The 56,455-nt window shown below is 60.0% G+C and carries 54 protein-coding genes (1 of these 54 only partly in view); 22 read left to right on the top strand and 32 right to left on the bottom strand.

The annotated features are described in order from the left end of the window. Positions 1–661: 661 nt before the first annotated feature. Positions 662–1,270 carry a nucleotidyltransferase domain-containing protein gene (locus tag AAGS40_RS27160; protein WP_345816660.1) on the top strand — a complete coding sequence of 203 codons (609 nt, stop codon included), beginning with the start codon at positions 662–664 and terminating at the stop codon, positions 1,268–1,270. Positions 1,271–1,462: 192 nt separating this feature from the next. Here the strand turns inward: AAGS40_RS27160 and AAGS40_RS27155 are convergent, their stop codons facing one another. Next, on the bottom strand, positions 1,463–1,825 hold the full coding sequence (locus tag AAGS40_RS27155; protein WP_345816659.1) for a hypothetical protein: 363 nt from the start codon (positions 1,823–1,825) through the stop codon (positions 1,463–1,465). 236 nt (positions 1,826–2,061) lie between these two features. Here AAGS40_RS27155 and AAGS40_RS27150 point away from each other — a divergent pair, with 236 nt between their 5' ends. The 3 genes from AAGS40_RS27150 (at position 2,062) to AAGS40_RS27140 (ending at position 7,182) form a co-directional block, all read left to right on the top strand. Beyond that, positions 2,062–4,236, top strand: coding sequence for a hypothetical protein (locus tag AAGS40_RS27150; protein ID WP_345816658.1), 2,175 nt, complete (start codon positions 2,062–2,064; stop codon positions 4,234–4,236). A 59-nt stretch (positions 4,237–4,295) separates the two neighbouring features. Next, positions 4,296–5,267 carry an ATP-binding protein gene (locus AAGS40_RS27145; protein ID WP_345816657.1) on the top strand — a complete coding sequence of 324 codons (972 nt, stop codon included), beginning with the start codon at positions 4,296–4,298 and terminating at the stop codon, positions 5,265–5,267. 550 nt (positions 5,268–5,817) lie between these two features. Next, positions 5,818–7,182, top strand: a complete 1,365-nt coding sequence (locus AAGS40_RS27140; protein WP_345816656.1) for a hypothetical protein — start codon at positions 5,818–5,820, stop codon at positions 7,180–7,182. Here AAGS40_RS27140 and AAGS40_RS27135 read toward each other — a convergent pair. Genes AAGS40_RS27135 through AAGS40_RS27105 form a run of 7 tightly spaced genes read right to left on the bottom strand, consistent with a single transcriptional unit; the run spans position 7,175 to position 12,842 of the window. Next, positions 7,175–7,354 carry a hypothetical protein gene (locus tag AAGS40_RS27135; protein WP_345816655.1) on the bottom strand — a complete coding sequence of 60 codons (180 nt, stop codon included), beginning with the start codon at positions 7,352–7,354 and terminating at the stop codon, positions 7,175–7,177. The genes AAGS40_RS27140 and AAGS40_RS27135 overlap by 8 nt on opposite strands. A gap of 13 nt (positions 7,355–7,367) precedes the next feature. Beyond that, positions 7,368–8,759: an NAD(P)/FAD-dependent oxidoreductase gene (locus AAGS40_RS27130; RefSeq protein WP_345816654.1), complete on the bottom strand. Its 1,392-nt coding sequence runs from the start codon at positions 8,757–8,759 to the stop codon at positions 7,368–7,370. After that, entirely contained in the window at positions 8,756–9,061 is a 306-nt protein-coding gene (locus tag AAGS40_RS27125) for a (2Fe-2S)-binding protein (RefSeq protein WP_345816653.1), read from the bottom strand. Before AAGS40_RS27125 ends, AAGS40_RS27130 begins: the two co-directional genes overlap by 4 nt. Next, positions 9,039–10,163, bottom strand: coding sequence for an FAD-dependent oxidoreductase (locus AAGS40_RS27120; protein WP_345816652.1), 1,125 nt, complete (start codon positions 10,161–10,163; stop codon positions 9,039–9,041). The genes AAGS40_RS27125 and AAGS40_RS27120 overlap by 23 nt, the downstream gene beginning before the upstream one ends. Continuing rightward, entirely contained in the window at positions 10,160–10,954 is a 795-nt protein-coding gene (locus AAGS40_RS27115; RefSeq protein WP_345816651.1) for an ABC transporter permease, read from the bottom strand. The genes AAGS40_RS27120 and AAGS40_RS27115 overlap by 4 nt, the downstream gene beginning before the upstream one ends. Beyond that, entirely contained in the window at positions 10,954–11,808 is an 855-nt protein-coding gene (locus tag AAGS40_RS27110) for an ABC transporter permease (RefSeq protein ID WP_345816650.1), read from the bottom strand. Before AAGS40_RS27110 ends, AAGS40_RS27115 begins: the two co-directional genes overlap by 1 nt. Beyond that, positions 11,805–12,842: an ABC transporter ATP-binding protein gene (locus tag AAGS40_RS27105; protein WP_345816649.1), complete on the bottom strand. Its 1,038-nt coding sequence runs from the start codon at positions 12,840–12,842 to the stop codon at positions 11,805–11,807. Before AAGS40_RS27105 ends, AAGS40_RS27110 begins: the two co-directional genes overlap by 4 nt. 186 nt (positions 12,843–13,028) lie before the next feature. On the opposite strand from AAGS40_RS27105, the gene AAGS40_RS27100 reads away from it, so the two are divergent. From AAGS40_RS27100 to AAGS40_RS27080, 5 genes are all read left to right on the top strand, one after another. Then, positions 13,029–13,925 (top strand): LysR substrate-binding domain-containing protein, encoded by an 897-nt coding sequence (locus AAGS40_RS27100; protein WP_345816648.1) that lies wholly within the window; start codon positions 13,029–13,031, stop codon positions 13,923–13,925. A gap of 158 nt (positions 13,926–14,083) precedes the next feature. Continuing rightward, positions 14,084–15,115: an ABC transporter substrate-binding protein gene (locus AAGS40_RS27095; RefSeq protein WP_345816647.1), complete on the top strand. Its 1,032-nt coding sequence runs from the start codon at positions 14,084–14,086 to the stop codon at positions 15,113–15,115. Then, a complete protein-coding gene (locus AAGS40_RS27090) occupies positions 15,112–16,500 on the top strand; it encodes an MmgE/PrpD family protein (protein ID WP_345816646.1) in 1,389 nt (462 codons plus the stop codon). The genes AAGS40_RS27095 and AAGS40_RS27090 overlap by 4 nt, the downstream gene beginning before the upstream one ends. Then, positions 16,497–16,706, top strand: coding sequence for a hypothetical protein (locus AAGS40_RS27085; protein WP_345816645.1), 210 nt, complete (start codon positions 16,497–16,499; stop codon positions 16,704–16,706). Before AAGS40_RS27090 ends, AAGS40_RS27085 begins: the two co-directional genes overlap by 4 nt. A 1-nt stretch (position 16,707) precedes the next feature. After that, positions 16,708–18,114 (top strand): amidase, encoded by a 1,407-nt coding sequence (locus tag AAGS40_RS27080; protein WP_345816644.1) that lies wholly within the window; start codon positions 16,708–16,710, stop codon positions 18,112–18,114. A 708-nt stretch (positions 18,115–18,822) separates the two neighbouring features. Here the strand turns inward: AAGS40_RS27080 and AAGS40_RS27075 are convergent. The 6 genes from AAGS40_RS27075 to AAGS40_RS27050 form a co-directional block, all read right to left on the bottom strand. After that, entirely contained in the window at positions 18,823–20,022 is a 1,200-nt protein-coding gene (locus tag AAGS40_RS27075; RefSeq protein ID WP_345816643.1) for a porin, read from the bottom strand. Between the two features lie 52 nt (positions 20,023–20,074). Next, positions 20,075–20,530 (bottom strand): DNA-processing protein DprA, encoded by a 456-nt coding sequence (locus AAGS40_RS27070; protein WP_345817606.1) that lies wholly within the window; start codon positions 20,528–20,530, stop codon positions 20,075–20,077. A 70-nt stretch (positions 20,531–20,600) separates the two neighbouring features. Continuing rightward, complete coding sequence (locus AAGS40_RS27065) at positions 20,601–21,443, bottom strand: ABC transporter permease subunit (protein ID WP_345816642.1); 843 nt, start codon at positions 21,441–21,443, stop codon at positions 20,601–20,603. A gap of 37 nt (positions 21,444–21,480) precedes the next feature. Beyond that, positions 21,481–22,569, bottom strand: a complete 1,089-nt coding sequence (locus AAGS40_RS27060) for an extracellular solute-binding protein (RefSeq protein WP_345816641.1) — start codon at positions 22,567–22,569, stop codon at positions 21,481–21,483. Between the two features lie 113 nt (positions 22,570–22,682). Next, a complete protein-coding gene (locus tag AAGS40_RS27055; RefSeq protein ID WP_345816640.1) occupies positions 22,683–23,723 on the bottom strand; it encodes an ABC transporter ATP-binding protein in 1,041 nt (346 codons plus the stop codon). A 4-nt stretch (positions 23,724–23,727) separates the two neighbouring features. Next, complete coding sequence (locus tag AAGS40_RS27050) at positions 23,728–24,573, bottom strand: ABC transporter permease (protein WP_345816639.1); 846 nt, start codon at positions 24,571–24,573, stop codon at positions 23,728–23,730. 160 nt (positions 24,574–24,733) lie between these two features. Here AAGS40_RS27050 and AAGS40_RS27045 point away from each other — a divergent pair, with 160 nt between their 5' ends. Next, entirely contained in the window at positions 24,734–25,639 is a 906-nt protein-coding gene (locus AAGS40_RS27045) for a LysR substrate-binding domain-containing protein (protein WP_345817605.1), read from the top strand. A gap of 615 nt (positions 25,640–26,254) precedes the next feature. Here AAGS40_RS27045 and AAGS40_RS27040 read toward each other — a convergent pair. Next, the gene (locus AAGS40_RS27040) at positions 26,255–26,518 is read right to left on the bottom strand and encodes a hypothetical protein (RefSeq protein WP_345816638.1); all 264 of its coding nucleotides are present in this window, start codon (positions 26,516–26,518) and stop codon (positions 26,255–26,257) included. Positions 26,519–26,768: 250 nt separating this feature from the next. Between AAGS40_RS27040 and AAGS40_RS27035 the strand changes: the two genes are divergently transcribed. The 5 genes from AAGS40_RS27035 to AAGS40_RS27015 all read left to right on the top strand — a co-directional run bounded on the left by AAGS40_RS27035 (position 26,769) and on the right by AAGS40_RS27015 (position 31,867). Continuing rightward, a complete protein-coding gene (locus AAGS40_RS27035) occupies positions 26,769–28,487 on the top strand; it encodes a site-specific integrase (protein ID WP_345817583.1) in 1,719 nt (572 codons plus the stop codon). Between the two features lie 747 nt (positions 28,488–29,234). Then, on the top strand, positions 29,235–29,642 hold the full coding sequence (locus AAGS40_RS27030; RefSeq protein ID WP_345817582.1) for a hypothetical protein: 408 nt from the start codon (positions 29,235–29,237) through the stop codon (positions 29,640–29,642). 272 nt (positions 29,643–29,914) lie between these two features. Further along, positions 29,915–30,394, top strand: coding sequence for a hypothetical protein (locus tag AAGS40_RS27025; RefSeq protein ID WP_345817581.1), 480 nt, complete (start codon positions 29,915–29,917; stop codon positions 30,392–30,394). A gap of 363 nt (positions 30,395–30,757) precedes the next feature. Next, positions 30,758–31,312, top strand: a complete 555-nt coding sequence (locus AAGS40_RS27020; RefSeq protein WP_345817580.1) for a GNAT family protein — start codon at positions 30,758–30,760, stop codon at positions 31,310–31,312. Between the two features lie 228 nt (positions 31,313–31,540). Then, complete coding sequence (locus AAGS40_RS27015) at positions 31,541–31,867, top strand: low molecular weight protein tyrosine phosphatase family protein (protein WP_345817579.1); 327 nt, start codon at positions 31,541–31,543, stop codon at positions 31,865–31,867. A gap of 567 nt (positions 31,868–32,434) precedes the next feature. Here AAGS40_RS27015 and AAGS40_RS27010 read toward each other — a convergent pair. The 9 genes from AAGS40_RS27010 to AAGS40_RS26970 form a co-directional block, all read right to left on the bottom strand. Further along, the gene (locus AAGS40_RS27010; RefSeq protein WP_345817578.1) at positions 32,435–32,965 is read right to left on the bottom strand and encodes an effector-associated domain EAD1-containing protein; all 531 of its coding nucleotides are present in this window, start codon (positions 32,963–32,965) and stop codon (positions 32,435–32,437) included. A gap of 4 nt (positions 32,966–32,969) precedes the next feature. After that, entirely contained in the window at positions 32,970–34,076 is a 1,107-nt protein-coding gene (locus AAGS40_RS27005) for an MFS transporter (protein WP_345817577.1), read from the bottom strand. 62 nt (positions 34,077–34,138) lie between these two features. After that, entirely contained in the window at positions 34,139–35,101 is a 963-nt protein-coding gene (locus AAGS40_RS27000; RefSeq protein WP_345817576.1) for a hydroxymethylglutaryl-CoA lyase, read from the bottom strand. Further along, positions 35,098–36,291, bottom strand: coding sequence for a CaiB/BaiF CoA-transferase family protein (locus tag AAGS40_RS26995; protein WP_345817604.1), 1,194 nt, complete (start codon positions 36,289–36,291; stop codon positions 35,098–35,100). The genes AAGS40_RS27000 and AAGS40_RS26995 overlap by 4 nt, the downstream gene beginning before the upstream one ends. A 117-nt stretch (positions 36,292–36,408) precedes the next feature. Continuing rightward, positions 36,409–37,410, bottom strand: a complete 1,002-nt coding sequence (locus AAGS40_RS26990) for a LysR family transcriptional regulator (protein WP_345817575.1) — start codon at positions 37,408–37,410, stop codon at positions 36,409–36,411. 372 nt (positions 37,411–37,782) lie between these two features. Beyond that, the gene (locus AAGS40_RS26985) at positions 37,783–39,123 is read right to left on the bottom strand and encodes an MFS transporter (RefSeq protein ID WP_345817574.1); all 1,341 of its coding nucleotides are present in this window, start codon (positions 39,121–39,123) and stop codon (positions 37,783–37,785) included. 64 nt (positions 39,124–39,187) lie between these two features. Continuing rightward, complete coding sequence (locus AAGS40_RS26980; protein WP_345817603.1) at positions 39,188–40,045, bottom strand: amidohydrolase family protein; 858 nt, start codon at positions 40,043–40,045, stop codon at positions 39,188–39,190. Next, entirely contained in the window at positions 40,035–41,456 is a 1,422-nt protein-coding gene (locus AAGS40_RS26975) for an acyclic terpene utilization AtuA family protein (protein WP_345817573.1), read from the bottom strand. Before AAGS40_RS26975 ends, AAGS40_RS26980 begins: the two co-directional genes overlap by 11 nt. Beyond that, positions 41,453–41,839, bottom strand: coding sequence for a hypothetical protein (locus AAGS40_RS26970; RefSeq protein WP_345817572.1), 387 nt, complete (start codon positions 41,837–41,839; stop codon positions 41,453–41,455). Before AAGS40_RS26970 ends, AAGS40_RS26975 begins: the two co-directional genes overlap by 4 nt. Positions 41,840–41,962: 123 nt before the next feature. On the opposite strand from AAGS40_RS26970, the gene AAGS40_RS26965 reads away from it, so the two are divergent. Continuing rightward, the gene (locus AAGS40_RS26965) at positions 41,963–42,886 is read left to right on the top strand and encodes a LysR family transcriptional regulator (protein ID WP_345817571.1); all 924 of its coding nucleotides are present in this window, start codon (positions 41,963–41,965) and stop codon (positions 42,884–42,886) included. Positions 42,887–43,008: 122 nt separating this feature from the next. Here the strand turns inward: AAGS40_RS26965 and AAGS40_RS26960 are convergent, their stop codons facing one another. Beyond that, the gene (locus AAGS40_RS26960; RefSeq protein ID WP_345817570.1) at positions 43,009–43,215 is read right to left on the bottom strand and encodes a porin; all 207 of its coding nucleotides are present in this window, start codon (positions 43,213–43,215) and stop codon (positions 43,009–43,011) included. Between the two features lie 422 nt (positions 43,216–43,637). On the opposite strand from AAGS40_RS26960, the gene AAGS40_RS26955 reads away from it, so the two are divergent. Continuing rightward, complete coding sequence (locus AAGS40_RS26955; RefSeq protein ID WP_345817569.1) at positions 43,638–44,858, top strand: hypothetical protein; 1,221 nt, start codon at positions 43,638–43,640, stop codon at positions 44,856–44,858. Positions 44,859–45,252: 394 nt separating this feature from the next. Here the strand turns inward: AAGS40_RS26955 and AAGS40_RS26950 are convergent, their stop codons facing one another. The 3 genes from AAGS40_RS26950 to AAGS40_RS26940 are packed head-to-tail and all read right to left on the bottom strand — an operon-like array spanning position 45,253 to position 48,033. Further along, on the bottom strand, positions 45,253–46,239 hold the full coding sequence (locus tag AAGS40_RS26950) for an NAD(P)H-quinone oxidoreductase (protein WP_345817568.1): 987 nt from the start codon (positions 46,237–46,239) through the stop codon (positions 45,253–45,255). A gap of 14 nt (positions 46,240–46,253) precedes the next feature. After that, the gene (locus AAGS40_RS26945) at positions 46,254–46,583 is read right to left on the bottom strand and encodes a carboxymuconolactone decarboxylase family protein (RefSeq protein ID WP_345817567.1); all 330 of its coding nucleotides are present in this window, start codon (positions 46,581–46,583) and stop codon (positions 46,254–46,256) included. Between the two features lie 13 nt (positions 46,584–46,596). Continuing rightward, a complete protein-coding gene (locus tag AAGS40_RS26940; RefSeq protein WP_345817566.1) occupies positions 46,597–48,033 on the bottom strand; it encodes an NAD-dependent succinate-semialdehyde dehydrogenase in 1,437 nt (478 codons plus the stop codon). A gap of 353 nt (positions 48,034–48,386) precedes the next feature. Here AAGS40_RS26940 and AAGS40_RS26935 point away from each other — a divergent pair, with 353 nt between their 5' ends. Together AAGS40_RS26935 and AAGS40_RS26930 are read left to right on the top strand one after the other, a co-directional pair. Then, positions 48,387–49,343, top strand: a complete 957-nt coding sequence (locus tag AAGS40_RS26935) for a LysR family transcriptional regulator (protein ID WP_345817565.1) — start codon at positions 48,387–48,389, stop codon at positions 49,341–49,343. Positions 49,344–49,630: 287 nt separating this feature from the next. After that, the gene (locus AAGS40_RS26930) at positions 49,631–50,413 is read left to right on the top strand and encodes an ABC transporter substrate-binding protein (protein ID WP_345817564.1); all 783 of its coding nucleotides are present in this window, start codon (positions 49,631–49,633) and stop codon (positions 50,411–50,413) included. Positions 50,414–50,761: 348 nt separating this feature from the next. On the opposite strand, the gene AAGS40_RS26925 is transcribed toward AAGS40_RS26930, so the two are convergent. Next, entirely contained in the window at positions 50,762–51,334 is a 573-nt protein-coding gene (locus tag AAGS40_RS26925; RefSeq protein ID WP_345817563.1) for a hypothetical protein, read from the bottom strand. Positions 51,335–51,367: 33 nt separating this feature from the next. Continuing rightward, positions 51,368–51,430, bottom strand: a complete 63-nt coding sequence (locus tag AAGS40_RS26920; protein WP_345817602.1) for a hypothetical protein — start codon at positions 51,428–51,430, stop codon at positions 51,368–51,370. Positions 51,431–51,543: 113 nt separating this feature from the next. Between AAGS40_RS26920 and AAGS40_RS26915 the strand changes: the two genes are divergently transcribed. Continuing rightward, positions 51,544–51,921 (top strand): hypothetical protein, encoded by a 378-nt coding sequence (locus tag AAGS40_RS26915; protein WP_345817562.1) that lies wholly within the window; start codon positions 51,544–51,546, stop codon positions 51,919–51,921. A 166-nt stretch (positions 51,922–52,087) separates the two neighbouring features. Here the strand turns inward: AAGS40_RS26915 and AAGS40_RS26910 are convergent, their stop codons facing one another. Further along, complete coding sequence (locus AAGS40_RS26910) at positions 52,088–53,905, bottom strand: methyl-accepting chemotaxis protein (RefSeq protein ID WP_345817561.1); 1,818 nt, start codon at positions 53,903–53,905, stop codon at positions 52,088–52,090. 404 nt (positions 53,906–54,309) lie between these two features. Here AAGS40_RS26910 and AAGS40_RS26905 point away from each other — a divergent pair, with 404 nt between their 5' ends. Continuing rightward, a complete protein-coding gene (locus AAGS40_RS26905) occupies positions 54,310–54,444 on the top strand; it encodes a hypothetical protein (RefSeq protein WP_345817560.1) in 135 nt (44 codons plus the stop codon). Between the two features lie 764 nt (positions 54,445–55,208). Here the strand turns inward: AAGS40_RS26905 and AAGS40_RS26900 are convergent. Then, positions 55,209–56,153 (bottom strand): LysR family transcriptional regulator, encoded by a 945-nt coding sequence (locus tag AAGS40_RS26900; RefSeq protein WP_345817559.1) that lies wholly within the window; start codon positions 56,151–56,153, stop codon positions 55,209–55,211. Between the two features lie 229 nt (positions 56,154–56,382). Between AAGS40_RS26900 and AAGS40_RS26895 the strand changes: the two genes are divergently transcribed. Then, on the top strand, positions 56,383–56,455 hold the beginning of the coding sequence (locus AAGS40_RS26895; protein ID WP_345817558.1) for an MFS transporter. The gene runs 1,238 nt beyond the window's last position; only the first 73 of its 1,311 coding nucleotides appear in the window; the start codon lies at positions 56,383–56,385; the stop codon falls past the right edge of the window.

Here is a 56,455-nt window from a genome sequence, read left to right as displayed (position 1 = left end):
ACAAGAGACGGCTGGAGCGCACACGTAAAGTGGTGTTGCCGAATCGATGGCACCGGGATTCGGCGGCAATCTGAGGGGGGACCCGGCCGATGAAATGTGATTGTCTTGAACAGCCGACGATACGCCGGGTAGACGGAACTGTCACGAGACTGTTTCCCGGCTTCCAGCATGTAGATGCCATGGACTGGAGATGCCTTCTGCGATGCCCTGCGTGTGGTCAGCTATGGGCCGTTGACGAGTGGGACAAATATCAGATTCAGTTTGCGGCGAAGGTCGAACATGCCGAGGACTGGGACACATCCGACGAAGCTCTGCGCAAAGCGTACCTTGCACAGTCACGTGGAGAGAATTCGGTCGAGAAATGCATGTGGCATGACTGCAAGAAAAATCAGCTGAACGGAAGCGCCTACTGCGTTGACCACCTGTATGCAACTGGCGTGCGAATCTAGCAGGCTGAGGGGCCAGCGATGCCCGCTTTCGAGTTACCTTAGCCGCTCGAATGACCGATCGAGGCTTCCGGCGACCGTCGCTTGATGGCCGACTGTTGCCGCGCACAGCAGGCCCTCTTCGAGCCGCAGCGGTTCCACCGCTCTCCCGAAATCTGCACTTCCGGCTTATAGTGTCTCACGCGCCCATCGCCAAACCCACATAGGACTGCTCGATGCGCTTCGCAGATATTCTCACGGATTGGAGGGGCAACCCTTCCACAACACGCCAGATCGCACTTCTTGAGCGAATCTCGGCGGCGCTCGACGCTTCTTCTGATTGCACGGCGGCAGCGGTCGTTGGTTCATTTGCAAAAGGGACCGCAGATCGTGTTTCGGACATCGACTTGGTTGTCTTTTGCGCGGACGGCGCTGGCAATGTGCTACTTCACCTGATAGAGCAGCAGATCACACCGTCGGAAATTTTCCTTGAGTTTGGTGGCGTGCATGATCCGAAAAGTCCTTACAAAAAGCTAATATTTGAAGACTTAACTTCAGTTGAGTTTCACGTCATCGCACCCGACACTGAACTCATCATTGAGCAACCATTCGTCGAAATTGTTAATCACGATCATTACCTTGAATCGAGGATGTCATCCAATATCGCTCCGACTGAGCACGATATGACGGCCTATCGGTATGGTGACCGACTCCTGGCGTGGGAACTCTTCACATGCTTGAAGTGGCTGTGGCGCGGTGACTTCAAAGCGGTAAAGCGCTACTTGGTAGACTTGGGAAGAGCTATTAAAGCGTCGGAGGAGACCGATGGGTCTGCCGTCGGTTAGCCTGTGCCTATGCAGCTTTCAACAGGTGGTCAAGCACACCGTTTGTCAACGATCTTTGCATCAAGGTCGACAGTCCGCTCTTGGCCGAACTGAGTCTAATGGCGACCGGCCCAGATCGACCTGAGGCTGCCGGCCCTAACATCCCGGTGAAATGGCCGCGATAGAGCGTATGTCAAACATCCGTTCAGAGCGTTACTTTGACTCGTTCACATAGATTTTGTAATCCTTGCCGCGATCATCGACGGCAGCCATGAATTTTCGACCCTGTGCGGGCCAATGAAACTCCGGCTTAACCAGCGATCTAAGCTCGACATTTTCAGACAATAAGTGACGCTCGAGGTCGGAGCGGTAACTCCTAATTGAGATCAAAATCCGTTCGGTTGCGTTTTCCATTGGTCTAAAGATGTTGCCCAGCCAATCGATCTCGATGTCGATCTGCTGTCGATGGATCAGATCAAGATCGTCGATCACGTATCCGTCGGCAAAATAATTCACCAGGCTTGTAAAGCTGGCGCCGAAATTGTGGATCGCTGAGGGAATGTTTTTATAGCGCATTTGCGGTGTCCGTCACGCCTTGCATAAGACCTGCTCCTTCGATTGTCATCGATTCGAGGACATTCGTCGAACGGCCGATTGTGGCCGATAGGGTGAGGCCGCCAACCGCCGCTTATTGGCACTCCACTTCGCAAAACCAAGGATTTGGCTGACTGACCGCTTAGGAGAAAGTAATCTGACCGGAGGGTCCACAAGCGTCTTACGCCACCACTCCCGTAAACTTCCCACACCGCACGGTGCAACGATCGGGTGGGAGATCACCGGGCACCGATCGCGGGGCCGCGCCCGTCCCACAACCGACTCTATCCGCCAATCTCGGATACCCCGTGGCCATCGTTATCAACGGCAACAACATGCCTCACGAGTTCGCCTACCCTTATTTGGTGTGGCTAGGCGACGGCGGAGCGCAAATGATACGACGATCACGGTTCCGAGCATGCGAACCTTCGCAAAGTGCCGCCCTCAACGCGGGCGACATTGATCTCGCAACCTGGCCCGGAATCGATAGAGCTGCCCTATCCCCTGAGCGTGAAGCGTTGTACGGGCGACGTGAAAGCGCTATCCGCCTGTATCTCGACGGCGCTACCGACGCGCAGCTTAAGGCAGAATGCGCGATGGGCCGGGTCCAGACCTACCGGTTGCTCACTGAGCGCTGCCTCGCAGCCCATCCGGACGGAGACGTTCACGGCTGGCGCGGACTGCTGCCTTATGTGCGCGTCAAGTCTTACGATAGAAAGGCACCCATCAAACCTGATGCATGGGGCGGCGGAGCAGCGGGTGCACTGCAATGGGTTTTTGAGTCTCCAACGGGACGAGGATTCGAAAGCTCTCTGCGCGAGCACATCCTGCGCAAACGCAGCGACCTCGAATCTTCGCTTCGCCCACGCATGGCAGTGTTCCGATGGTTTCTCGCGCAATTGCGCGATCGCGGCTTTGAGCGCCGGGGCGAATGGCCATTCAATGTCGAGAAACGCGGTTACGTGACCCTGTCTCGCTTTATCGATCGGGTACTGGCGGAAAATCCCGCACGGGCACGTCAACTCGCCTGCAACGACTCGGCGCGCAAGGCCACCAGCGGCGACGGAACGCGTCGGCCCCTTCTTGCTCCGTTCGAGCGCGTCGAGTGCGACGCGCACAAGCTCGACAGTCGGATGATGGTACTGGTGCCCTCTCCGCACGGCGGCACCGAGTCGCGGATGATTCACCGTCTGTGGGTCGTCGTGCTGATTGATGTAGCGTCGCGCGCAGTGCTCGGTTACCACCTGAGTTTGCGCCGGGAATGCGCAGCCGAGGATGTGCTGCGGGCCATTCGCTGCGCCCTTCAGCCGTGGGCGCCGCGGGAACTGCAGTTCAGCAATTCGGCCTATCTGCCAGACGCTGGCCTACCCGCTCACCGCTTTCCTCAACTGGTCGGCGCATGCTGGAACGAGTTCAGCGTCGACGGCGCGCTTGCCAACATCTGCATGCGCGTCGAAGACGTCCTGCGTGACGTGGTGGGCGCAAGGCTCGTCAAGCCACAGGACCCTGCCTGCTTTAGCCGCCGACGCAGCAAAGACGATCGGCCTTTTATCGAATCGTTCTTCGCACGTCTGGCCGCCGACGGTTTTCATCGACTCTCAACCACAACCGGAAGTTCGCCTCCTGCTCGACGCGGCACCGATCCCGACGCAGCGGCGCTCGCCACCCAGTTTCAACTTGAATACGCGCACGAGTTGCTCGACACACTCGTTGCAAACTACAACGCGACGCCTCATTCCGGACTTGGATATCGGAGTCCGCTCGAACAGCTCGATCGACTGCTCGCACAAGGAAACTGGAAACCACGGCAAGCCGATCCCGACGCTGTGCGTCGCATCGTCGGCGTGCGCAAGCTTTGTACACTGCTTGGCGGTTTGCAAAATGGTCGCCGCCCGCACTTCAATTTCGCCAACGGCCGCTATTCAGCCGAGTGGCTTTGCCTGCGCACCGACCTGCTGGGCGAAAACCTGTGGGTCAGTCTCGACGACGAGGACGACGCGCGCTATGCCACCGTCTCGACACAGCGGGGGATTTTTCTTGGCGTCGTGCGCGCCGCGCCCCCATGGCACCGAACGCCGCACTCGCTTTATGTTCGCCAAGCGATCCGCGCACTTGAGAAGCGCCGGCTGCTCCATCTGGCGACACACGGCGACGCTGTCGAGGCGTTGATCCGGTATGCCGAAGCGGCGCCATTGGGAAAGCTCCCCGCCCACCCTGCGTATCTGGAAGCAAGGCGCATCCTGCAAAAGCATGCAGAGCTGGTCGCCGGCCAGTCAATGGTGAGCCTTTCCAGGATCGGCAGCACGCCTGCAGTGCATGATGCGACGCCCGCACAACCAGACCGTGAAACCGGGACGGCGCTACCACCGATTCGGCGAGCCCAGCAATGGTAACGGCGCCCGCAACGGCAGAGCCACTAGTCGCCGCCCACGTATCACGGGATCATCCTATTGTGACGCGCGACTATTCGTTGTTCACGGTCGCAATCAATGACATGGTCGAGCGCATCAGCAGCTGGCTGGACGACCAGATAGACGGCGCGACGATCTTCGGGCCATCCCGCTTCGGCAAATCGAGCGCAGTTGACCATTGGTTGCAGCGCCTGCTGTCTGAGCGCCACGGCGGCCATGTGCCCCTGGTCATCTGGAGCCATACGGACTCCGGCAGCGCCGCAGCGGTGGGCCGCTTTTATGCCTACCTTCTTGATGCGAGCGGACATCGGCTGGCTCAGTTGCGGCGCAGCCCGCTGGAGCGTCAGACCATGCTGGTCGAGCGGTGGATTGAACTTGCCGCCCAGGGCGGCGGCCGGTTTCTCGTACTGGTCATCGACGAGGCTCAAGGTATGAGTCAGCGCGAGTGGATCTGGCTGGTAGAACTGCATAGCCTGCTGGAGAAGCAGCGCATCCGCCTGTCCGTGTTCTCGATCGCGTCGCTGCAGTTTTTCGACGAGCCGATGGGGATGGCGCTGGCAGGCGGCGCCCACGTCGCCGCCCGCTTCATGCTTGCCTCGGCACCCTTTCATGGTGTGCGTAGCGTCAGCGAACTTGCCTACGTGATGCGCGGCTACGATGAAGGGAGCGAATGGCCGGTTGGTTCGGGCTGCTCGTTCACGGCGGGTCTCACGCCTCTACAGTGGGCGGACGGCTTCCGGATGGCGGATCACGCCCACACCTTGATGAGGGCAATGGAAGACTCACTGCCGGCGCATTACGCGGGACCATCAGACTTCCCGATGAAGACTGTCGCGCAGGCCTGCCGTCATGTTCTGCTGCGAGTCGCGGGCGGCGTCGGGATTGATGTGGCAACTTCGGCCGACGCGTGGAAGACCGCCGTCGACGCGAGCGGGCACGGCACCCTGATGGCGCTGGTTTCTGCGAGCGCCACGCTTCGGCAAATCACTCGCGGCAGAGCCGGACATGCCTGAGTCCCGCCTGACCTGGCACACTGGAAGTGTGCTGCCCTATGCATCGAGATGGCATACCGTAATGCGTGCCTGCGCGTTGAACGTGCTTCATCCCGACGATCTTCCGTGGCATCTACCGTCGTGCACGTGCACCATCGACCCTCCGTCAACCTTTGAGCGTGGCGAGACCGCCGCATTGGCGCGATGCCTCGGAGAATCGCCGGATGTCTTCCGATGGTCAACTTTCGCAGCGCTCCCCGAAGCGCTGCAACGGACGCTTGTTGTACCGCGGCCCCGCCTGTGTTTTGCATGTCTTGCGGCGGGATATCACAGCGCGCTTTTTTCCGTCGAACTGCTTCACGCCTGCCCGATTCATGGCATGCCGCTCGTTGATCGTTGCTACTGTGGCGCGCCCTTTTCCGGAGGATTGCATTCATGGAGCGCGGACGGTCCGGCCGGTGGTTGTCGATGCGACCGACTGCACTTCTTCACCCGTGAGACCTGCCGCCGACCGACGCTGCCGGCAGAGCAGACTTGCGCACTCGATCCCGTCGCGCAGTGGCTTGATGCAATGTCTCTACTGATCCGACCGGCGCAGCTTGACAAAGCATGCTGCCGTCGTGCAAAGGGTAGCGTCGAATGGCTGATCGGTGCGTCCCGCGCGTTGGGCATTGCCTATCCCGCGTGCTTCCGGCCGGTCAGCGATCTGCGGAGGCCAGTCAGCCTCGTGTCGTATGTGTCGCGCTGCCAGAAACGGCGAATGCGCGCAAAGGAAGAGCCCGTCGCCGGTCCTGACGGTGCCAGCCCGATATCACCGACCATAGTGGTGTATCGGGCGCTCGCTCGCCGCGTCCGGCGACATCTCGCCCCCGGCAGTGCGCGAACAGTAGCAAGCTTCATCAAGGCGTGCGATCCACTCCTGATTGCCGAGTGGGTCGCAGGCAGTGTCAAAGCCCGGCAAGCGTTCGCGGATCTTCTCTGGAGCCGGGCAATCGAGCCCGGTGTCGAGGCTCGCCGCTGGCCCGATCAGCAGATACCAAGAACGGCGAGGATGCGGCTCACCCTGTCAGTCGATCAGGACTGTCAAATCTGCGGCGAGGCGCCAGATGACGAAGCAAGGAAATGGCTTGAATACCATGCGGCACGCGTGACGCTCGGAGCCGTGTGGCGCGACGCCCATGCGCGGACCAGCGCTACCGCGCATTCTGGTGTCGCCGCCTGGTCGGACGTGACGCCTCGTACCGCATGGTCGGACAGTGCGTGGCTGGCGCGCGCGACGCCTCAGGGCGTGCAATTCATTGCGCCCTTGACGTCCAGCTGGCTTAGTCGACCGCACGCCATCAAAAGCCTACGTCAGGCCAGATACATAACGCGGCAGCAGACCCGGTTTGAACTAATGTGGGATGCGGCTCGAGGCGCCTGCCTGACGTGGTCGGAGATGGGCGGCTGGCACGTCGTTGATGCGCTCACCCCTGCAAATCGGGATGTTCGCCACCGGCGCCTGTTGGGACTGAGCGGTGGGCGGCCGTGGTGCTGGCTCTATCAAGGCGTCGATGGTCAGTTTGTTGCCCGCTGGGAAAACGCCCGCCTGCAGGTTCTCGCCGCGACGCCCGCGGCCGCCATCGCGGGACTGCGGCGCTGCGCGACGCTATGCCCGCACATCGGTGGTAACGCGCTGCCCTACCCTGCCTTGGCGCCGGTCGTCAAACCCAGCCCGATGTCCACAACCGTCGCTGCCGACTATCGTCTCTTCATCGACTGCGTGAAGGCCCGTCGCGGTTTCTGGACCGACGCTGAGGAACTGGCGAGAACGGCAGGCCGGTATCGTCACGCGCTCGAGGTTGCGGACCAGACACGGCACAGCCAAGGTACAGACGAATCGGGCGATCACGTTGACCGGGGGGCCGCACGGGGCGGTAGTAACAAATTTACTTGAAAACTAGTAACAAAATTGCTTGTGTGAGCGACAGCGCTTCACGAGTTTGCGATGTTATATCCGCTGCCACCGACCCAGCAGCCGTCTGACCGCAAAGATAGACAATGCCGCCGTGCCGGACAATTTTGCTCATCCTTGGGGTCACTTCAAACCTCTCGATTGCGTCGATCATTCTCGTTCCTGTTTTATTCGGTTGGCGAATGCTTTTCCCGCAGGGTAGCAAGCGCATGTAATGTTATTGGCTTGATAGGGGCGCGGACGTGATACGCGCCGATGTCGCCGGGTGACACTCCACGCTCTTCCGCCAGAAGCTGCGTTACTGTGATTGCGCACATCCTGCCCTGGCACGGACCCATACCACATCGGCTGAAAAACTTTGTCTGGTTGGGCCCTGCACAGCCGAGTCGTGCCATTTCGCGCACTCGTCGCGCAGTAACCTCTTCACAGCGACAGACGAGCGTCTCGTCGGCCGGTGAGCCGATCCATTGCGGCGGCCGATAAAGCGCTTCGAGAAAAGGCCGCACTGCGCGCTCTTTCGCAAGCGTACGCCGCCAATTCGAAGCACGAGCCTCGAATGTCGGGTTATCGACAAGTCCCGAACGGTGCACAATGTTTAGCGCAACAAGTGCTCCACTAGCCTCTGCCGCGCGAGCACCGTCGATTCCACCGCCGTCGCCAGCAATCCAGATGCCGTCGCGCGACGTCAGCCCGGAAGCATCGCGCTTCGGAATCCACGCCAACTGAGAGTCGTTCCATAGATGGTCCAGCTTTAGCAGACGCGTAAGCTGTGTGTTCGGCACAACGCCGTGGTGCAATAGGACGACGTCGGCTTCCACAGACACGGGCGTTCGGTGATGAACGAAACTCAGTCCGCGGGCACGATCGACGCCTTCTATGGACAGCTCCCGGGCACTTGCGTAGCGAGCCAGCTTTTCCGCCCGCAGCGTCGCTAACATGCGGATGCCCTTTAAGAGCGGTGCTGGCGCGCGTAAAGCGCCCGGCAACGCCGCCAGCGCAGGCGTCAAGTTGCTGCGAGGCGCCGTTTCAACGAGCGCCACCACGTTGGCGCCCGCCTCGATCAACTGACAGGCTACTAGCAACAGCAGGGGCCCTGTGCCGCCCAGCACAATACGACCTTCCGGAACGGACGGCCCGGACTTGAGGGCAATCTGGGCCGCGCCCGCAGTCATGACTCCTGGCAAGGTCCAGCCCGGGATAGCGGATGGCCGTTCTATAGCACCAGTGGCAATGATCAGATGGTGAGCAGTAAGCTGATCGACACGCCCTGCCGCAAGGATGCTGACGGTGCGCTTTTGATCGATGTCCCAAACTAGCGCGCCGGAGTAAACGTCAACGCTCGACCGGACAAACCGATCAACGATCTGTGCTCCCGCGCTATAGTCTGGCCCGAGGTGGTGCCGGATAGATGCGTCTGCAATGCCAACATTGCGGTAGATCTGTCCGCCAGGCCGCGGCTGCTCGTCGATCAGCGCTACTTTGAGCCCAAACTCGCTTGCAGTCAGTGCAGCAGTCATGCCCGCCGGCCCCGCGCCGATTACGATAACGTCATGAGTCATACTTTTCCTCCAGGCTCGCGTGCGCCGCGTTGTATGCTCACGCGCATTCCATCGCGGACCTCGACCATACAGGCCTGAACGTTTGGCTGCCCGTCCACTTCGACGAGGCATTCGAAGCAGGCACCCATCAGGCAGTACGGTGCTCGCGGTGCGCCTGACACCGGCGTCGTACGCGTGTGATTGACGCCAGCCTCCAGCAGCGCAAGCGCGACGGTGCCGCCTTCCCGGGTGTGGACGAGACGGCCTTCTATCGAAATGGCCACCATGCGGCGGGTCACATCAGTGGTCAGAGGTCGGAACATGGAATCGGTCTGCAGTAAAGGTGTTGATGCCAAGCGGCTTCGGTGCGCCACGTATCCAGTCTGCGATCTGCCCGCCGTGCTGTGCCGCCAGCGTGATACCGCTGTGGCATGTGACGAGGTATGCGCCCGGACACGAACGCGACTCTTCGTAAATCGGATTTCCATCGGGTGTCATCACGCGCAGCGCACCCCAAGCCCGAACGACATTAACGTTTGCGAGCAAGGGAAAATAGCGCGTCGCATTGCTGGCGATTGTCGCGAGCTCCTGTACCGTCGTTCCTTCATCGAACCCGACGTCCTCTTTGGAGTCGCCTATCTGGATAACTCCCTCGCCAGTCTGCCGCACATGTAGCGTTGGATATCGAAGGAAGGGCTGCATGCGCTCGGTGACGAGCACTTGTCCCCGCACGGGTTCGACCGGTGCAGAAAGACCAAGCTGAGGCGCGAGCGCGCGGTTGCCAAGGCCGGCCGCAAGCACAACACGGCCTGCGAGGTAGGATGCAGATGTCGCGTCGGTCCGGAACTCGCCACCACGATAGTCGATGCGCTCCACGCTTTCACCGGTACGTAGGGTGCCACCCAGTTTTATGAAAGCCTCGACGAGCGCTCTTAGCAGCCGCAACGGGCTTACGTGTCCATCGAGTGGCGAAAAGATGGCGCCAGCGACTTCGGGGCCAACCTCCGGAAGCAGTTCGCGAACCTCCGCAGCGGACAGGCGCTCATACGAATAAGTGTCGCCGATAGTAAGTCGGATGCGTTCCATATCGAGAGTGCGACGGCTGAGCTCTTCGTTACTGAAGCTCATGCGCAACCCACCGATCTGCGAGAGTTCGACGTCGACTCCGCTGTGCGCGGTTAGCCCCGATGCAAACGACTGCCATCCCGCTGCGGATTCAACCGTCCAACGCGCGTATGCAGGATCTTGAAGTCCTTTTCCTTGCACCCACACCAGACCAAAGTTACCTCGCGCAGCACGGAACACGTCGTCGCCCTGATCGAGCACAGTAACATTCTGTCCGTGTCGGACGAGGCCGTACGCCAGTGACATTCCGATCACGCCGCCTCCGACGACGAGGACGTCGGTTGAGAATTGAGGTTTCATGCGTTCCCCGAGAGAATCCGGTCCAGGCCAAACAGGCGGTCCAGCAGAAGCATTAGCAGAAGCGTAAGCACGATGAGCACGGTCGACACTGACGCGAGCATCGGGTCGATAGTGTTGGCGATGTAGTTGTACATCTTCACAGGCAACGTTTCCGACGCCGGGGATGCTACGAAGATTGTCATGGTCAATTCATCAAAGCTGCTGATAAACGCTATCAGCCAGCCGCCTGTTACGCCAGATGCGATAAGGGGCAGCTCCACCCGTCGGAAGGCGGTCCATGCGGATGCGCCAAGAGTCTGCGCTGCCTGTCCAACCGAACGATCGAAACCCGTAGCAGATGCCACTACCAGGCGCAGCGCATAAGGCACCACTACGAGCGTATGTGCGAGTACGAGTGTCGACATGGAGCCAGAGACGCCGAGTTGCGTAAAAAAGCGCAGTAGCGCGATGCCGAGGACTACGTTTGGCACCATCAGCGGCGACATCAGCAAACTCATGATCACGTCGCGTCCTGTGAACCTGAACCACGCGATCGCAAGACCAGCTGGCAACGCGAGAAGTGTGGCGAACGTTGCGGCTCCGGTAGCGAGGCTAACGCTACGCCAGAATGCATCGATAAAGTCTGGTGCATTGAGGATCGCGCTGTACCACCGCAACGACGCTCCGTCGAACGGCATTGAAACGTAGCCCTTGTCGGTGAAGGACACTAGCACCACGGTTACAAGAGGTGCAAGCATGAAGACAGCAAAAAATAAGTGGAACACGAGCAAGGGGATTGAAGTGCGACGCATCAGAACACCTGTTTGTAACGACGTTCGACATAACGCCCTGCTGCAATAGAGATTCCAAATACCGCCGCCATCAGTACTACGGCGATCGCCGTGCCGAGCGGCCAGTTAAGGTTGCTCAGGATCTCGTCGTAGATCGTGGTGGGAACGACTTTAAGACGCCGTCCGCCAATAATCGCGGGCGTGGCGAATGCGCTGGCAGTCAAGGCGAAAACGATAAGACTGCCGGATAACACGCCCGGAATCACCTGCGGGAGCACAATGCGGCGCAGTATTGTCACAGACGGAGCACCGAGCGTTTCGGCCGCGCTTTCGGCCGCAGGATCAGCTTTCTGCAGCGACGTCCATACCGCAAGTACCATGAAAGGCACCTGCACGTGCACGAGCGCGATCACGACACCTGTGAAGGAGAACATCAAGGTTATCGGTGCGTCGACTATGTGCAGCGCAAGCAGAGCGCGATTAAGAATCCCCTCATTGCCGAGTAGTACCGCCCACCCCAGCGTGCGCACAACCACGGACATCAGCAGCGGACCGAGAACGATGAACATCGATACCGCACGCCAGCGCTTGGAGAGGCTTGCCAGCACGTAAGCCTCCGGCACTCCAAGTCCGATGCAGATCAACGTCACGATTGCCGCGAGGGCGGCCGTTCGTGAGTAAATGTGTCGGTAATAGTCTTCGCCGAACACCTGAGCATACTGGGTTAGTGAGGAATGTAATGTCCCGTCGGGCGCCGTTCTGTAAAGACTGAGGGACAATGTCATTACGAGCGGCAATACAACGAAGGCCAGCATGACGAACGTCGCGGGGCCTGCAAGCGTATATGGCAGCGGATTGCGGTTGGAGCTCCTCATTGCACGCCCCTCGCGACAACTCGCACATGCTCGCAATCCCAACGCAGTCCGACGTCCATCCCTTCCTTGGAAGGAGCTTTGCCGTTGTTGATCTGGGCGTACTGGATGGTCCCGAGCCTGGTGCTCACATGCAAAAGCCAGTGATTGCCAAGAAACAGGCGACCAGTGACTTTTCCAACCACCAAAGCGTCGTCGCCGGCCTCGTGAATCTTCTCCGGCCGCACGATGTAATCAACCTCGCCTTCAGGTGCTCCGACTGGGCACGGAAGCGTATGGCCGTCGAACCTGAGTATGCCGCCGTCGCTAAATCCTGTGAACACATTTGCCTTGCCGAGAAACGTCGACACGAACCGCCCGTTTGGCGACTCGTACATCTCCAGCGGACTTGCGACCTGCTGTACGGAGCCTTTATTCATTAGCACCACGCGGTCGGCAAGAGTCAGAGCCTCCGCCTGATCGTGAGTCACCATCAATGTCGTAATGCCAAGACGGTGTTGGAGCGCGCGCAGCTCCACCTGCATGTCCTCGCGCAACTTCGCGTCGAGGGCACCCATCGGTTCATCCAGCAACAATACCTGTGGCTCGATCACCAGAGCCCGAGCCATCGCCACGCGCTGCCGCTGCCCCCCTGACAGCTCGCGTGGATACCGGTGACCGGAGCCAGCGAGATGGACCAGATCGAGCGCTTCCCGGACGCGGCCTCTGCGCTCAGAAGCAGCAACTTTCCGCATTTCAAGGCCAAAGCTCACGTTCTGCTCAACGGTCATATGAGGAAAGAGCGCGTAGCTCTGAAATACCACGCCGAGTCCGCGGGAGCTAGGTTTCGCCCTGGTAATGTCCTTACCATTGAGCACGATGCTTCCCGCAGTCGGCAAAACTAAACCTGCCAACATCTGTAGCGTCGTAGTTTTTCCGCATCCCGACGGGCCAAGCAGGCAGACGAATTCGCCGCGTTCGATCGAGAGCGTGCAATCACTTACCGCTACAAAGTCGTCATAGCGTTTCGCCAGGCCGTTCAATTGGAGATAGCTCATGCTTCAGCCCAGATGACAGGCGACGCTAAAAATAGGTGTTGGCTCATATATGCTGCTGATGTACCGTTCCATCATCTTGTCTCACATTGATATTTCTATGTTTTCCAGCTATCTGATGAATCCTAAAGCGATCAAGATGACATGTACATGCCTGATTGGGAGGCTGTATATGCGCGGAGGTTATGGATGAGAAGTACGCCAAGTCTGCGTCACATTGAGGCTTTTCGCGCAGTGATGTTGACCGGCACCGTGGTCGGCGCCGCCAACCTGATGAGCGTTACCCAGCCCGCTGTAAGTCGCACGATTGCATTGCTCGAGTTACAGCTGGGTTTCAAGCTCTTTGCCAGACGAGGGCGACGTCTGCTCCCGACGGTCGAGGCGCAAACCTTGTTTCGAGAGGTCGAAAAGGTGTATGTCGGGGCGGAGCGGATCGGACAAGTGGCCCAGGACATTCGCTTCCAGCGAGCTGGCGCGTTGCGCGTGGCCACCCTGCCTGCTTTCGCGCTTTCTGTTATGCCGCGTGCATTGCAGGCGTTCCTGGCGTTGAGGCCGTCGGTAACTACCACAGTACATAGCCTGCCATCGCGACAGATCGCCGAGTTGGTCTCAACGGGCCAGTTTGATGTCGGCCTTGTCGAACTGCCAATCTCGCGAGCGGCAATCACGATTGAAGCGCTGCCGCCGGTAGAAGCCGCGGTAATCATGCCGCCTGAGCACCGGCTTGCCGCTCAGGAGCGCGTGCATATCTCCGATCTCGACGGCGAGCGCATGGTGATGCTTTCACAGCACAGCTATGTGCGCTATCAGATTGACGATGCTTTTTCAGAGGCTAGCGCGTCGGCCAATGTTATTGCCGAAACGCACAGCTCGCTGGTGGCAGCTGGTCTCGTCGCGGCCGGCATTGGCATATCGATTCTTTCGGCTCTGACGATCGAGTCGTTCGATGTGAGCAAGGTCATCGCGAGGCCCCTGAAAGGCGGCCCTGTTTCACGCTACGCAATCATTTTCCCGGATGTCGCGCCGCCCTCATCCCTCGCAAGGGCGTTTGCGATGGAGGTGAGTAACCAAATGATGAAAGATTGAAAATGAACGCGGACCTGATCCATAACGTCTGGGCATAAGCAGCGTGCCTAAATCGTCTTTTCTGAGGGGGACAGAGTCCCTAAACTTTCCCCATCCAGGCCGTCGAGCCAGTCCGCTCACGCCTTTTTTTGGCCGAACCTCGGGAAAGTGAGAATCGCATGCGCACACATATGAGTATCTTGAGCTTTATGGCGCTGATGGGGGCCACCAGTGCTCATGCCGCAGACACGACAATGTACGTGGCTGGCTTTGGCGGCGACGTTGAGAAGGCGTTCCGCGAAAAAATCGTACCTCCGTTCGAGGCAAAGACGGGCGTGAAAGTGGTCTACGTTCCCGCGAACTCTACTGACACGCTTGCTAAACTTCAGGCTCAAAAGGGACGGCAGTCCATCTCTGTTGCAATCATCGACGACGCGCCGATGAGCCTGGCAATTCAGGCCGGGCTGTGCGCCAAGGTGGAGGACGGGCCAAACTCCAAAAATGTTTATCCGAGTGCAAAGCGCGCCAACGGCGAGGCCATAGGTCTCGGATATGGCGCGACGGGGCTCGTCTACAACACGCAGATCTTCGCGAAAAATGGCTGGGCTGCGCCGACATCCTGGAAAGATCTGGAGGACAAGCGTTATGCCGGAAAGATTGTCATTCCACCAATCACGAATGGCTTCGGCCTGCTCGCGTTAGTGATGGAAGCACGTCTGAACGGTGGCGGCGAGAACAAGATTGATCCCGGCTTCGCGACCATGAAGCGAATTTCGCCAGACGTACTGGATTGGGAACCGTCTCCCGGCAAGATGGCTGAGCTACTGCAAACAGGCGACGCGGCTTTGGGTGTGTGGGGGAACGGTCGCGTGCGGGCTATGTTGATGCAGGGGGCCCCGGTCAAGTTCGTGTACCCGAAAGAGGGCGCGCTGATGATTCTCAGCGAAGTTTGCCCTGTTCAGGGTGCGCCTCTTCCACAACAGGCACAGGCATTCATTCAGTATCTTTTAAGCCCGGACGTGCAGGCAATCTTCACCGCGGCGACGGGCCTCGGGCCCGTCAACAAGGAAACAAAGTTGGCTCCCGCGATTGCGGCCGACGTGGTCTATGGCCCAGAAAGCGTGCAGAAGCTCATCCGCACGGACATAAACACGATCAATGCGAATCGCACCGCATGGACAGAGCGCTGGAACAGGGAAGTTGAAAAGTGAGCCAGCGGACAGATCTGATCGTCGGGCAAGGCCGTCCGCCTGCGATTATTGAGCAAATATGCAGTTATGTAGACGCAGCTCGACAGCGTCGAGCTTCTACGGCAGCGACCCACGCTGCATTGCGCTGCCTGCTCGATCTAGTAGGCGCAGCAATCGCAGGCCTGCACGAGACAGGGGTCGCCGCAGTCCGGAACACGGGCCGCGCGATGATGGGCGAAGGGCGGGCGCCCATCTGGTTCACCGGGCAACGTTCTTCTGTGTTGGCTGCGGCGTGGGCTAACAGTGCAGCTGCCGCCGCGCTAGATATAGATGACGGTCATCGCCTGGCTCGAGGTCATCCGGGCGCGGCAGTGATCCCGACCGCCTTGGCCGTCGCAAATGAAATCTGTGCGCCAGTTGACGCCCTTCTCAATTCGATCGTGATCGGCTACGAGGTGGGCGTGTCAGTTGGCGCCGCTCGTCTGACCTATGGCAATACCGGTACATGGTCCGCGTATGCAGTAGTTGCGACAGCAGCGGCCCTGCGTGGGACAAGTCGTGATCTACTAGCTCATGCGCTGGCTATCGCAGGGGAGAGTGCGCCGAACCAGCTGTTTTCCAGCGCGCCTTCCCGGACGCCGAGTCCGGAAGGAAGTGACGTCAAGGAAGGCATCCCCTGGTCTGTGGTCACAGGCCTCGTTGCCTTGGGGCTTGCGGAGGCCGGCCATACTGGCCCGCGGAACGTGCTTGACAGCATGCAGCATTATCGATTTCCAAAAGACTTCCAGCTTGGGCTGGCATCCCATATTGAGCACGTCTATTTCAAACTTTATTCATGCTGCCGCCACGTGCACGCACCGCTTGATGCGATGCTCAAGCTGTTGGGACAACATCGTATTTGTCCGCACGAGATCCAAGCCATCGAGGTCCAGACCTATAGCGGCGCATTGCGCATATCCAACAGCCGCGAGCCGCTGAACCTGACAGAAATTCAGTACAGCATCCCCTATTGTCTTGGACTTGTGGCAACGCGCGGGGCGCAATCATTGCTCCCTCTTACCGTCGACGCGCTCGGTGACGAACAGGCGACGGCGATTGCATCGAAAGTCAGACTGACTTTAGATACGGAACTCGACCAGCGCTTCCCTGCCGAGACTCTCGCCCGGGTTGTTATTTTAAGCGGCGGCATCCGTTATGTATCGGAGGTGACCGCGCCTTGCGGTGAAGCAAGCGCCCCCCTTTCTGACGACGAGGTGGAAAGGAAATTTATTGCGGTTACAGACGGTACTGTGACGTCTTTTCAGCAACAGCAACTCCTGAGCGCGTTCACCAGGTTTCGTGGCGGCGATGTCGACCCCCTGTACAGGTCTCTTGAAGAACTAACGCTCACAGGGAGACAACCATGACGCCTGTCGATATCGAAGTGCTCATGCGGCGCGCGCAATTGCGACTTTCGCCGGAACAAATCCAACAGGTCACCAGAGGCTGGCGATTCATTGAGCCGATGCTTGTGCGTGTCCGAGGCCACAACCGCGATCGCATGAGCGAACCTGCGCACGTCTTTCGTGCTGATGCCTACCTAGCAGAAAGCGCAAATAGGGAAGGCTCTTGAGATGGATACACCCACGATTGCCGAGGCTGCCGCCCGAATAGCCGTTCGCGAGCTCTCTCCCGTCGAGCTGGTCGAGCACTGCCTTGCGCGAATCGACGCCCACGACAGCGCGCTTCACAGTTTCATAACGGTGACAGCGGATCGCGCGAGAGCGGATGCGCGAGCCTCGGAGAAGCGCATGATGGAAGGTACGTTACTCGGCAAGCTCGATGGAATCCCGATCGCTCACAAAGATATCTTTTCCACGCGCGGCATACTCACGACGGCGCAGTCGCGGCTGCTCAGGAATTCTACGCCGACGGAGGATGCAAGTGTCGTAGCACGGCTTGCTGACGCCGGCACATCGCTGCTCGGAAAGCTCACGACCCATGAATTTGCACTGGGCGGCCCACCGTTCGATCTTCCGTGGCCACCAGCACGCAACCCGTGGGACATCCAGCGATTCACCTCGGGCTCATCGAGCGGCACCGCTGCAGCTATCGCTGGCGGTTTAATCCTTGGCGGCACGGGGTCCGACACTGCAGGGTCTATCCGCAGTCCCGCATCCCTATGTGGCATAGTCGGCATCAAACCCACTTATGGCCTGTGTAGCCGGCGAGGCGTCCTGCCGCTGGCATACTCGCTCGACCACGTTGGTCCGATGGCTGCGACGGTTGAGGACTGCGCAATCCTGCTGCAATCTATGGCGGGACATGACCCATACGACCCCGCCAGTGCGGACCGCGATGTGCCCGATTTCAGTATTGGCCTCGGACGTGGCGTCCGGGGCCTGCGAATCGGAGTCGTTGCGCACTGGCACGAAACGGATCACCCGGTAAGCGCCGCGGTTCGTGACGGCATTACGGACGCGCTCGCCGTCTGGCGCAGTGAAGGTGCCGAAATAGTCGAAGTCGCCATGCCTTCGCTGTTCGATTATCAGGCGGCACTTCTGGTCGTCATGCTGAGCGAGGCGTACTCGGTGCACGAGTCGACTGTGCGAGAGCACTTCAGCGAATTTGGCGAGCGGTTGCGTAACCGCCTGGTGTTGGGAGCGCTATTGTCAAGCTCGGACTATGTCGCAGCGCTTCGTAACCGCGACGAACTATGTTCGGAAACGCTGCGGCGCGCTGCTGGCGTAGACGTCCTGGTCACTGCAGGTGCGCCGGGAGAGGCACCCCGCATCGACAGCGTTCCCGAATGGGGCGACCTTTCTTCGCCAGGATTTAACGCGCCTTTTAGCCTTACTGGCTGGCCTGCAATCTGTCTTTGCTCCGGTTACGGGGAGAACGGTATGCCGGTGGCCGTGCAGATGGCTGCGCGACCATTTCAGGAAGTAATGCTTCTGCAGGTCGCAGATGCCCTCGAACGTATCTCCGGTTTGAGCGCCCGGCTTGTCTCGCGGAGGGCTCACTCTGAATTCCCGCGGTGATAAATCCGCGATACAGACGACATCAGTGCTGCCAAAAGGGTAGGCGTTCGCAATCAACACCATCGGCGTCCAAAGGGGTACTAACAGTAATAATCGATCTTAGATACCGTGCTTTGAGCGGTATGCAATGCTTTCTGTCAATGCTCTGGACGAGGATCACATGCGGCTCCAAAGTCTCGTTGACTAACTCATCAGGGCGATAAAGCGGACGGGGTTGGATACGAAGACGAAATTATTTCGCTCCCTCGATTCCGTTGGCGGCAAGGCTTTTCAGGCGTTGACGCGCTGCACGCCCGAAGATTGACATATTTATTGTCGCAATGGTGACGGAACTGCTACGGCCTACTTCAGACGCACGATGGTATCCGGGAAGTGGCGACGAACCTTGCCACGCAGAGCTCTCCCGAGTAGGCAATTGGTGCGGCCCCATACCCCGCATGGCTTTCTATGTATGCTGTTCGCCCCTGGTTTCACGATAAAGTCGACCTGTGACCACCTCCGCCTTCATCGGTCCACCTCTGAAGAGAATTCGCCAAGCCTGCGCAACCTTAAAAGTACGTCGCGCATGCACTTACTAGCCGCCCAGCTAAAACCGCTTCGAGGTTGAAATATTCCTGCTCAGTACGAGTGCGGATATTGCTAAAAGGTGGTTTAGCGAAAACGCGGCATGCGTCGCGGCTCAATTAAAGCAAATACAGAATGCTTGAATCAGAAGCGATGCACGACACCGACACCCACGGCTACATGACTGCGAGACGACGAGGGAGAGCCACTGAAGCCATCTCCGAGTGATGCCGTAGCCCCAATGATCTTGCCGTTGCTCGATAACGTGTCGCCGTTCGCACGCTGATACGACTGCACCGCGTAAAGACCCGTACGCTTGGACAGCGCGTAGTACTGCGAGAGCGTGAACTGGTTGTACTGCGCTGCGGTTATGATACCGTTCGCCTTCGTAGCTCGCGTATAGCTGTATCCGGCGGCAAGATCCCACGCGCTCGCCGGCTTGAAATGCAGCACCGTGCCTGCTGTGTTGAAGATGGCCGTATCGCGGAACGCCGATCCGACGCCCGCGATGTACTGCACGTTGGAATACGACGCGCTCACGTCCCACGCCGACGAGAAACGGTATCCGCCCGTCACTGCGACGCGCTGCTGCGCCTGGGCGGTCTGGTAGCCGTTGTTAATGGCTGACACAGCCGTTTGCGCACCACCGTTCGAAGTCGTCGACGACGCCCCCCAGGCACCACCGCCCGGCGTCGAGTTGTTCACGCGCTGAACTGCCGCACCGATGCCGATCGGCCCCTTCTGATACTGCAGACCCGCGCTCCACGTCGAGCCAGCGTCAAAACTGCCCGGCACGCCACCGAACGCATACGAAGCGCTGAACGTGAAGCCGGCCAGTGTCGGTGACTGGTAGACAAGCGAGTTGTTCGCACGATAGATGTTATCGAGTGAATCGATGTCGCCCGGATGGGCGCCGAAGTATCCGGTCAACCAGGTGGTCGGGCTCCACGGCGCGAGCATGTTGTAGTAAGCGGTGTACTGACGTCCAGCGGTCAACGTACCGAAACGATCGTTCGTCACACCGACCCACGCCTGCCGTGTAAAGATCCCGCTCGCGTACTGTGCGGTGCCGTTCGTACTGTTGAAACCGTTTTCCAGTGTAAAAATGGTCTTCGTACCGCCCCCGACGTCCTCGCTACCCTTGAGGCCAAAACGGCTTCCCGCCCAGACCCCCGCGGTCATCTTGACGACGGAATGGCCACCCGAGGTTGAGCCCACCGAAGTCGCGCTGTTTTGCCACGCAAGACCGTTGTCGACGATCCCATACAACGTCACGCTGCCTTGCGCATGCGCACCCATGCAAACACCACCCAAAATGCATGAACCGATTATGGTCTTTCTCATAATTAGTATTCCTATTTATATAAAAAAATGTTATCGCTTTACGTTCCCTGTATCAGGCGTGCATGCTCAGCCAGCGCGCTGCACGGATGAGCAGTTCGTCCGCCGAATCGAAAGTTTCCACGCCTACAACCTGCGGGGCGTCGCACACCGTGAACACCGGTTTGCCCCACTGCAGCCCGAGCGCCATCTCTGACAGCGTTCCGAGTCCACCCCCGACCGCTACGAGGCACAGCGCTGACCGAGCGATGAGCGCATTACGGGTTATGCCAAGTCCGGTCGGCAACGCGACACGCAGGTAAGGGTTCGCGCCTTCCGCATCGTCCTCGGGCAACAGGCCGATCGCGATGCCGTCGGCGCGGAACGCGCCGCGCGCAGCCGCTTCCATCACCCCACCCTTACCACCGCCCACAATCGCAATGCCTGCTTTTGCGAGCGCATAGGCGATCGCTTCGGCCATCAGCAGTTGCTCCTCCGTGGCCGCTCTCGGGCCGATCACACCGACCGGCATCAGGTGCCGGTTCGCGCCGCGTTGACGCGCCGCGAGATCAGCAAGCGCGACATCGACGAGCCGCTTATGTTCAGTGTTGCCTTGGTCTGACAATCCATTCCCCCATTGCAAGTACACAGGTACAAAGCGCAGTCAACACGACCGACAGCACGGCAACCTGCGAAAAATCCGTCTGCCCGTCGGACAGCTTCAGGTACATCAAGAGCGGCAGAATATTGATCTGCGTACCGGCCAGCGCGACGGCCGTGCCGTAGGTGCCGAGCGCGATTGCCGCGACCAGGCACCAGGCCGCCGCCACCGACGGCCACAACTCGCGCCAGGCCACGTCGAGCCAGGCGCGCCATGGCCGTGCACCGAGCGTCAGCGCCGCGTCGAGCGGACGACGATCAAAGTTGGCGAAGGCCGGATAGAGCATCAGCCCGACGCGCGGAATCAGGTAGTACGCGTACGCGATTGCGAGACCGGCGCCGGTGTAGATCACGCCGCCCACCCGCGCCGGATCGGCGCCAAGCTTCGCGAGCAGCATCGTCACGAAACCTGCGCGACCGAAGCTCAGAATGAAGCCGTAGGCAATTACGAGACCCGAGAACGCGAGCGGCACACCGAGCACAGCGAGTGAAACGCGCCGCCGTTTCGGCGACTGGCCGGCCAGCGCGATAGCCAGCATCACGCCGATCACCGTCGACATCGTGCCGGTGGCGGCCGCAAGGCCCAGCGATCGACCTATCGCGTCGGCCACCAGCGGGTCGCCGAGCACGGTGGCAAACGCGCGGCCACCGCCGTCAAATGCGGCACCGACGAGCGCGGCGAGCGGCAACGCGAACGCGATCGCGAATAACAGCCCAGCCGGCAAGCCACCGAAGCGGCGCAGCAAGCCCGCATCGCGGGTAGCGAAAGTCGGACGCGGGCTCATCGCGGCCGGCCCTGGTCATGAAGGGAGGCCACGTCGTTCACTGCCCGAGCGTCGCGTGCGACCACAACTGGTCGACCTGCGCCTTCTGCGCAGCCGCCTTGACGACATCGAGCGGATGGACCTGCGGGGCGTTCGGCATCTTTGCCGCGATCTCCGGGGCCAGCGTAACGCCCGGCACGGAGGGCCGGACATAACCCTGCGCGAACAAGGTCTGCCCCGGATCGCTCATCACGAAATTGAGCCAAAGTTCGGCGGCCGACGGATTCGGCGCGTTCTTGACGAGGCTCATCGCATACGGCGCGGAAACGCTTCCGTCCTGTGGAATCACCACCTCGGCCGCATCGCCCATGCCGTCGCTGTACTTTGCTTTCAGGCCGTCATTCTCGTAGCCGATCAGAACCGGAATTTCACCTTTCACGAACTTCGCGTAAGGCGTGGTGCCCTCCACGCGCAGGACGTTGCCGGCCGTCTTCAGCTTGCCGAAAAAATCGGCGCCCGGCTTCGGGTCGTCGACGCTGCCGCCCATCGCGTAGGCTGCCGCGAATACGTCCACCTGCCCTTGTCCTGTCGAGCGGGGGTCGAGATAGACGACGGCGTTCCTGTACTCGGGCTTCAGAAGATCCGACCAGCGCCTCGGCACGTCCTTGACAAGCTTCTTGTTGACGAGAAACGCGATATTCAGCGAATGGACGGCAAACCACCGGGCGTCAGCATCGCGAAACACAGCCGGAAGCTTTTCGAAGTTCAGCGGCTTGAACGGTGCGACCACGCCTTTCGCCTTTGCGTCGAGCGCGGAGGCGGCGAAATAATAGGCCGTGTCAGCCTGCGGGCGCCGCCGAGACTTGTCGAGCGTAACCACGGTCGCGGCGGAACCGATGTCGTTGTACGTGATCTCGACTTTCGGATAGCGGCTGCGGAATTCGGCGAACAGCGCCTTCCAGTTGGCCCATTCGGGCCCCGTGTCGAATGAGACCACCAGGCCTTCGTCGGCGGCCTTCGTATAAAGCGCGTCCTCGCCGGGATAGAGAGGCCCAGACAGCGCAGCCTGAGCGGCAGATGCGACGAACGTACCGAGCACAAACGCAGTGGTTCGCAAGTGTTGAAGCAGATTGGGACATTCAAACATCGTGGTTCTCCGTGATGCGTGTGGGTGTCGGTCGAGGCGGCCGATCGTATTCAGATAAGCGGTGCATACCGGCCCTTTGGGAAGCCGGGCCGTCCCGATAACGCGGTGCATGTTCATTCGTGGGTTGCAGGGGGCAGCACCCGCAGGTGCCGAGGTTCGATCGCGACGCTGTACGACGCGACCACCCTCCCCTCGCCAAGCAACGGGGCAATGGCGCCATGAGGAAAGAAGTCGTAGCGATACGTCGAGCCAAAATAGCGAACCTCTCCGCGTGCGCCATGGATGCAGTTGACGCAGCCCTGCGCCGGATCGGCCTGCAGATGTTCGGGGCGCAGCAGCAGCTCGACGGCTTCTCCCTCGCGAAAGGTGCCGGTCGACGCGCATAGCGTAGTGAAGCCGACATCGACGCGATCGGTTGCGATCACGCGCCCGGGCAAGATCGTCGAATGTCCAATAAAGCGTGCGACGCGCGTCGAGGCCGGCTGTTCGTAGAGCTCATGCGGCGTGCCGATCTGCAGCACGCGGCCGCCGTCGACGATTGCGACGCGGTCGGCCATGCTGAGCGCCTCGTCTTGATCGTGCGTGACGAGCAGCGTGGTGGCGCCGTAGGCGCGTTGCAGCGTGCGGATCTCGTCGCGCAGCTGATGGCGGATGCCGGCATCGAGCGCGGCGAGCGGTTCGTCGAGCAGCAGCACGCGCGGCTCAATCACTAGAGCACGGGCCAGAGCAACGCGCTGCTGTTGGCCCCCGGACAGTTGTGCCGGGCGCCGCCCGATGTGACTCGCAAGGCCGACACGTTCAAGCATCGCGACGGCCTGCCGCCGCCGTTCAACTGCCCCGAGTCCTCGCATCCGCAATCCGTAGGCTACATTGTCGGTCACGCTCAAGTGCGGAAACAGCGCATACTGCTGGAACACCATGCCGACACCGCGCTTCCAGACCGGCTGATCCGCTACGTCTTGTCCGCCGATTGCAATGCGACCGCTATGGCCCGTCAACAGGCCCGCCGTCAGCCGCAGGAGCGTGGATTTGCCCGAGCCGCTCTGCCCGATCACGGCGAGCAGTTCGCCCGGCGCGGCCTTCAGCGAGATGTCCGAAATGCCGTGCGAAGCGCCCGGATAGGTATAACTAACGGTATGAAATTCGAGGCTCATAGCATTACTTCAGTCCTTGTACAGCGATGATCGAGATGAGCGTGGCCGCTACGGCGAGCACCAGCAGCACGACGGTAGCCGCGCAGGCAAAGCCCGAGGCGCCATAGAACGCCTGCAGCAGGACCACCGGATAGTTGCGGTAGCGAAAGCCTGCAATCAGGTTCGAGATCTGGAATTCGCCGATCGATAGCGCCGCCACCATCACCAGCCCCGCGAACAGGCTATGCCTCAGGTTCGGCAGTGCCACAGTCAAAAATTGGCGCGCCGGCGTGGCGCCGAGCGTCGCCGCACAGGCTTCGAGCGCGAGAAGATCGAGATGGCGCAGGTCGGCGAGCAGTGTCTGCAACAGATACGGCAGTGTCAGGACCGCATGCGCGAGGATCATCAGCCACAGGGTGCCGAGCCACGGCAGCGTATCGCCGCCGAACACGGTGATATAACCAAAGCCGAGCGTGAGCGGCGGCACGGCGATCGGCATCAGCATCACGAGCCGTGCGACAAGCCCGCGTCCGGCTCGCGCCCCGTGATGCAGCGCATAGGCAAGCGGCACGCCAAGCACCGCGTTTAACGTACAGCAGGCGAGCGCCACCGTCAGACTGACCCCGAATGCACGGCGAAAGCTTCGATCGGCCGCCAGATCGACGTACCAGTGGCCGGTCAGGCCGGTCGGCAGCAGCGTGTTAGTCCAGCTCTGGCCGCTCGAGCCAATTATCAGCAACATGATCGGCAGCAACAGATAGAGCGCGAACAGCACCACTACCGCACGAACCAGTATGCGGCCCAGCGACGGCAAGCGACTACGACGAACGGGAACATCGGTGGCTCGGGCCCTGGCGACAAAAGAAGACATCACGAATCCATGAACGTGTGGAAAGGTCAGCAAAAAAATCACGCTTAATCAGTGACTTGGCATCTCGGCAACGGACGTTAGTGTGGGTCGACGACATGGCATCGTCATTAAAAAAACGTATAAAGTCCGCATCGTCCTTTGCGAATCTGGAACATCAGTGATGAAGCACCTGTATCCGAACATTGCGGAGCTGCATGCGTTCGTTAGCTCGGCCAGACACCTGAATTTCTCCTACGCAGCGCGCGAACTGGGGCTCACGCCGAGCGCAGTGAGCCGACAGATCGCGAGCCTGGAAGCGTTGTTCGGGGTGAAGCTGTTCATGCGCGAGGGACGTAACCTGTCCCTGACGCACGCTGGACAGGTCTATCACGCGCGCGTCAAGGGCCCGCTGCGCGAGATCGGCAACGCGTCTATCGAGCTATTGAGCGTGCGCGAAGACAGCGACCTGCTGACCATCTCAAGCGTGCCGACCTTCACCACCAAGTGGCTGATACCAAGGCTACCGACTTTCCTCGCGGTCGCGCCAAACGTAACGCTGAGCTTCCGGCGTCACCTAGCATACGGCGATCCTTTTCCGTTCTGTCTCGACGCAGCCATCCGTTATGGCGACGGCCACTGGGATGGGGTACGCTGCGACTATCTGGCCGGCAAAACCTTCGTGCCCGTCTGCTCGCCTGAATTTGCGGCCCGACATGCGCTCCGCGCACCGGCAGATCTGGCGGCCGCCCCACGGCTCGTTCATGAACAGGCAGAAAGCGTGTGGTCAAAATGGTCGGAAACCTATCGCGTCACGCAAATGAACGCGCTCTCGGGGCCTCGCTTCGAGCAATACTCTGTGTTAATCCAGGCCGCGCATGCAGGGCTTGGCCTCGCGCTGGTACCGGAGTTCCTGATAGGGACACCAATCGATGTGGGGATGCTTGTACAGCCCGTGGACGCGCCAGTCGATGTCGAAAATCATGGCCACTATCTTTGCTATACGCCCGACCGTCTCGAAACGAGCGCGGCGCTGCGCAGACTGCGTGACTGGATGCTGGAGGAATTTGAAGTGCACGGTGCTTCGTGAGCGACTATTAAAGAACTACGAGATCGATACATATGCTCGCCGCAAGGATCAACGCGACATTAAGGTAATAGCGACGTGGTGATCGGGGCTGACGCATGCCAACCACGTCTTGGGTTCAGGCAACTCCTTAAAGCCCGTTGATGTCAGTAGTCAGTTTTGGAAGAGTAAGCCTGCGGCACATTCAGCCACCGTAGAACAAAGTAATTTCGTCACCAAAAACGAAGTAAATGCGTCAACACCCGTTTTTGCGTACTTTCACGGGCCAGCTCCATTGCAACAATCGCTCGAAGCTTTTGCCTCATGGAGCTTCCGCTCCTGCCGCTCGAGGTTTCGAGTTATACCTCGTGATCTTCACCGCCAAGGCAAAAAAGCTTCCTGCCTTGCGGTTATGAAAATGTCGGGCGGTCGCAGTACGATGCTCCTTGCGCATCGCCCTCGCCTTGTGGCTGCGGGAGAATATCGAGTCGCGTCACGCTTGCCGCACTGCGCGCCGCGATACGGAGCGCCCACGAGACTTGCATCGAGCGTGTAGCCCATCTTCCTACCGCACCTAAGGCCCTCAGTCTCAAGCTTTCGCCGGACCGGAGAAACGGTTTTTGCTTGACATTGGGCGCGTCACGCCGTGTTGACCGAGCAATATGCACTGCCTTCAATCCGGAAGACCGAACGATGCCTACCTACCTGGTCCGCCTCGAGTAGCAAAGCGCGCAGCACCTCGCCAAACATCAGCAGCATGCGCCGCAGATGTCCCGCATCGACGGCATCGCGCTTCGGCTCCACGCCTTGGTATGGGTCAATATCAGCGGGCACCAGCCGCACAAGCGCATGCCCGGAAAGCCCGTTCGCACGCGCGAACTTCAAGAGGATCGATGCGATCAACTCGCGAGGTAACACCACCTAAAATTGAATATGAAGCCGAGTACTGGGGTCAGCCGTTGCTCACCAGGACCGAGCATCGTGAAGCGCGAGGCAATGAGCGCGGACGCCTTCATACGCGTGGACAGGCACACGACCGGTCGCATGGCGGACGCCGACTCGCGGAGTTTAAAGGGAAACCGGATGTTTATCGGCGCTATAAAGATAATCCTTCTTATCATAACGCCCCTATTCATGGAGTAAACTTGCCCCTATGAAAACGCGTGACACCACCCTCTCGAAACCGGCCTTAGCCTCCGACGCCGATAACACCACCGGCTTTCCCGATGCCGACGAACTCGCGATCCTGCGCGCGTGGTATGCAGGTCTGGCCGTGCGGCCCGCCGTGGAGCGATATCTGCCTTCCGCACTCGGCGGCAACCGCTCCGCGCGTGGCGTGCTCGGTCAGATCCGGCGCAGGCTGGTCGCGATCGCGCGCACCGTGCATCGTGACGATCTCGCGGCGCTGCTCAGCCATCCGGCAGAGGAACGCGAGCGGCACGCAAAGGCCGTTGCAGCGGCAATCGACACGCTGCGCGTCGCGCCCCGGCCCGATCCGCAGATCGCCGATGACATCGCGCAATGGCTTGCGCCCCGGGCGGTTCGCGCACTGCACGCGCAAGGCATCACCACCCTGGCCGACCTGACGGTGCGCATCCCGCGCCGGCGCCAGTGGTGGACCGCTGTCCCTGGGCTCGGGCCCGCAGGCGCCCGGGCGATCGAGGCGTTCTTTGCGGCGTGGCCCACGCTGACCCAAAAGGCGCGCGCGCTGATTGTGGTGAGCGAGCGCGGCGCGATCGCACCGTGGGAGTCCATCCGGCTGCCACATGAGCTCAATGGCTCGCAGGGAACGTTCCGTGCGCCCGCCGCGACCTGCACGCTCGATGCTAACAACGACCATGAAGCCGTCCACACCTGGCTCCGTCTGCACGAGTCGCCTGCCACGCAGCGGACCTACCGCCGGGAAGCTGAGCGGCTGATCCTGTGGGCCATCGTCGAGCGCGGCCGCGCGCTGTCCTCACTCACGACCGAGGACGCAATCGCCTACCGGGCGTTCCTGCGCCATCCGTCGCCGCGCGCGCGCTGGGTGGGACCGGTGCGGCCGCGCACCGCGCCCGACTGGCGGCCGTTCACCGGCAGTCTGTCGGCGCGCTCCGTCGCGCACGCACTCTCGATCGCGGGCGCCCTCTTCCGCTGGCTCATCGAGCAGCGCTACGTGCTGGCCAACCCGTTCTCCGGGATCAGGGTGCGCGATGCAACTGGGGCCCGCACGCTGGATGTCTCGCATGCGTTCACCGAGGGCGAGTGGGATCTGCTGCGCACGATTGCGGATGGTCTCGAATGGTCCTATGCCTGGTCGCCGGCGGCAGCCCAACGGCTGCGTTTCCTGCTCGACTTCGGCTATGCAACCGGGCTGCGGGCCAGCGAGCTCGTCGGCGCGACGCTGGCGCAGATCGGCACGGATCCGCGGGGTGTTCACTGGCTTCGCGTGACCGGCAAGGGGAACAGACTGGCGCATGTGGCCCTGCCGCCGCTTGCCTGGGAGGCGCTGTCACGCTATCTGGCCGAACGCGGCCTGCCCGTCGTGCCGGTGCGCTGGAATCCGGCGACGCCGGTTATCGGCAGCCTGGAGGCCGGCAGCGACGCCGCGATCAGCAGCGTGCGGCTGTGGGGCGTGCTGCGGCGGTTTTTTGTGCTGGCCGCCGACGCGATCGAAGCGGATCACCCACCGCTCGCCGCAAAACTTCGTCGCGCGAGCCCCCACTGGATGCGCCACACGCATGCGACCCATGCGCTGGGGCGCGGCGCCGAGCTCACCACCGTGCGCGACAATCTCCGCCATGCGTCGGTGTCCACGACATCAATCTATCTGCACAGCGACGAGGCAAAACGGGCACGACAGATCGCCGAAGCATTTGGCAAGCGTGGGTAAGAAAGGCGCCATCCCCGCAACGCAACTCGCGTCGGCCGCGTAGCGATCAACGGTTAGTGTGTACAGAAGCGGGCGCATCCGAATCAGCTCGCCTAACTGGATATCTTCACCAAGGAACCGCTCACACTTGTCGATCGACGAGGCGTTTCATTCAGCCTCTTGCTCAGGCATGCCCCCGTCGAATGCTTCATCGCTATCGCGGACCTTGAAGCACATTTTCCGCTTGAGCCCGGTGCGCGACGCCCGGATACTCAGGCCATTTCCCGACGGCGATACCCGCATTTGGGCAAAGTCCGGGCGCAAGGCGCTGGCCAACCCGAAGCTGCGTCAAGCCGGTGCACAGACTTTGTAGGGTACCTAGGCTGACCGGCTACGCTCCGCCCCCAGTCTCCGCCGCTCGTCCAGTGCGCTCCTGCTGCAGTCCTGCGGCGACGAAGTCGTGTATTGGGCCTGATTGCGTTGACAGTTAGTTGCGCGCATTCGAAGGTGGGAAATGGTCTGAAGCCAAACGCAGCAATGGAAACGCCGCGGGAAAATACGGATCCCCTCAAAAAAAACCGAACCTCTCCGGTCAAACGATCTTCCCAGACCGGTCAGTCAACTTAGTTCAGTCCTGGTCAACCGTAGTGCCGCTGTGCGGCCGTCGCACACTTCACCCAAATCGGCCAGCTTCGGACGTTCGACAGTACTGCCTGAATCGTTGACAATCGACGGATTGACGCCGGGAGGCAGGCTGCAAGGACTAAAATGCCGAACGATTTGAACCAAGCAGCCTATTGGGTTGCGTTTATTCTTGAACACTGCCCGTTTCCAAACCGAGACGCGCTGGCAGCGCAGTTCTCGAATGCCGAAATAGTTAATCTTTGTGGGTGTGGATGCAACACTTTTGGACTGTCGCTAACCACGCGCGATAATGTTCCGCGCATCGCCATTGCTTCCAGCGGGCAGCCTCATCGCATGGTGTTTGAAGCGGACTTCCGGGATCGATGGGAACCGGAGGGTTGGGGGTCGCTTGAAATCCTGCTCTTTGTCGACGAGCTCGGCCATCTAGCCGATGTCGAAATCGACTACTGCGGAAATGGCATACCCATCCCGGAGAATTTGAATCTGGAACTCACGCCTTATAGCGTCTTTGTCAGCGAATCGCTACTTTAGATTTGAGCGGAAACAGCATATACCGGCTTGGACGAAGGATGACCGCCAATGCGCGGATCGAAGGGCCGCAACGGGTCGGTCTCGGGCGGTTGCGTTTTAGCGTTCGGCCACAGTGGGTCACACAAGTTCTATGCCAGAATCGTCGATAATCGGGGTGCGCGCACCGTCGGTTGGAAGGCCTGGTGGAAGGCAACCACGGTTAAATCTTATGCGCGTAGGCTTTGCGCCCGAGCAAATGTAGAAATGCTCAAACGCACCAATATACTTTCGAAATGAATGAGAAGACTTCCGCTTGGAGCCTTGCCACCGGCAGCGAGTTGTTGTTGAAACTGTTCGGCGAATATCCCTCTTTCCATGATGCAATGGTGAGTTCGGTTTGTATCGAGCGGGCGAAGAGACTGAGATCGCCGGCGCCGGGAACGCTATTTGACCCTCGGAAGCTTGAGTTAATTGACGTCGTCGTGGAATTGAAGCACCAACAATTTCGCAGCCGTGAGGAAAAGGTTGGTCAGACCGACTACGGTGTCACGGTAGCCTTGCTTGACGTGACTGCGTGCGACATTGACGTGAATTCCATGGCGTACGACAGTTTTGTTTCGGAGATAACGCTGAGGAAGGGGGATAACGAGCTCTTTATCTTCGATCTTGAGCCCAATGCTGGGCTGAGCATGCAGGTCGAATGCCTTGATGTAGCCGTACGAGCAGCTTGGCCGTATCCCGCGTCATCGCCGTTCGACGCGCTTTTGCCGTAGCCCCTTTTTTTTCTTCTAGCGATCCGTGACTTTGATAATTGACCGTTTAAGGCATCAGCAGAGCTCGCCGTCGGACCGGTGCGGGACTACGACGGTTCTCGCCATTAGCCGGCACGATTGGCAGGCCAATCGTGCCCAGCGCAAACAGGGGCTAGGGAGGGCATTGTCTTCATCTGACGGCTTCGAGGAGTTGTGAGTGTCGCTTCGGGGTCGCGTGCGGCCGATCAACAGTTGGACATGTATCCCGCCGTGCATGCAATTCGCATGAGACAGGATCTGGCCAGTTTGGGATAGTCGACACGACACAGGGCATCGGAGACGATCCGCGACTGGTTACCGAACTGACAAAATGATCGCGATCATATGATTTCAGTACCTGCGAACGGAATTCTTCTCCGAGAATTCCGTCGGGATGACTTATCGCAGTATCAGAGCCTCCGGAGCGAGCCGAAATTTCAGCGATTTTATAGCGAGGAGGATTCCGCACCCGACAAGGCCAAAGAACTCCTCGGCATGTTCGTCTCGCAAAGTGGCGAAGTTCCGAGGACGAAGCATCAACTGGTGGTTGTATCGGTTTCCGGCGACCTGATGGGCTCCTGCGGTATTCAAATCCAATCACCTGGGCATGCATCGATCGGTTGCGAGTTAGGCCGCCGCTCGCATGGGACGGGGGCCGCACGCTATGCCGCCAACGCCCTGTTGGAATTTGGCTTCCTTGAACTATGCTTTCAGCGAATCTTCGCGGAAACGATTTCGGAGAACAAGGCGGCAATCCGGCTTTGCAAAACGGTCGGAATGCACGTCGAATCAGAACGCGCCAATGATCGAGACTTTAAGGGGAGGGAGTGGACTACGACAGTCCTCGCCATCCACCGGGACGATTGGCAGGCCAAACGTGCGCAGCGCGAACTGCGCTAGGAAGCGCCTTGTCGTCGATCTGAATGGCGGTCTTTGGGATTGTGAGTGTCGCCTTGGGGTCGACTAGGGAAGTTCGCGTCGATATCGGGCCGGCGGCTGACGGGTACCGCCCGAGCTTCCGAATTGGCCATCTTCAGTCTTTAAGCGGTGTCAGTCGAACGACCGGTTGTCGGCCGATAACGGTCGTGTCCGCTAACATACGACGAACGTCACATCTCCGGGGCCATATTGATTCGAGCGCTTTTCGTTTGCAGTCGTAATCGGCTCCGAAGTCCAACTGCAGAAGCGGTGTTCGCTGCTTGGCCAGGAGTTGAGACCGATTCTGCAGGACTCGCACCGGACGCAGAGACCGTCCTGTCAGCAGAGCAAATAGAGTGGGCGCAGGTGATCTTTGTCATGGAACGCGCACACAAGACCAAGATTTCGAAGGGGTTTTCGTCCCAGTTTAGGGATAAAAAGATCGTGTGCCTCGATATACCAGACCGGTACAAATATATGCAACCCGAACTCGTTATGGTGCTGAAAAAGAAAGTCGAACGGTTCCTTCGGTCGTAAGGCACGTCTATTGACGATCGTACTCGTCTCAAGAAAGTCAGATCGAGCGACCCACCAAATTTCAAGGTGCATTCCTCGCCATTGGCGACGGATAGATGTCTTTCGTGCCGATCGAAGCGCACGTTGCAAGGTTTCAATGGCCGATCACGTCGCCATAGCGACCGTTGGCGCCCGCTTGTCGAATGACCGCAATGGGTCGGCCCATGCCTTTCGCATATTTGCCGCGGTCAGCGGTCCTGCTAGGTTTGCGTGGGCCCGCTTTCGGCCGAGGCCGTGTAAAAACCCAAAAGTACTCGGTTTTCAGGGGTCGCTTTACCCCTCCCGGCGCACCGCCAAGCCAACACAGCGCGATCTGGAGGGTCGTCTTTCTCGAACTCCGCGCTCAGCCTGCGTTTTGACACGGCCTCGGCCAAGAGGCGACATTCGATGCGCCCGGATGGCTGACCGCCCCAAGGCGTATCTGTGACATACGACGTTTCTTTAACGAATTTCGCCGGCCGCCAAGAGCTGACGGCAAACTTGGGGAAACATCCGATGTCAGTTGCTTGGAATCACCAACGATCCAATTCAAGGCGCCTGCAGTATCGCCAACTGCGGATGGTGCGAAAAGTCTTCCTTCGCTGTCTTGAGCAAGCTGCCGAAGTTGATACGCCTGCCTCCCCCGCCCTGTTTCAGGGTGCGAAGCGCTGCGTGCCAAGCAGCCTGACTTGTGGAATGAATTTGGAGGCGAGACAAGTCACCACCGGCACGGCTCCACACCTCCTGATCCCGTGGTCCGAAGGGATAGAGCTCAACCAAGATCGCCTCTAACACGGTCCAAGGGTCGTCCTGGTGCTTCGTGGGCATAGTGTCCGGGCTATCTGGCAACTTTTTCCCGCCTTGGCTTAATGCGACAGGGAAGTTCACTTCAAGATTGTCCGCCTTAAAAATTGGGTGCTGGTCGTCTGGGATCAGCTTAGGCACCTCTTCGGAGACGTAGTTAAATAGGTCAAAGACCCTGATGAAGCCGCTGGCACTCTTGTCTGCAGCTCCGCGCAAGCCTGCCAGCAAAACAGTCGTGAAAACGCTATTCCTCGCGCCGATAAATACGGCTGACACATCGTCAGCACGACACGATGCCATCAGAGCACGTCCGCTCCCGACTGCTAGCTTCGCGAAGGTGTTTTGGGCATATCCCGACTTGAACCCGTGGCCTTTCCGCCGCAAAGAAGCCGATTGCCGACGCGATCAGCAAGCCGAATACGTATTTGCGACGCTCACCGCTCGCGTCCGAAAGGCGCCCCACCACCACCATCGCAATCGCGCCGCACACGTATGGCACCGCGGTCAGCAACCCGATCACGGTCGGATTATGCGTACCGGCCACACGAATCAGGTGCGGCGCCCAGAAGTTAAGGCCATACGACGCCACCTGGATCAGGAAGTACACGAGGCCCAGCATCATGAAGCCAGGCGTGCGGATCGCGCCGAGCAGCGAATGCCCCGTATCCGGATGACGGCTCTGCTGCGTGATCTGCGTCGAGAGAAACGTCTTTTCCGCCGACGTGAGCCAACCCGCGTCTTCGATACGGTCCTTCAGCAGCCTCAGCACCAGCAATCCAAGCACGATGCAAGGCAGGCCGCCGAGCAGGAAGAGCCAGTGCCAGCCCGGCATGCCGAGCACGCCGTTCATATGACCGATCACCAGCCCCGCGAGCGGCGCGCCGACCAGTCCTGAAAACGCAGACGCGAGAAACAGCATCGACGTAACGCGGCCGCGATAGCTCGGTGGGAACCAGAGCGTCAGGTAGTACAGCACGCCGGGCGCGAAGCCCGCTTCCATCGCGCCGATCAGAAAGCGAAGTCCGTAAAACTGCCATTCGTTGTTGACGAACACCATTGCCGCCGTGGCGAGTCCCCATGAAATCATGATCCGCGCAATCCAGCGGCGCGCGCCGACCTTGTAGAGGAACAAATTGCCTGGCACTTCGAACAGCACGTAGCCGATCACGAACAGACTCGCGCCAAGTCCGTACGCCGTGTCGGTCAAGCCGAGATCCGCCTGCAGCTGGAACTTTGCGAAGCTGATGTTGATGCGATCGAAGAAAGCGAACAGATAGCAGATCATGATGAGCGGCATCAAACGCCATGCGACCTTGCGGATGATCGCTGCGGCATCGTCCCCGCTCTGTTCACGACTGCCGCTCGCTACGGCGCCCATGTCACTCATGGTTGTCTCCTGTGCCGGAATCGGCGGGGCCGTCCGGTCGCTTGATTAGTGGATTGAAGGTGTCAGATTTGCAGAACGTAATCGGGCACAGCGTGCAGGTCGCGATTGCGGCCGGCTTTGGCAAGCTGGCCCGGCACGTCGTGGCCGAGCAGCGCGGGCAATCCGCGCGATAGAACGATCAGCTGGTCGAGATCGATGCCGGTCGGAATACCCATTTCGGCGCACAGGTTGACGAGGTCTTCTGTGCAGATGTTGCCGGACGCGCCCGGCGCGAACGGGCAACCGCCCAAGCCGCCGAGCGCGGCGTCGAAGCGGCGCGCGCCCGCTTCGTACGCAGCGAGCACATTGGCAAGGCCAAGCCCGCGCGTGTTATGAAAATGCAGCGTGAGCGCGGCAGCAGGCAGGCGTTCGAGCACGCGTGACACGATGCGCGCGACCTGACGCGGATTGGCCATGCCGGTCGTGTCGGCGAGCGTGATGCCGTCCAGGCCCAGCTTGCGATAAATATCGACGATGCCGAGCACGCGGTCCTCCGCGATCGCGCCTTCGAACGGACAGCCGAAAGCCGTCGCCACCGTCCCATTCAGGCTCACCTTCTGCGAACCGCCCGACGCGTCCTTCACGCGCCGCACGACGTCGCCGAATGCGGCCAGCGACGACTCGCAGCTCATCCGCATATTGGCGCGGTTGTGCGATTGACTCGCCGACATCACGAGGTTCAGTTCGTCGGCTCGCGACGCAAGCGCGCGTTCCGCGCCTTTCAGATTCGGCACGAGCGCCACGTAGACCACGCCGGGATGCCGCTCGATCTGCTGGAACACGGCCTCGCCGTCTCGAAGTGCCGGAATGGCTTTCGGCGAAACGAACGAACCCGCCTCGATGCGCGCAAACCCGAGCGTCGACAGCGAATCGATCAGCGCGATCTTGTCAGCCGTTTCGACCCATGTCGGTTCGATCTGCAAACCGTCGCGCGGCGCGACTTCCTGCACGACCAGCTTCTCTGCATTCTCGTAGCGGTCGTTCATTGCACGGCTCCTTCGCGGCGCAGCCGCTCGATTGCCTCGCTGTCGAAGCCGAGGTCGCCGAGCACGCTGCCGGTGTGTTCACCGAGCGCCGGGCCTTGCCAGCGCACTTCGCCCGGCGTGTCCGACAGCTTCGGCACGATGCCCGGCATCTTCACCTTGCTGCCGCCGGGCAGGTCGGCCTCCAACAACATGCCGCGCGCCCGGTAGTGCGGATCGGCAACGATGTCGGCCACCGAATAGATGCGCCCGGCCGGCACTTCGGCACGGTCGAGAGCGGCCAGCACGTCTTCGGTGGCGTGATGCGAGGTCCACGCAGTGATAGCTTCGTCGAGCATTGCACACTGCGCCGCGCGGCCGTCGTTGTGCGCAAGCGCGGGGTCGTCGGCCAGATCAGGACGGCCGATCACGTGCATCAACCGGCGGAAAATCGGATCGCTGTTGCCTGCGATCACCACGAAGCCTTCGTCTTCCGTGCGATATGTATTGGAAGGCGCAATGCCAGGCAGCGCGCCACCGCTGCGTTCGCGCACGTGACCGAGCAGGTCGTATTCGGGCACGAGGCTTTCCATCAGGTTGAAGACACTTTCCACGAGCGAAACATCCACCACCTGGCCGTCCCCCTGCCCCGTCTTCACCCGCAGGAGCGACATCAGCGCGCCGATTACGCCGTGAAGGGACGCGAGCGAATCGCCGAGACTCACACCGACGCGCGCCGGCGCACCGTCCGCTTCGCCGGTCGTGTACCGGATGCCGCCCATCGCCTCGCCGATCGCGCCGAAGCCCGGACGATCGCGATAAGGACCGGTCTGGCCGTATCCGGAAATACGCACCATCGTCAGTTTGGGATTGATTGCGTGCAGCACGTCCCAGCCGAGGCCGAGCTTTTCGAGCGCGCCAGGGCGCAGGTTTTCGATGATGACGTCGGCATCCGCGGCCAGTCTTTTGACCACCTCCACGCCATCGGGGGATTTCAGATTGACGCAGATCGATTTCTTGATGCGCGACTGCAGATACCACCAGAGCGACGTGCCGTCGTGCAGCTTGCGCCATTTGCGAAGCGGATCGCCTGTCACGGGCGCTTCGATCTTGATGACTTCCGCGCCGAACTCGGCCATGAGGCGCGCGGCGAACGGCGCGGCAATGAGCGTGCCGATCTCGACCACGCGAATTCCCTGAAGGGGTCCACCCATCATGCTGTCTCCAAAGCGGGTTCCGTAATGGGAGACAGCTTAGGAGCGGCGCGTGGGCGGCGTCCAACCGCATTTCGGCAACGACCGTTCGCGGACGGCGAACGGTCGACGAGGCCGCTAGCGCGCTGGGCGGCGCAGCGAAGCGGCAGTCTGGGGCAGTGAACTTTGCTCTGGCGGCGGATTGGCCAACGACTTCTGCTGATCCTGCGCCGCCTCGACCGTTCGCAAATGGTCGAACAGCAGACGGCTGACGGGCGACAACGCCTCGACGTCGCGTACAACGAGCACCAGACTGCGTTCGGCCCAGTCGTCTTCGAGCCGCGTGCCGATCTGGCCGAGCGGCACGCCCATCAGTTGAAACACCTTGTGCGGCAATACGCCCACACCCATCCCCGCCTGCACCATCCGGCAGACGGCGTCGAAGCCCGGCACGTGGATGCGCAGTCGCAACGGCTTGCCGGCCTGACGCGCGGCGAGATGCGTGCGCGCGTTGATCGAGCTGGCCGCGTGCAGGCCGACGTGATCGCCGTCGAGCGTCTCCGCGAAGGCCACGCTTTTGCGTGCCGCGAGTGCATGATCGTCGCGCATCACGAGAACCAGCGAATCGTGCCGGTAATGCGTCACCTGCAGATCGTGCGTGTCGGCGTCGGCGGAACAGATGCCCAGATCGGCGAGGCTGTCGTCCACACCTTGCACCACGGCGGCGCTTGGCCGCTCTTCGAGGTCGAGCTTCACACGCTCGTGTTCGAGCTGGAAACCGCGCAGATCTTCGGGCAGAAACTCCACGATCGCGGACAGATTCGCCATCATCCGCACGTAGCCGAGCACGCCGCTCGCGTGGTCCGCGAGTTCGATGCCGATGTTCTCGATGTCGCGCATCACGCGCCGTGCATGGTGCAGCAGCGTTTCGCCCGCGGCCGTGAGCGTCATGCCGCGCGCATTGCGCTGGAACAGCGTGGCATTCACCGCCTGTTCGAGTTCAAGCAGACGTTTGCTCGCGGCGGACACCGCAATCGCCTCGCGCTCGGCGGCACGCGTGAGCGTGCCTTCTTCGTAGACAGCAAGGAAGAGTTGCAGCGTGGTGAGGTCGAGCCTTCTGAGAAGGTTTTTGATTGCCATGACGGGACGCCACACGAATAATCGAAGCGTGTATTGTGCAACCAGAAGCAAAAGCCGGTGCCCCGCACGCAAGCCGAACATACTGTTCAATGATCAGTGGTCAGTGAGATGAATTGTCATAGAGTCTTTCAATCAGCTCGCACGCTGGCCATCCAGAAAGACGCGACAAACCGCAACTGCGATCGAGACAGCCACGTCGATCCACCACGACAGGCCGAAGTGTCGGCTCGCCAACAGAACCACAAGGGCAATCGCGCACCCTAGCAGCGAGACCAGCATTGTCCAACCGGGAAGCTTGCCCGCTTCTGTGTTTGGCTCATGTTTTCCAAAGCCGCGCGTGGCGGGGAAATTTACGATCCGACTGAATCGTTATCATTGCCGCGAAGGTGCTGTCACCCATTCGCGTGATGCAGTTTCCGGCTGTCGGAGAACCGGAAGCAATGCGGTGGCAATCGCCCCGAGTAGCGAAAGTGCGGCAAGACAGTACAGCGCGTATTCGAGATGTCCAGTGACCTGCTTGACATAGCCGACAAGATAAGGACCTGCATAGCCGCCAAAATTTCCAACTGTGGTGATCAACGCGATGCCTGCAGCGATTGCCGTGCCCGACAAGAGCAATGGTGGGACTGTCCAAAGCATCGAAAATCCGCTCAGCACCCCCATCATTGCAAGCGACAGTCCGAAGAGCGATACATAAGCTTGGCCCGGATAAATCGCTGCGAGCAGCAGTCCTATCGTTGCCACGATTGCGCAACCAACTACGTGCCAGCGACGCTCCAAGGTTCGGTCCGAGTGCCTTGCCACCAGCACCATCGTAATTGCCGCCAACAATGATGGGATCGCAACGAGCAAGCCGTTATAGAAAGTGTTGTCCACGCCAAGATTTTTTACGATCTGAGGAAGCCAGAACGACACACCGTAGAGGGAGATGACAATCGTAAAGTTAATTAAGGCCAGAACCCACACCCACAGGTTGCTGAATGCGTCGGAAAGACGGTGATGCTCCCGGTGATTGGCCGGGTCGCGGGCAAGGTCTTCCGTGACAAAACGCTTCTCGGCATCGTTAAGCCAGTGTGCGTCCTGTGGCGAATCCTGCAGATAAAAGTACGTGCTCACGCCAAGCAGGATCGCAGGCATGCCAGTTAGCAAAAACAACCATTGCCAGTCTCGAAACAATGAGAAGGTTTGCATATGCGACATGATCCAGCCACACGCCGGTGCACCGATTACACCTGCAAGCGCGATTCCAACTACGAACACTGCAGTTGCCTGCCCGCGCAGTCGCGACGGAAACCAGTAGGTCAGGTACAGGATGATGCCTGGATAAAAACCTGCTTCGGCAAAGCCAAGCATGAACCGCAATATGTAGAAATGCATTGGCGTCGAGATCCAGGCCATCGCGGCGCAAATCAGGCCCCACGTCACCATGATCCGCGCGATCCAGAAGCGTGCCCCAAAGCGTTGCAGCAGAAGATTGCTCGGTATTTCGAAGATACAGAATGCGATAAAGAAGATACCTGCCCCGAGCCCGTACGCCGTGTCGCTCAAGCCAATGTCTGCAGCCATGCTCAACTTCGCGAATGACACGTTGATGCGGTCGAGAAAAGCGACGATGTATAGAAGAAGGAGATAAGGCAGCAGCCGCGCTGCTATCTTGCTGTAAACCGCATATTCCTCCGCTGACGCGAAGCCTCCCTTGCTCAAAAGTCTCATCGTCGTCTCCTTGATAGTGTCTTAAGCCCGTTTGTCGTGTGGGCATTATTTTTCGATCAGCGGTTCACCCGGCAACCTGGCCTTCAGTTAACACCGGCTCAAAGCCATACAGACGTGCTGGGTTAGTGACAAGAATCCTGTCACGCGCGCCTGCGTTAGGTACCCATTGCGGCAACAGGTCGAAAAGATCGTCTGTCCTCACCGGGTCGCAGGCGACGTGCGGCCAGTCGGAGCCCCACACCAGTCTGTCGGGCGATACGTCAACGAGCGCACGCGCGAAATCGATCGTGTCGCTGAATCCCGGTGGTGTTCCAAGCCGGTTCGCACCCGACAGCTTCACCCAGACGTGCGGCATTGCGGCAAGTCGCAACACAGTCTGAAACCCTGCGTCGTCAATTCCTTCGCTCGCCTGCGAGTGGCCAATATGATCAAGGACAAGCGGACATGGCAGCCCGCTTAACATTTCACTGTGCCGTTGTAACGTCTCGCCGTCAGCGTAAAGTTGAATGTGCAAGCCGAATTCTGCGACCCGGGCAGCCAGCGTGGACAATGCTGCCAGCCGAGTGGCACCGCCGTATAACGCGTTAACCCGGACACCTCGCACTCCCACCTTTCGCAATCTGGCAAGCGTCTTATCGTCGATCTCTGGATCAACGACGGCGACGCCGCGCAGACGTTTCGGATGCCGTTGCAGGACGTCGATGAGAAAGCGGTTATCCGTCCCGTAGACGCTCACTTGTACCAGCACGCCATACGTGAAACCGAACCGGTCCAGCATCGACAGATAGGCGGCCTCCGAGGCGGGCTCTGGATCATAGAGTCGGCCCGGATCGAGTGGATACCCACTTGCAGCAATCACGTGCGCATGGGTATCGCACGCGCCCTGCGGCAGAACGAAGCGCGGTACGGCGTCAGGCGGCATCAACAACACTCGCAACTGCTGGCACGATCGGCGTACGGGTCGAGTCGCCGCCAATCGAGCGCATGAACAGTTCAACTGGAATCGCTTCGCGTGGAACAAGCGCGGAATACAGACCGACGACCGGTCTCACGCGTGATCCCGGCGAACTGGTAGCCCATTTCCCGGTGCCCGACGTGCCGTTGACGGCGAGCGGATCGACCTCTCGGCGCAACTTGTCCGCTTCCGCGCGTGTAGCGGTCTTCAGCGCGATTCGCAGCACGATCTCATAAGGTTCTTCTGATGGCGACGGTGACGACTCGCGATGTACGCCGTTCAGTCCGATATAGTCCATACGGATCTCAACAGCGTTGAGCGCAACCATTTCGAAGCGTTTTCGCAGGACATCCTTGGTCAGTTCTGCGCGAGCAAGCGCGCCGGGACCAGCAAACAGCACCATCTCTTCGGTCATGAATCCTTCGCGCAGCCCCACCAATGCCTTAAGGGTAGGCGTCTTCGGACGACCCGCTTCATCGAAGAAAACTTCAACCTGGTCCTTGCCGATCTGCCTGAAGCTCACGCGCGTCAAGTCCGCGATCACATCTGGGCACAGATAACTGGCCGGATCCTGAACCTCGTAAAGCAGCTGTTCGGCGCAGGTGGCCTCTGTTACCACACCGCCGGTGTTCGGCAGTTTGCTGATCACCACGCGCTCCGGCGTTACCTCGACAATTGGATTGCCGACGTTGTGGAGATCGGGGACATCCTTGTAGCCCGGGTCGGCGAAGTAACCACCGCTCACCTGACAGCCACATTCGAGCAGATGGCCGATGATCATGCCTTTTGCGATACTGTGATGATCATCGAAATCCCAGCCGAACTCATAGGCGAGCGGGCCGAGATACACGCAAGCGTCAGCGACGCGCGTTGTAATGACGACGTCGGCACCTTGTCGTAGCGCTTCGACGATGCCTTCGGCACCGAGGTACACCTCTGCGGACACTATGTCCATGCGGCGCTCCGCTATCGCGCTCCGAGTCTCGACGAAGTCGAGTCCCATGTCTGCGACGCGGTTAACGATGATGCCCCCGACGACGGCAGCGACTTTAAGATCAGTGATGCCCTGAGAGCGGGCGATCTCCAGTACCTTGTCGGCAGCCGCCACAGGATCAAGCCAGCCCTGGTTAGTGACGATTTTCACGCCGCGAGCCTTGCAGTCCGCGAGGAGCGGCGCGAGGCGGGGTTCGAGATAGGGATCGTACGGGGGGGGGCCGTGTGGACTTTCCATCATTTGCACCTGCGCCGCGCTCATCGTGACTTCCGACATCGAGTCAAAGCACAGGTAGTTGATATTGCCGTGCATCAGCAGTTGTTGCGCTGGCTCAAACCGGTCACGCGCCCAGCCTGTCGCCGAGCCCAATCGGATGGTTTTCATTGCGTCTCCTGCTGCTTTGCCTGTCGATTTTTGTGAAAAACGTCCGCCGAACGCTCGACGAATGAATCCGGAACGTCGAGTGGCATCGTCAGCATCAATGACGACAGGGCTTTGCCCGACTCTTCGAATGCCAGGGTGCGGGAGCGGCCGCCTTCCAGTACGTCGCGCAGTACGAAGTTCATACCACCGACGCGCGGCACCAGATACCGGGTGATTGTCCCTTTGGTAATCGGACCGTAGAGGCGGGTGACGGCCTCGACTGTCAGTGCCTCAACCAGCAACGGGTAGTCCTCGGATCGGTATGCGATCACTGAAACGTTTGAATCGTTACCTTTTTCGCCAGAACGGCAATGCGCGATCTCGCGCAGCGTTGTGCGTTTCATAAATATCCCGTGACTCTTCTCGCCGAGATCAAACAGTACCCATTTGAGTCACATAAGACAAATTGCTTTTGTCGTCACTATTTATAAGGTAATGTTATTTAACGTATATGGGATGGAGTCGTCATGAACGTTACGCTGGCGCAGATGCGCGCTTTTATCGCGGTGAGCCGTTATGGCAGCTTCACGTTGGCTGCGGAAGCGTTGCACCGCACCCAGCCCGCAGTGACAATGCAGATAAAGCAGCTGGAGGACGCGCTTGCGCTGAAGCTGTTCGACCGCACGACCCGTCGGCTCCGGCTGACTACGAGCGGTCACGAGCTGGTTGCTCCACTGTCGGCGATGCTGCAGCAACTTGATACAGTGGTTGGCACGGCACAGGATCTGCGAGACGTACGCACGGGAATAGTTCGCGTGGGATGTCTTCCGTCCGTCGCGTCTTCGTACCTACCCCAAAAGATTGCCAATTTTCGCAAGCTCTACCCAGGGGTGACGTTCGCCTTGCAGGATGCGTTGGGAAGTCGCGTGATTGCGCTGGTCAAATCGGGCGATGTGGAGTTCGGCATCACCGATATCATGCCTGGCGATAACGACCTCGAAGGCGTCCCGCTGCTCAAGGAGCAGATGTGTGCAGTTTACTCAAAGGGCCATCCCATCCACGAGGCTCCGACAATCGACGTGGAAGAGCTTGCGCGACATGATCTGATACTGATGGCGCCCGGCAGCAACGCGCGTCGTATCGTTGATCTCGCGTTCGCGTCCGAGGGGCGCGTCGCGGTTCCAGCCTGCGAGGCGAGTTATATGTCGACGGCAGTTGGATTGGTGCAGGCGGGACTGGGCGTCGCACTACTGCCGACGAGCGGCTTCAATTCGCGCTCTGACCCAGCTTTGATGGTCAGGCCCATCATGAAACCGGAGTTCCGTCGCATGATTGCGGTCGTTCGCCTGAAACACAAGACCTTGTCTCCGGCGGCGGAGGCATTCTCGAAAATGCTGGTCGATACTCAGCAGGAGGCGCCATCCTCTCACGCCTCCGACGGACCGGGTTAATCTCGTGGCTCTTGGGTTGTTCCATGGGGCTATCACTTTGTCAGACTCCACGTCCGCCTTGCTGAGACGTGCCATTGAAGCTGGTGAAGCCACTTTCTAATACGAGAACTGTATTGAATCCACTACCGAGATCTCCCGTTCCGCGCAGACCTCAGCGATTTCCCTGATTGATCCCGCTCACAGTCTGCGCATTGCTTTGACCGCCCTGGCTGTTGGGTATAAGTGATGCCGGCATCAATGATGCCGTACAGCGTCACGCTGCCTTGCGCATGCGCTGCCGATGTCAACGCCAGCGCAACGGCATCGATTGCCCCTTTCGTTTTCGTCATTTTTCAAGATCTCTCGCCAGTCACATGTTGGTCCGGATAGCAGACGCCGTGTCCGCCAGCGAGCCGAATGTGCATAGCCGAAAACTGGAGGTCGAAGAAACGGGCGTTCGTCTCACGGATCCGTTCAAGCTGCGATAAATAATTTGAATACTATGTCGCTCGAAACGTTTCTTCCCGCACTTCAATAGACTCAGCCAAACGCGCCAACAGAAAGTCGCGAATCGTAGGTGTTTGTTACATTCTTGCCCCGGATGCATCTGCTACGCTGAGGCACCTCTTCACAGGACGCGGCACTTACACAGTGAGCAAGAGCATTCACTTAGTGCCCGTGTAGGCATCTGATTTCATCAGCGTCTGATTCATTTGCGAATGTTGCCGGCATCGCCGCCTCGTTCAACCAATCTTATGCAACGGAGCACCTAATGTCGCATCGGCTGGGCGCATCAATCATCGCTTTCGGTATTGTTCTTTCTCTCGCGGGTTGCGGCGGTGGTGGCGGCGGGAGCGCTTCAAATCCCGGAAACACAGGTGCAAACGGTGCAGGCGCGACCGCCCCCGCGCCTTCTTCGGGAGCATCGGATGCGGGTGCTACGACACCGCGATTGGCCTCCGCGTCCATCGTAGCTGACGGCACCACCCTCGGCGATTCCAACTGGGCCTCGGGATCTACATCCACTGGTGGGACTGGCCAACCCGTGAGCGGCCTTAATTGTGTGACACGCGGAAGTGTCTATACATACACGCACCTGTCGATCTATCAGAACGGCCGCTTGCTTGCGTTGCCGGCTAATATCGGCACCGTTGAACCGACCATGACCGCTCAGACCGGCTGCGCGTATTCGTTGCATACAGTCGACGCCAGCGGCAAGATTCGCATGGATGCAACTTCCGGCGCTTCTTATACGTTGGGTCAGTTCTTTGCAATCTGGGGCCAGCCGCTGAGTACGTCCAACGTAGCCGGTCTGACGGGAGGACGCGTGGCCGTCTACGTCAACGAAGGTGGCGTGCTTTCACAATATCAGGGCGACCCTGCCGCCCTGGTGCTTCCGCCGCATGGAGAAGTGACCATAACGGTCGGTTCTCCGTTGACGCTAATCCCAAGCTACACCTGGACTGACCCGCCGCCGTTCGATGCGAACGCGACGACGCTTACGTACGGCGGCACAGTCGGCACCCCGTATTGGTCGAATGGCAACACGTCGGCAGGCGGGAAAGGGGCTGACGTAGACGGTTTGGCCTGTGCAGCTAACATGAGCGCGATCTATCACGTTCACGCGCATCTGGCGATTATCAATAACGGACAATGGCTTGCGATGCCGATGAATGTGGGAATATTGTCCCAGTGCACCTATGAGATGCATACGCACGATCAGACTGGCATCATTCATATGGAGTCGCCTGCCATCAAGCAGTATACCTTGGGCGATTTCTTTGATATCTGGGGGCAACCGCTTAGCAGCACCAATGTTGCGGGTGTCGTGGGTAATGTGGTCGCGTATATAAACGACAATGGCGACTCCCGGCGCTACATGGGCGATCTGCGCAACATCGAGTTAACGTCGATGCGCGACGTAACGTTGCAGATCGGAGCCCCACCGTTAGGTAAGCTACCGACCTATACGTGGACCGATGAGACGCAATGAAGACCGCAGGACTGGCGTGTTAGCGCATGGATGATCGCGTCGGCTTGCGGCCGAGCTACAACAATGGTGAGGCTGCGTAGCCGGCGCGTTTTCGATCTCCGATCATGCGCCTGTTATCCGGGCTTTTGCGAAACCCTTGCGTTGCTCAAGGCAACAGATCGAGATGCCTGATTCGAGAGCGTTGTCCCTGTTGGCCGGGAAGTGTACTCCGACGTCGCCCGGCCGCAGTGTGTCGATCTATGCCTTCCGTATCTGCCGTGATCAGCGTTCCGCGACGTTTCCGTCGGCCCTGTTCGGCCAAGATGAGACACTCAACAGGCTGCAGATAGGCGGCTGAAACTCGACAAGTTTCAGCCACTCGGTCGGAGCGTAACCGACAGCCTGTCGCTGCCGCTCAAATCGTCGTCAGGATGATTTTCCCCACATTCCCCGCCGATTCCATACGTCGGTGGGCATCGGCAGCAAGCGCTAGAGGAAACGTACTGTCGACAACGGGCTCGAGGCGCCTGCCACCGGAGAAGCGGTTGAGCCAATGTTCACGGAAACGTTGCACCATGGCGTGCTTTTCGGCTTGGGCGCGCGACTTCATGACCGTGCCGATGATCTGGATGTGGCGGTAGAGAATGGTCTCCAAGTCAACACTCACCTGGCCACCCCCTCCCAGAATCCCGACCTGAACCAAACGGCCGCCATGCGCGAGCGAAGCGATATTGCGCGCGAAATAGGGCTCGCCCACGAAATCAATTACGACATCGACGCCTCTGCCACCGGTCTTCTGGGCTACGACAGCCGCAAAATCCTGAGTCCGGTAATCGATGACATGGTCGGCGCCCAGTTGAACAACGCGTTCGAGCTTCGTCGCCTCGGCGGTCGCAAACACGGTCGCGCCGGTTGCGTATGCGAGCTGGACCGCAGCAGAGCCCACACCGCCAGCCGCCGCATGAATGAGAACTGAATCACCCTGCTTGAGCCGTCCGAGATGCATCATCGCTTCGTGAGCCGTGACGAACACTTCGGGGATGGCCGCTGCGTGCACGTAATCGAGCTGCTCAGGAATCGGCATCGCCATGCGCCAATCGATGCGGGCCATTTCGGCGTATGCGCCACCACCGACCACACCCATCACGCGGTCGCCAACCTTGTAGCCTTCGACCGATGCGCCGACTTCTAGCACCTCGCCCGCGATTTCCAGCCCCATAATGGTTGAGTCGCCAAAATTCGGCCGACCGTAACCGCCGCGTCGGTGCGTGAGGTCAGCGCGGTTCACGCCTGCCGCGTGGACACGGACCAGCAGGTCGTCGGGACGCAGTTCCGGGTCGGGAACGTCGGTGAGTTTGAGAACGTCGGCATCGCCGAATTCGTTGAAGGTGATTGCTTTCATGGTCGCGTGTCCTGTTATGCCTGTACATCGTCGAGCGTCGATTGCGCGACGGCGGAAGCCGAGATAGCGGCCGGAAAACCTGCGTAGAACGCGAGGTGGGTAATGGTTGCCGCAAGCTCTTCGCGCGTAACGCCGTTGCTCACGGCACGCCGCAGATGCGCGGGGAGTTCGTCGTGATGCCCCCCAACAATCAGGGCGGCGATGGTCACGAGACTTCTGTCACGCGGTGACAACGCAGCGTCACCCCAGACCTGTGGAAACAGCACGTCGTCGACGAGTGCAGCGAGCTTCGGCGTGAACGCACGCGCGGCTTCGCGCGGGCTCTCGAAATTGGCTTTTGACATGATTGGGCGCTCCTCAGATCTGGCTGATGAATTTGTTGGTGAGATAGAACTCGATGCCTTCGGCACCACCTTCGGAGCCGATTCCACTTTCCTTGAGGCCACCGAACGGAAGCTTGGTCGACACGATGCGGTACTGGTTGATGCCAATCATGCCGGCTTCCAGCCCGTCGCCAACGTCGATAGCGGTGCGCGCGTTATTCGTGAACGCATAGGCCGAGAGGCCGTACGGCAGACGGTTCGCTTCAGCGAGACCGTCTTCCAGTTCGTCGAAACGCATCAGCACTGCGATGGGACCGAAAGGCTCTTCGTGCATTACGCGGGCGTCCATTGGCACGTCGGCGAGCACGGTCGGTTCGAAGAAGTAGCCGTCGCCCGCGACGCGCTTTCCGCCAGTCAGCACCTTTGCGCCGCGCGCCACCGCATCTCCGACAAGTTCTTCCATCTTGGCAATCTGGCGCGGGTTCGCGAGCGGGCCGACCTGCGTGCCGGGTTGCATGCCATCGCCCACCTTGAGCGCCTGCGTAGCGGACACGAAGTGGCCAACGAACTCGTGATAGACCTCGCGCTGAATCAGGAAGCGTGTCGACGAGATGCAGATCTGGCCGGTGCCACGGAAGCGGTTCGCCGCGCCTTCGACGGCAGCCCGTGCGACGTCCGCGTCCTTGAACACCAGCACGGGGCCGTGTCCACCAAGTTCGAGCGTAATCGGCTTGACGCCTTCGGCGGCACGCGCGGCGAGCAGCCGGCCGATGGGAACGGAGCCGGTGAACGTCACCTTGCGGATAATCGGCGACGCAATTAGCGTCTTCGACACCTCATCGGGCACGCCAAAGACGACCTGCAGCACGCCCTTGGGCAAACCTGCATCGTCGAGTGCGCGGGCAAGCGCGAGTGCCGTTGCCGGGCTTTCCTCGCCGGGCTTGATGATGACGCTGCAGCCCGCAGCCAGTGCCGCCGAGAGCTTGCGAGCCGGCGTGATGGCCGGGAAATTCCACGGCGTGAAGGCCGCGACCGGCCCGATAGCCTGCTTCTTCACCAGTTGTTGCACGCCAGGGCGATTCGACGGGACAACGCGACCGTCGATGCGACGGGCTTCTTCCGCGAACCATTCGAAATACTCGGCAGCACGCAGCACTTCATCACGGCTCTCGGCAAGAGGTTTGCCCTCCTCAAGCGTTAGCAGTTCGGCGATGTGAGCGGCGCGCTCGCGAATCAGGTTGGCGCCGCCTTTAAGAATACGCGCGCGCTCTGCCGGCACCGTGTTGCGCCAGACGTCGAACGCATGCTTTGCCGTCCGCAGTGCCTGGTCGAGGTCAGCCGCCGTTGCAAGCGGCACGCGGCCCAACTCCTGTAACGTAGCGGGATTGACGACCGGAGCAGTTTCGCGTTCGCCGGCAGCAATCCATTCGCCGTTGATGAAAAGATAGAGGGAGTCGTAGTGACCGTTCATGTTTCCAGCCTCATAAAGTGGGCAATCCGAAATGAATTCGCACTCGGGCCTGGCCACATAATTGAGCTTCTCCCAACGTAGTCAGGTCCAGCGAGACTGGAGGGGGCGCTTTGACTTGTGGCTGTCAATGAGTGCCTGTCTGCGGAACCCAGTCTAGGCGGGAAGCCCGAACGGATTTAGCCAGGGCAGATGGAATGATTCTTTCCGTGAGAGGGAAAATCCGCCCGCTCCGCGCGGTTATGCTTAGCGACATGCAAGGCGGCACTCGCCTATCACGGCCGGACGCCCATGCTTCATGGCACGTAAGCCACGCGGCGCCGATACGATGAAATCAGACGAATGGGACTGGTTGGATGGATAAGCTATACAACATGTCGATTTTTGTAAAAGTTGTTGAAATGGGCAGCTTCACTTCGGTTGCTAACCATCTCAACACCACGGTCGGAAACATCTCACGCGCGGTGTCAGTGCTTGAAGAGGCGCTGGACACGAGGCTCATGCAGCGGTCGACGCGCCGCCTTGTCATCACCGATGCGGGACGGCGGTTCTACGACCGGTGTGTCGCCATCTTGACCGACGTGGAGCACGCCGAAGCTGAGGCTCGTGACGCCCTGCTCGAGCCACGCGGCACGTTGCGCGTCCACTCGGTGCCCGGGCTTGGGCGCACTCTGGTAACTCGGGCCGTTATGGCGTACCGGGGCTCGTATCCGGAGGTCTCGGTCGACCTTCTGCTGTCCCAGCGCATGCCGAATCTGCTGGAAGAACAACTTGACGTCGGTATCGTGATTACTCGAACGCTGCCCGACTCCGCCTACGTCAGCCAGAACATTGGCACCAGCCACTGCATCCTCGCAGCATCACCCGAGTATCTGGCGGCCCATCCAGCACCGACGTGTCCGGAAGACCTTATCGAACACCAATGCGTGTTGCTCGGGACAGTCGATTACGCACCCGACGAGTGGCATCTTGAGAGCACTGCTGGCGACGCTACCTTCCGCCCCGCCGGACCGCATTTGAGCCTCAACGATATGGACTCGATGTCACAAGCGCTTCGGGATGGCGCAGGAATCGGTCTCCTCGCAGCATTCTCAGCAATGGATGACCTGCGCCGCGGCGCGCTCGTTCGCGTCCTGCCGCAATACCACGCACACGTTCGGAACGTTTACGCCGTCTATCCGTCGCGCCAGTTCGTTGACGCGAAAATTAAGCGATTCGTCGAAACGTTGAAGGCCCACATAGGACAGTATCTGGACGCTTACGCGAGAGAACTCGACCTCTCTCCGGCCACAGTCCTGCCCTCTGTTCGCTAGTTCCATGTACGGTGAGTCTGCACGAAGACTGCTAAGTCGCTGTTTCTGGTGAGCGCTGGCCCAAGGTAGCAGACGAACTGCGCGATTCTTGCTCCGTAAATGGAGCAGTTTGACCTCTTCCCACGACCGTGCTCAGCAGATCGCGCCTCCACTGCCCGGCTAGATTTGCCAGTATTGTGGCCTGCTTGAAACGGGCGCTTGAGACATACTCCAAGGGATCAATCGTCGTCTGGCGAATCATGAGACTTCTAGTGCTGGCACGGCGGCTGCGATCACGAGAGGGCAACATGAGCAAGTTCAGCGAAATCATGATCGCGACGGTCGTCTCGTTGGGCGCGATAGGTTGTTCTCCACTTTCCCCAGAGCAAAAACTACTCAAGGTCGCAGGTCAGGACGTGCCGCCTTGGGTTTTCCACGACAGGAACTCGAACTCGCTTTCGGGGGTCTTCGTCGATCTGACAAACGCCATCGCCAAAGATGCTGACCTGCCGGTCCAGTATCAGGTGATGGTATTTGGCGACCTCATCCCGGCGCTGGCTAGCGGCAAGATCGACGTAATCGCCACTAATATGGCGATCACGCCCGCCCGCGCTCAACAGGTCGATTTCAGCAACCCGGTTTACGACGCGCCAGCGGAAGTGGTCGTCGTCCTGGCGAGCGACACGACGGCCTATGCAGGTCTGGCAGACCTTAAAAATTTCCCGGTGGGCGCACAGAAGGGAAGCATTCAACTTGCGCTCTTGCAACGCGTTAGCGGTTTCTCGAAGATCAAGGTCTATGACACACTGGAAGAAGTGTGGTCGGCGGTCGTTGCGGGCGAGATCAAGGCAGCTGTAACGTCCGGCCCTGACACGATATACGCCTCGAAACACGGTCGACTCGCAAATCTGCGAATTGTAAGCTCCTACCGGTCGCAGTCACCGAAACCTCAGATCGGCATTGCGGTGCGAAAGGGAAATGATCAACTCCTTGAGAAAATAAATCGCTCGTTGGCGAAGCTCGAAGCAGACGGCACGGTTAAGGCGATCTTCGTCAGCAACGGTGTCGACGATTGGGCGCCGCCGAAATAGGCGCGTAGCAGAGGGTGGGGCTGCACGAGATTGCTGGTTAGGCCTTGTCGTAGTGTGCGCGAAATAAACTCGTTCAGTATCAGACCGTGTCCGGCCATAAACAGAATTTCGTCTGAAGGTAGTTCCTGCCGCCCGGATGTCCGTTTCGATCCAGACGGGGACATCCGGGATGAGCGAGTAATGCCTTCCGCTTAGACAGGAGTCTCGACGGAACAAGATGGAACACCCGGATTGGTACGGTAGAGACGCACATAGGGCGACCTGAGAATTAGAAGGCCCAGGTCAGTCTTGCCGCTAACTTTGTCCGCATACGCGCCAAACGGACTCAGCGAATCGTCTTCCGCATGGTCAAATCAGAATGCCAGCGCCAAGCCCTTCAATCGGACCGTATTCCCGCGGGACGATTGGACTACCAATCCCACTCGCCCCCGCTATCGCAGCCAGCACGCCTGCGTTTTCCGCTGGAAGAGCATCCACGACAATCAATCCTGCCGAGGATGCCCGCTCGAATGCCATGCTCCCGTCCAGCAACGCACAGATCGCGGCCTCGGAGGCGATTGCCGCGATGTCGCGTTGTGCTGGGTCATCTGAATTGACCTCGGGCACATCCGGCACAATCTCTGGATCGAAGCCGTTCGTCGTTGCGTGGAAGCAGCCCCACGTCCCGCTTTCTATTAGTAGGACATAGAAGTCGGGTAATGCGGCAAACTCCTCTTTTGTCAATCTTTGCTCGATGCGCGTTTGCAGTTCGTTCAACACATTGATGGCTGACGCCCGCGCTTTTGCCTGTCCGAGCGCACCGTCAAAGGTGTGCTCCAGCAGCTGCGCCGCGTCGATAGCCGCGCGAGTGTTGACCGCTACGGTCAACGCGTGCGGATGGCTTACGTTGAACTCAACCTTGAATTCGCAGATGGCACACATGATCCCTTCTCCCTTGAAGGGACCCGCATGCCGTCACGGCGTTACGATATTGAACCAGAAGTCGAAGTTGTCGAGCCAGGTGACGAATCCCCCCAGCTTTTGTGTGTTGCCGGTGATTTTGGCCTCTACCTGACACCACCTGCTTTTCCATTGTAGTCTGGCCCATCGAAGAGCTGCCTAGCGTCGCACGAAGAATGGCTGCGGGCCAAATGCTGGTCGACGGTGCGTCCGTTTGCGATGTTGCTGAGACGTTGCATCTTTCTACCGACACCGTGAGACGATACAAAGCCATTGTCGCCAATGGCGGCCTGGACGCACTAAGCAAGATGAGTGTGGGCGGTCGTTCCTCCATTCTGGACGAAGAGGCACTGGCATGGATTGAAAGCGCCCTTTCCGGCTCCGCGCGAGAGAGTGTTTTTCCAGTGATGCCTGGACAAATGCACGGTTACGTGAGCTTATCGGCAGGCGATTTGGGGTTCACTACTCCCGCGTCTATGTTTGGCAGATTGCAACAAACCTTGGTTTGGGCTGCCGGCTTTCGAAATCAGACCGGTGAACAGTCGCGGGAGCCTGGCCATCGTGTTTGATCGTGCCGCGTATTGCCGACAGGGAGGAATGGTGGTACGGCGTGCATTGACTGGGTCAGTGGAGACATCGAGCTTTTCCTGGGCAGCGTGTTGCACAGCTTCCATGAGCTGGCATTCAGAATAGAATTTATGCAGACCATCCCTGAGCCACCACCTAAGCCACGACCTATCCCCCCGCCCCCGCATGGTGGTCGCCAAGCCGGAACACGCCCACCACGCCTACCAGCTCCTCCGCCTGATCGTTCAGCAGCGATGCTGCCGCGGCCGACTGCTCGACGAGTGCGGCATTCTGCTGTGTCGCACTGTCCATGTCGGCCACGCTGCGGTCGATCTGCGCAATGCCGATGCTCTGCTCGCTCATCGCCCCTTCGATCTCGAAGATGATCTGGCTGACGCGGCCAATCGCGGAGACGATCGAGTCGATCGTCGTGCCGGCGCTGCGCACGCTGTGCGCGCCGGCCTGCACGTTGCTCGACGCGGTCTCGATCAGCTGCTTGATCTCGCGCGCCGCCGTCGCGCTGCGTTGCGCAAGGCTGCGCACTTCGGAGGCGACGACAGCGAAGCCACGGCCATGCTCGCCGGCGCGAGCGGCTTCGACGGCGGCGTTTAGCGCGAGGATATTGGTCTGGAACGCGATGCTGTCAATCACGCCGATGATCTCCGTGATCGAACTGGATGAACGCGAGATCTGTTCCATCGTCGCGACGACGGCCGTCATCGCGGTGCCGCCGCCCATGGCCATCTCGCTCGTCGATGCGGCGAGCTGGCTCGCCTGCTTCGACGCATCCACCGACTTGCCGATGCTCGCGGTCAGCTGAGTGAGCGCCGCCGACGTTTCCTGCAGGCTCGCGGCCGAGCGCTCGGTGCGTTGCGACAGGTCGCGGTTGCCGGTTTCAATTTCGGCGGTCGCGCACTGCATCGCGTCAGCGCTGGAGCGAACCCGCGCGAGCAGCACGCCCAGGGTGTCGACGAAGCGGTTAAACGACTCCGCGATCTGCGCGACTTCGTCACGCCCATGCACCGGCAACCGACACGTGAGGTCGCCCGCGCCGCTACCCACTTCATTCATCGCGTCGCGCACCTGTGCGAGACGGCGGAAGGCGGTCGCCGTGGGCCAGGCCGCAATGGCGAGCGCGAGCAGCGTCAGCGCGACGGTGGTCAGCAGCATCGCGTGCAGCATCTCGCCCAGACCGACCGTCGCCTCGCGCTCATCCAGTGCGATGACGAGATACCAGTCGGTGCCTTTCACCGGCTGCACCTTCAGGAGCTTGCGCGCGCCGCCGATATCCAGCGCATAGGGTTCGCTCGCGTTTACCAGATGGACGAGCACGTCGGCGTTCAGCGCCGGAGCGATGCTGGTCGATGGCTTGAGCGTCAGCGCGTTGTCCGGGTGGGCAATCACGATCCCGTCCTTCGCGACGACGAATGCGAGGCTGGACGGCGTGGGATGCACGGCATTCACCACGTCGCGAATGCCGTCGAGCGTGACCGCGCCGCTCACCGCGCCCTGGCTCGCGCCGTCGCGGCGGATCGGCGCGGCGAACGCGACATAGGGTATGTGCGTACCCGCATCGGGATACGGCTTCGTCACGATCAGCTCGCCGGACTTCATCGGCCCGAGGTACCACGGGCGGGTAGTGGGATCGTAGCCGGGCGGCGTAGCATGATTCGAATAGAACGTGCGGTCTGGCCAACCGACGGTTGCGACTTCGAAGCCATCGGCGGCCGCCATGTGCTTCACGAACCCCTGCGGATCGCCGTGCTCGACGAGTGCCGCGGTTTCCAGTACCGCGCGCTTCTTCGACGCGACCCACTGGACGATAGTGGTGGTGTTGCTGTTCGCGATCGCGCTGAGATTCGCGCCGATGGCATCGAGGGTGCTGCTGCGGACGATCGCATAGGTGACGCCACCGGATAGCAGCAGCGATCCGGTCACGGTCGCCAACACGATGATGAGCATCCTGCTACGCAAAGAACGGATCATTCTGACCTCGGGCATAGAGTAAATAAGGATAACGTCACTGCCCGCGCATCATGTTTTCGAGTAGTTGCGACCGTGGCGTGATTAAGGCGATTTACGACCCTCACCCACGTGAACTTGAGGGTCAGGGCTATACCGTTGAGGTATAGGTCGCCAAGTTTTTAGGTAATACTCGCAAAAATTGATCTTCATATGTTGTCTCCCGGCTCTATTCATATGGATACCTAATTATGTACAAGGCGGCCAGCCTTCCCACAGGAGCTCATGTCCGCTACGCAGGCGCTCAAGGTGGGCGATGGCATGCAACCCGGCACTCGGTGGTGGATTACGTCGGCATCCTGAGCGTGACCGACGTATGAGGCGGCACCATCGCGGCGCACGCGAGTGACGTCGACGACTTCAATAACTTGTACCGCACCGACAACACCATCAAGTACACGAGCCCGAACTTCAACGGCCCGACGTTTGGCGGTACGTACAGCCTCGGCGGCGTGGCGGGCAACTTCACGCAGAACCAGATCGTGTCGTTCGGCGGGGGCTAAAACCATGGTCCGGTCAACCATGGCCTCGGTTACCTGACGCGCGCACGCCGACGAAAGCAGGCGGCCTGTTCGGCAACAGCACCTCCACCACGACGGCCGCGACTGTCTCGACGCTGGTGTGCGCAGGCTATACGTCCGCAAATACGTATCAGGTGATCGCGGGAGGCGGCACGTACGCGATCGGCGCAGCAACGCTCGGCGCCACGTATTCGAACATCCGCTTCGGCAATCTCGGTGCGAACGGCACGTCGGTCTATCAGCGCGGCAGTTCCGCCGCCTTCAACAACGCGGAATTCAGCTTCAAGTATCAGCTCACGCCTGCACTGTTCCTGGGCGCGGGATTCAACTACATGCACGGCAGCGAAGTCGCCGAAACGAACGGCACGAGGAATCCAGGCGCGAAGTACTACCAGGGCGAACTCGGTGCCGACTACTTCCTGCCGAAGCGCACGGACATCTATCTGTCCGGCGTGTATCAGAAGGCGTCGGGTCGTGACTCGAAGAACGAAAACGCAGTGGCGTCGCTGACCTGCCCGACCGCTTCCACGAGCGACCGTCAGAGCGCCGTGCACCTGGCCATCCGTCACAAATTCTGTCGGCACGGGTCACCGAACGGGGAGCCGGCTTCACACGTTTCAAGGCCGCGCAGAGGGTGCGGCGCCGGCTGCGCGGCGCCGCTTTTTCAGCACAGCGCTTTCTCGATACCGGGGAAACCTTGTGCCTCCTTTGTCTTGGTGGTTCGAACCTTTAGCCAACACGCGGCATCACTTTACCGCGTCGGTCTTCGACGGTACATCGTCGGTCCACTTCGCGTTCGGGTCGAACGGCACGCGCGCCTCCATATCACGCATGAACTTGGCAAGCGGCCCGTTCATGTGATCGCGGCGCCAGACGAATTCCAGCGGGTAGGTCAAGGTCAGTTCGGGATGCTGAATCAGCTGCGTGCCGGGCGGGCAGCTATGCAGCGCGGTGTCCGGCACGATCGAATAGCCGAGGCCCGCGGCCACGAGCCCGAGAATCGTCGTCGTGTCGCCGCCGAGCTGCACGATGTTCGGCGAGAACCCCGCCAGCTGACACTGGCGGATCAGGAAGTCGTAATAGGTCGGCGCGGTATCGCGATCGAACCACACGCAGGGCAGCGGTGCGAGATCGGCGAGCCGCTCAGGAACCTTCATCGTCGCTGATGCCCGCTTCGGCATTGCGATAAGCAGCCCGCAACGCAGCACCGTGATCGCGTCGAACCGCGAGTCGCGCACGTCGCGCCAGCCGAGAAATCCGCCATCGAGCTTGCCTTCCGCGAGCGCGGTCAACTGCTTCGTCGCCAGCAGCGGCTCGACACGCAGCGAGATGTCAGGCTGCGCCTGCCGGAAGCGGTTGATCTGCGACAGGATCGCCGGATGCCAGCTATAGGTGGGCGACACCCCGAGCCGCAGTGCGCCCGCACTGCCCTGCGCGACTCGCAATGCACGCTGCCGCGCCGACTGGAAATCGATCAGCAGTCTGCGCGCATCCAGCGCAAACTGTTCGCCGGCGGCAGTGAGTTCGACACCTTTGGCGCTGCGCGAAAAAAGCGGTGCGCCGAGTTCTTCTTCCAGATCGCGAATCTGCCGGCTCAATGCGGGCTGTACGATATGAAGCTGCCGCGCCGCAGCAGCCACGCTGCCCGAATCGGCGACGGCAAGAAAATAGCGTATGTGTCGGATATCCATAGGCGCACTTGGGCGTGACGATGCGCAGAGTCTCGCATGCCAAAAGTGCGTGAGCCAGACGGGCTAACCCGCTGGGCCTCGTTCGAGGGGACGCTGGAAGCCTTGCGCCGCAAGGGTTTTCAGGGTGCTATGCCAAAAAGGTATCGGCGCTATTTTTAAACAGTATGCCGAAAGAGCATGTGGCTGGCGTTAAGTTGACAAACATTCCAACGATACGCGAACGACCCCCATGCGACGAATCCCACCATCACCACGCGAATCCGCCGCAACCGGCGTCAAGACCTTTGCGGCCGCATCGATCG

The sequence above is a fragment of the Paraburkholderia sp. PREW-6R genome, assembly GCF_039621805.1.
Taxonomy (GTDB): Bacteria; Pseudomonadota; Gammaproteobacteria; order Burkholderiales; family Burkholderiaceae; genus Paraburkholderia.
This window is presented reverse-complemented; position numbering and strand designations above follow the sequence as displayed.

What these genes read in the sequence shown, in the direction of transcription:
- AAGS40_RS27160 (WP_345816660.1), top strand. Translation starts at nt 662, where the DNA reads ATGCGCTTCGCAGATATTCTCACGGATTGGAGGGGCAACCCTTCCACA.
- AAGS40_RS27155 (WP_345816659.1), bottom strand. Translation starts at nt 1,825, where the DNA reads ATGCGCTATAAAAACATTCCCTCAGCGATCCACAATTTCGGCGCCAGC.
- AAGS40_RS27140 (WP_345816656.1), top strand. Translation starts at nt 5,818, where the DNA reads ATGTCTCTACTGATCCGACCGGCGCAGCTTGACAAAGCATGCTGCCGT.
- AAGS40_RS27135 (WP_345816655.1), bottom strand. Translation starts at nt 7,354, where the DNA reads ATGATCGACGCAATCGAGAGGTTTGAAGTGACCCCAAGGATGAGCAAA.
- AAGS40_RS27130 (WP_345816654.1), bottom strand. Translation starts at nt 8,759, where the DNA reads ATGACTCATGACGTTATCGTAATCGGCGCGGGGCCGGCGGGCATGACT.
- AAGS40_RS27125 (WP_345816653.1), bottom strand. Translation starts at nt 9,061, where the DNA reads ATGTTCCGACCTCTGACCACTGATGTGACCCGCCGCATGGTGGCCATT.
- AAGS40_RS27120 (WP_345816652.1), bottom strand. Translation starts at nt 10,163, where the DNA reads ATGAAACCTCAATTCTCAACCGACGTCCTCGTCGTCGGAGGCGGCGTG.
- AAGS40_RS27115 (WP_345816651.1), bottom strand. Translation starts at nt 10,954, where the DNA reads ATGCGTCGCACTTCAATCCCCTTGCTCGTGTTCCACTTATTTTTTGCT.
- AAGS40_RS27110 (WP_345816650.1), bottom strand. Translation starts at nt 11,808, where the DNA reads ATGAGGAGCTCCAACCGCAATCCGCTGCCATATACGCTTGCAGGCCCC.
- AAGS40_RS27105 (WP_345816649.1), bottom strand. Translation starts at nt 12,842, where the DNA reads ATGAGCTATCTCCAATTGAACGGCCTGGCGAAACGCTATGACGACTTT.
- AAGS40_RS27100 (WP_345816648.1), top strand. Translation starts at nt 13,029, where the DNA reads ATGAGAAGTACGCCAAGTCTGCGTCACATTGAGGCTTTTCGCGCAGTG.
- AAGS40_RS27095 (WP_345816647.1), top strand. Translation starts at nt 14,084, where the DNA reads ATGCGCACACATATGAGTATCTTGAGCTTTATGGCGCTGATGGGGGCC.
- AAGS40_RS27085 (WP_345816645.1), top strand. Translation starts at nt 16,497, where the DNA reads ATGACGCCTGTCGATATCGAAGTGCTCATGCGGCGCGCGCAATTGCGA.
- AAGS40_RS27080 (WP_345816644.1), top strand. Translation starts at nt 16,708, where the DNA reads ATGGATACACCCACGATTGCCGAGGCTGCCGCCCGAATAGCCGTTCGC.
- AAGS40_RS27075 (WP_345816643.1), bottom strand. Translation starts at nt 20,022, where the DNA reads ATGAGAAAGACCATAATCGGTTCATGCATTTTGGGTGGTGTTTGCATG.
- AAGS40_RS27070 (WP_345817606.1), bottom strand. Translation starts at nt 20,530, where the DNA reads ATGCCGGTCGGTGTGATCGGCCCGAGAGCGGCCACGGAGGAGCAACTG.
- AAGS40_RS27065 (WP_345816642.1), bottom strand. Translation starts at nt 21,443, where the DNA reads ATGAGCCCGCGTCCGACTTTCGCTACCCGCGATGCGGGCTTGCTGCGC.
- AAGS40_RS27060 (WP_345816641.1), bottom strand. Translation starts at nt 22,569, where the DNA reads ATGTTTGAATGTCCCAATCTGCTTCAACACTTGCGAACCACTGCGTTT.
- AAGS40_RS27055 (WP_345816640.1), bottom strand. Translation starts at nt 23,723, where the DNA reads ATGAGCCTCGAATTTCATACCGTTAGTTATACCTATCCGGGCGCTTCG.
- AAGS40_RS27050 (WP_345816639.1), bottom strand. Translation starts at nt 24,573, where the DNA reads ATGTCTTCTTTTGTCGCCAGGGCCCGAGCCACCGATGTTCCCGTTCGT.
- AAGS40_RS27045 (WP_345817605.1), top strand. Translation starts at nt 24,734, where the DNA reads ATGAAGCACCTGTATCCGAACATTGCGGAGCTGCATGCGTTCGTTAGC.
- AAGS40_RS27035 (WP_345817583.1), top strand. Translation starts at nt 26,769, where the DNA reads ATGAAAACGCGTGACACCACCCTCTCGAAACCGGCCTTAGCCTCCGAC.
- AAGS40_RS27030 (WP_345817582.1), top strand. Translation starts at nt 29,235, where the DNA reads ATGCCGAACGATTTGAACCAAGCAGCCTATTGGGTTGCGTTTATTCTT.
- AAGS40_RS27025 (WP_345817581.1), top strand. Translation starts at nt 29,915, where the DNA reads ATGAATGAGAAGACTTCCGCTTGGAGCCTTGCCACCGGCAGCGAGTTG.
- AAGS40_RS27020 (WP_345817580.1), top strand. Translation starts at nt 30,758, where the DNA reads ATGATTTCAGTACCTGCGAACGGAATTCTTCTCCGAGAATTCCGTCGG.
- AAGS40_RS27005 (WP_345817577.1), bottom strand. Translation starts at nt 34,076, where the DNA reads ATGAGTGACATGGGCGCCGTAGCGAGCGGCAGTCGTGAACAGAGCGGG.
- AAGS40_RS27000 (WP_345817576.1), bottom strand. Translation starts at nt 35,101, where the DNA reads ATGAACGACCGCTACGAGAATGCAGAGAAGCTGGTCGTGCAGGAAGTC.
- AAGS40_RS26995 (WP_345817604.1), bottom strand. Translation starts at nt 36,291, where the DNA reads ATGGGTGGACCCCTTCAGGGAATTCGCGTGGTCGAGATCGGCACGCTC.
- AAGS40_RS26990 (WP_345817575.1), bottom strand. Translation starts at nt 37,410, where the DNA reads ATGGCAATCAAAAACCTTCTCAGAAGGCTCGACCTCACCACGCTGCAA.
- AAGS40_RS26985 (WP_345817574.1), bottom strand. Translation starts at nt 39,123, where the DNA reads ATGAGACTTTTGAGCAAGGGAGGCTTCGCGTCAGCGGAGGAATATGCG.
- AAGS40_RS26980 (WP_345817603.1), bottom strand. Translation starts at nt 40,045, where the DNA reads ATGCCGCCTGACGCCGTACCGCGCTTCGTTCTGCCGCAGGGCGCGTGC.
- AAGS40_RS26975 (WP_345817573.1), bottom strand. Translation starts at nt 41,456, where the DNA reads ATGAAAACCATCCGATTGGGCTCGGCGACAGGCTGGGCGCGTGACCGG.
- AAGS40_RS26970 (WP_345817572.1), bottom strand. Translation starts at nt 41,839, where the DNA reads ATGAAACGCACAACGCTGCGCGAGATCGCGCATTGCCGTTCTGGCGAA.
- AAGS40_RS26965 (WP_345817571.1), top strand. Translation starts at nt 41,963, where the DNA reads ATGAACGTTACGCTGGCGCAGATGCGCGCTTTTATCGCGGTGAGCCGT.
- AAGS40_RS26960 (WP_345817570.1), bottom strand. Translation starts at nt 43,215, where the DNA reads ATGACGAAAACGAAAGGGGCAATCGATGCCGTTGCGCTGGCGTTGACA.
- AAGS40_RS26955 (WP_345817569.1), top strand. Translation starts at nt 43,638, where the DNA reads ATGTCGCATCGGCTGGGCGCATCAATCATCGCTTTCGGTATTGTTCTT.
- AAGS40_RS26950 (WP_345817568.1), bottom strand. Translation starts at nt 46,239, where the DNA reads ATGAAAGCAATCACCTTCAACGAATTCGGCGATGCCGACGTTCTCAAA.
- AAGS40_RS26945 (WP_345817567.1), bottom strand. Translation starts at nt 46,583, where the DNA reads ATGTCAAAAGCCAATTTCGAGAGCCCGCGCGAAGCCGCGCGTGCGTTC.
- AAGS40_RS26940 (WP_345817566.1), bottom strand. Translation starts at nt 48,033, where the DNA reads ATGAACGGTCACTACGACTCCCTCTATCTTTTCATCAACGGCGAATGG.
- AAGS40_RS26935 (WP_345817565.1), top strand. Translation starts at nt 48,387, where the DNA reads ATGGATAAGCTATACAACATGTCGATTTTTGTAAAAGTTGTTGAAATG.
- AAGS40_RS26930 (WP_345817564.1), top strand. Translation starts at nt 49,631, where the DNA reads ATGAGCAAGTTCAGCGAAATCATGATCGCGACGGTCGTCTCGTTGGGC.
- AAGS40_RS26925 (WP_345817563.1), bottom strand. Translation starts at nt 51,334, where the DNA reads ATGTGTGCCATCTGCGAATTCAAGGTTGAGTTCAACGTAAGCCATCCG.
- AAGS40_RS26915 (WP_345817562.1), top strand. Translation starts at nt 51,544, where the DNA reads ATGCTGGTCGACGGTGCGTCCGTTTGCGATGTTGCTGAGACGTTGCAT.
- AAGS40_RS26910 (WP_345817561.1), bottom strand. Translation starts at nt 53,905, where the DNA reads ATGATCCGTTCTTTGCGTAGCAGGATGCTCATCATCGTGTTGGCGACC.
- AAGS40_RS26900 (WP_345817559.1), bottom strand. Translation starts at nt 56,153, where the DNA reads ATGGATATCCGACACATACGCTATTTTCTTGCCGTCGCCGATTCGGGC.